Origin of the sequence: Pseudomonas fluorescens (assembly GCF_902497745.1) — a bacterium.
Lineage (GTDB): Bacteria > Pseudomonadota > Gammaproteobacteria > Pseudomonadales > Pseudomonadaceae > Aquipseudomonas > Aquipseudomonas fluorescens_BM.
In genome coordinates, this window is the sequence record NZ_CABVHJ010000017.1 from 60,172 (window position 1) to 116,126 (window position 55,955).

At 59.1% G+C, this 55,955-nt stretch carries 57 protein-coding genes (2 of these 57 only partly in view); 33 read left to right on the plus strand and 24 right to left on the minus strand.

Annotated features, from left to right (window positions below):
• The 5 genes from atuD to F8N44_RS23165 form a co-directional block, all read left to right on the plus strand.
• On the plus strand, window positions 1-201 hold the 3' end of the coding sequence (atuD, locus tag F8N44_RS23145) for a citronellyl-CoA dehydrogenase (RefSeq protein WP_007908685.1). 957 nt of this gene lie to the left of the window's left edge; 201 of the gene's 1,158 nt are visible here — the last part of the coding sequence; its start codon lies off the left edge, out of view; its stop codon occupies window positions 199-201.
• Complete coding sequence (locus F8N44_RS23150) at window positions 198-995, plus strand: enoyl-CoA hydratase/isomerase family protein (RefSeq protein WP_150651936.1); 798 nt, start codon at window positions 198-200, stop codon at window positions 993-995. The genes atuD and F8N44_RS23150 overlap by 4 nt, the downstream gene beginning before the upstream one ends.
• A 118-nt stretch (window positions 996-1,113) precedes the next feature.
• A complete protein-coding gene (locus tag F8N44_RS23155) occupies window positions 1,114-3,075 on the plus strand; it encodes an acetyl/propionyl/methylcrotonyl-CoA carboxylase subunit alpha (RefSeq protein ID WP_150651937.1) in 1,962 nt (653 codons plus the stop codon).
• A gap of 70 nt (window positions 3,076-3,145) precedes the next feature.
• On the plus strand, window positions 3,146-3,688 hold the full coding sequence (locus F8N44_RS23160) for an exonuclease domain-containing protein (RefSeq protein ID WP_150651938.1): 543 nt from the start codon (window positions 3,146-3,148) through the stop codon (window positions 3,686-3,688).
• A gap of 105 nt (window positions 3,689-3,793) precedes the next feature.
• Window positions 3,794-4,078 carry a pyrimidine/purine nucleoside phosphorylase gene (locus tag F8N44_RS23165; RefSeq protein ID WP_003226701.1) on the plus strand — a complete coding sequence of 95 codons (285 nt, stop codon included), beginning with the start codon at window positions 3,794-3,796 and terminating at the stop codon, window positions 4,076-4,078.
• Between the two features lie 86 nt (window positions 4,079-4,164).
• Here F8N44_RS23165 and F8N44_RS23170 read toward each other — a convergent pair whose 3' ends face one another.
• Window positions 4,165-4,971 carry an MOSC domain-containing protein gene (locus F8N44_RS23170; RefSeq protein ID WP_150651939.1) on the minus strand — a complete coding sequence of 269 codons (807 nt, stop codon included), beginning with the start codon at window positions 4,969-4,971 and terminating at the stop codon, window positions 4,165-4,167.
• Between the two features lie 167 nt (window positions 4,972-5,138).
• Complete coding sequence (locus tag F8N44_RS23175) at window positions 5,139-6,074, minus strand: chemotaxis protein CheV (RefSeq protein WP_007908676.1); 936 nt, start codon at window positions 6,072-6,074, stop codon at window positions 5,139-5,141.
• Between the two features lie 454 nt (window positions 6,075-6,528).
• On the opposite strand from F8N44_RS23175, the gene F8N44_RS23180 reads away from it, so the two are divergent.
• The 3 genes from F8N44_RS23180 (at window position 6,529) to F8N44_RS23190 (ending at window position 9,032) form a co-directional block, all read left to right on the plus strand.
• The gene (locus tag F8N44_RS23180; RefSeq protein ID WP_127929214.1) at window positions 6,529-6,996 is read left to right on the plus strand and encodes a hypothetical protein; all 468 of its coding nucleotides are present in this window, start codon (window positions 6,529-6,531) and stop codon (window positions 6,994-6,996) included.
• Between the two features lie 486 nt (window positions 6,997-7,482).
• A complete protein-coding gene (locus F8N44_RS23185) occupies window positions 7,483-8,376 on the plus strand; it encodes a sensor histidine kinase (RefSeq protein WP_150651985.1) in 894 nt (297 codons plus the stop codon).
• Window positions 8,373-9,032 (plus strand): response regulator transcription factor, encoded by a 660-nt coding sequence (locus tag F8N44_RS23190; RefSeq protein WP_034155212.1) that lies wholly within the window; start codon window positions 8,373-8,375, stop codon window positions 9,030-9,032. Before F8N44_RS23185 ends, F8N44_RS23190 begins: the two co-directional genes overlap by 4 nt.
• Here F8N44_RS23190 and yegS read toward each other — a convergent pair.
• Window positions 9,016-9,933, minus strand: coding sequence for a lipid kinase YegS (yegS, locus tag F8N44_RS23195; RefSeq protein ID WP_150651940.1), 918 nt, complete (start codon window positions 9,931-9,933; stop codon window positions 9,016-9,018). The genes F8N44_RS23190 and yegS overlap by 17 nt on opposite strands.
• A 313-nt stretch (window positions 9,934-10,246) precedes the next feature.
• Here yegS and F8N44_RS31415 point away from each other — a divergent pair, with 313 nt between their 5' ends.
• Window positions 10,247-10,555: a hypothetical protein gene (locus F8N44_RS31415; RefSeq protein WP_191630939.1), complete on the plus strand. Its 309-nt coding sequence runs from the start codon at window positions 10,247-10,249 to the stop codon at window positions 10,553-10,555.
• Between the two features lie 60 nt (window positions 10,556-10,615).
• Here the strand turns inward: F8N44_RS31415 and glp are convergent, their stop codons facing one another.
• Together glp and moaB are read right to left on the minus strand one after the other, a co-directional pair.
• On the minus strand, window positions 10,616-11,842 hold the full coding sequence (gene glp / locus F8N44_RS23205; RefSeq protein WP_150651941.1) for a gephyrin-like molybdotransferase Glp: 1,227 nt from the start codon (window positions 11,840-11,842) through the stop codon (window positions 10,616-10,618).
• Window positions 11,826-12,365, minus strand: coding sequence for a molybdenum cofactor biosynthesis protein B (gene moaB, locus F8N44_RS23210; protein ID WP_064120226.1), 540 nt, complete (start codon window positions 12,363-12,365; stop codon window positions 11,826-11,828). Before moaB ends, glp begins: the two co-directional genes overlap by 17 nt.
• Window positions 12,366-12,446: 81 nt before the next feature.
• On the opposite strand from moaB, the gene mobA reads away from it, so the two are divergent.
• Both mobA and F8N44_RS23220 read left to right on the plus strand, forming a co-directional pair.
• On the plus strand, window positions 12,447-13,049 hold the full coding sequence (mobA, locus tag F8N44_RS23215; RefSeq protein ID WP_150651942.1) for a molybdenum cofactor guanylyltransferase MobA: 603 nt from the start codon (window positions 12,447-12,449) through the stop codon (window positions 13,047-13,049).
• Between the two features lie 77 nt (window positions 13,050-13,126).
• Entirely contained in the window at window positions 13,127-13,348 is a 222-nt protein-coding gene (locus tag F8N44_RS23220; RefSeq protein ID WP_007908660.1) for a YgdI/YgdR family lipoprotein, read from the plus strand.
• A gap of 79 nt (window positions 13,349-13,427) precedes the next feature.
• On the opposite strand, the gene F8N44_RS23225 is transcribed toward F8N44_RS23220, so the two are convergent.
• From F8N44_RS23225 to F8N44_RS23235, 3 genes are all read right to left on the minus strand, one after another.
• Window positions 13,428-14,318, minus strand: a complete 891-nt coding sequence (locus tag F8N44_RS23225; protein WP_150651943.1) for a pseudouridine synthase — start codon at window positions 14,316-14,318, stop codon at window positions 13,428-13,430.
• Window positions 14,319-14,389: 71 nt separating this feature from the next.
• Entirely contained in the window at window positions 14,390-14,707 is a 318-nt protein-coding gene (locus F8N44_RS23230) for a transcriptional regulator (protein WP_150651944.1), read from the minus strand.
• A gap of 112 nt (window positions 14,708-14,819) precedes the next feature.
• Window positions 14,820-15,056, minus strand: a complete 237-nt coding sequence (locus F8N44_RS23235) for a glutaredoxin family protein (RefSeq protein WP_150651945.1) — start codon at window positions 15,054-15,056, stop codon at window positions 14,820-14,822.
• A gap of 207 nt (window positions 15,057-15,263) precedes the next feature.
• On the opposite strand from F8N44_RS23235, the gene F8N44_RS23240 reads away from it, so the two are divergent.
• The gene (locus F8N44_RS23240) at window positions 15,264-16,976 is read left to right on the plus strand and encodes a cation:proton antiporter (protein ID WP_150651946.1); all 1,713 of its coding nucleotides are present in this window, start codon (window positions 15,264-15,266) and stop codon (window positions 16,974-16,976) included.
• Here the strand turns inward: F8N44_RS23240 and F8N44_RS23245 are convergent.
• Window positions 16,973-18,181, minus strand: a complete 1,209-nt coding sequence (locus tag F8N44_RS23245; protein ID WP_150651947.1) for an ammonium transporter — start codon at window positions 18,179-18,181, stop codon at window positions 16,973-16,975. The two genes, F8N44_RS23240 and F8N44_RS23245, sit on opposite strands and share 4 nt — an antisense overlap.
• A 305-nt stretch (window positions 18,182-18,486) precedes the next feature.
• On the opposite strand from F8N44_RS23245, the gene F8N44_RS23250 reads away from it, so the two are divergent.
• The 8 genes from F8N44_RS23250 (at window position 18,487) to F8N44_RS23285 (ending at window position 29,803) form a co-directional block, all read left to right on the plus strand.
• The gene (locus F8N44_RS23250) at window positions 18,487-18,801 is read left to right on the plus strand and encodes a DUF883 family protein (RefSeq protein ID WP_007908653.1); all 315 of its coding nucleotides are present in this window, start codon (window positions 18,487-18,489) and stop codon (window positions 18,799-18,801) included.
• A 2-nt stretch (window positions 18,802-18,803) separates the two neighbouring features.
• Window positions 18,804-19,190 carry a phage holin family protein gene (locus F8N44_RS23255; RefSeq protein ID WP_016985474.1) on the plus strand — a complete coding sequence of 129 codons (387 nt, stop codon included), beginning with the start codon at window positions 18,804-18,806 and terminating at the stop codon, window positions 19,188-19,190.
• Window positions 19,187-19,525, plus strand: coding sequence for a hypothetical protein (locus F8N44_RS23260; RefSeq protein WP_150651948.1), 339 nt, complete (start codon window positions 19,187-19,189; stop codon window positions 19,523-19,525). The genes F8N44_RS23255 and F8N44_RS23260 overlap by 4 nt, the downstream gene beginning before the upstream one ends.
• A gap of 121 nt (window positions 19,526-19,646) precedes the next feature.
• The gene (locus F8N44_RS23265; RefSeq protein WP_150651949.1) at window positions 19,647-20,810 is read left to right on the plus strand and encodes an EAL domain-containing protein; all 1,164 of its coding nucleotides are present in this window, start codon (window positions 19,647-19,649) and stop codon (window positions 20,808-20,810) included.
• 76 nt (window positions 20,811-20,886) lie between these two features.
• Window positions 20,887-22,215 carry a deoxyguanosinetriphosphate triphosphohydrolase gene (locus tag F8N44_RS23270; RefSeq protein WP_127929223.1) on the plus strand — a complete coding sequence of 443 codons (1,329 nt, stop codon included), beginning with the start codon at window positions 20,887-20,889 and terminating at the stop codon, window positions 22,213-22,215.
• A 315-nt stretch (window positions 22,216-22,530) separates the two neighbouring features.
• Entirely contained in the window at window positions 22,531-23,157 is a 627-nt protein-coding gene (locus tag F8N44_RS23275; RefSeq protein WP_150651950.1) for a response regulator transcription factor, read from the plus strand.
• An 8-nt stretch (window positions 23,158-23,165) separates the two neighbouring features.
• Window positions 23,166-26,810, plus strand: coding sequence for a transporter substrate-binding domain-containing protein (locus F8N44_RS23280; protein ID WP_150651951.1), 3,645 nt, complete (start codon window positions 23,166-23,168; stop codon window positions 26,808-26,810).
• Between the two features lie 47 nt (window positions 26,811-26,857).
• Entirely contained in the window at window positions 26,858-29,803 is a 2,946-nt protein-coding gene (locus F8N44_RS23285; RefSeq protein WP_150651952.1) for an HD domain-containing phosphohydrolase, read from the plus strand.
• Here F8N44_RS23285 and F8N44_RS23290 read toward each other — a convergent pair whose 3' ends face one another.
• A complete protein-coding gene (locus F8N44_RS23290) occupies window positions 29,804-30,286 on the minus strand; it encodes a GAF domain-containing protein (protein ID WP_127929226.1) in 483 nt (160 codons plus the stop codon). It abuts the gene before it with no gap.
• The gene (locus F8N44_RS23295) at window positions 30,283-31,173 is read right to left on the minus strand and encodes an ATP-binding protein (RefSeq protein ID WP_150651953.1); all 891 of its coding nucleotides are present in this window, start codon (window positions 31,171-31,173) and stop codon (window positions 30,283-30,285) included. Before F8N44_RS23295 ends, F8N44_RS23290 begins: the two co-directional genes overlap by 4 nt.
• A gap of 166 nt (window positions 31,174-31,339) precedes the next feature.
• Between F8N44_RS23295 and F8N44_RS23300 the strand changes: the two genes are divergently transcribed.
• Entirely contained in the window at window positions 31,340-33,661 is a 2,322-nt protein-coding gene (locus F8N44_RS23300; RefSeq protein ID WP_150651954.1) for a response regulator, read from the plus strand.
• On the opposite strand, the gene F8N44_RS23305 is transcribed toward F8N44_RS23300, so the two are convergent.
• The 3 genes from F8N44_RS23305 to msrB all read right to left on the minus strand — a co-directional run bounded on the left by F8N44_RS23305 (window position 33,645) and on the right by msrB (window position 35,093).
• The gene (locus F8N44_RS23305) at window positions 33,645-34,106 is read right to left on the minus strand and encodes a MarR family winged helix-turn-helix transcriptional regulator (RefSeq protein ID WP_150651955.1); all 462 of its coding nucleotides are present in this window, start codon (window positions 34,104-34,106) and stop codon (window positions 33,645-33,647) included. The genes F8N44_RS23300 and F8N44_RS23305 overlap by 17 nt on opposite strands.
• The gene (locus tag F8N44_RS23310; protein WP_016985485.1) at window positions 34,103-34,588 is read right to left on the minus strand and encodes a glutathione peroxidase; all 486 of its coding nucleotides are present in this window, start codon (window positions 34,586-34,588) and stop codon (window positions 34,103-34,105) included. Before F8N44_RS23310 ends, F8N44_RS23305 begins: the two co-directional genes overlap by 4 nt.
• Before the next feature lie 109 nt (window positions 34,589-34,697).
• Window positions 34,698-35,093: a peptide-methionine (R)-S-oxide reductase MsrB gene (gene msrB, locus F8N44_RS23315; protein ID WP_016985486.1), complete on the minus strand. Its 396-nt coding sequence runs from the start codon at window positions 35,091-35,093 to the stop codon at window positions 34,698-34,700.
• A 224-nt stretch (window positions 35,094-35,317) separates the two neighbouring features.
• On the opposite strand from msrB, the gene F8N44_RS23320 reads away from it, so the two are divergent.
• Together F8N44_RS23320 and htpX are read left to right on the plus strand one after the other, a co-directional pair.
• Window positions 35,318-36,529, plus strand: coding sequence for a pyridoxal phosphate-dependent aminotransferase (locus F8N44_RS23320; RefSeq protein ID WP_007908620.1), 1,212 nt, complete (start codon window positions 35,318-35,320; stop codon window positions 36,527-36,529).
• A gap of 303 nt (window positions 36,530-36,832) precedes the next feature.
• A complete protein-coding gene (htpX, locus tag F8N44_RS23325; RefSeq protein ID WP_007908619.1) occupies window positions 36,833-37,720 on the plus strand; it encodes a protease HtpX in 888 nt (295 codons plus the stop codon).
• 182 nt (window positions 37,721-37,902) lie between these two features.
• On the opposite strand, the gene F8N44_RS23330 is transcribed toward htpX, so the two are convergent.
• Window positions 37,903-38,550 (minus strand): thiopurine S-methyltransferase, encoded by a 648-nt coding sequence (locus F8N44_RS23330; RefSeq protein WP_150651956.1) that lies wholly within the window; start codon window positions 38,548-38,550, stop codon window positions 37,903-37,905.
• A 103-nt stretch (window positions 38,551-38,653) separates the two neighbouring features.
• On the opposite strand from F8N44_RS23330, the gene F8N44_RS23335 reads away from it, so the two are divergent.
• Window positions 38,654-39,421, plus strand: coding sequence for a DODA-type extradiol aromatic ring-opening family dioxygenase (locus F8N44_RS23335; protein WP_150651957.1), 768 nt, complete (start codon window positions 38,654-38,656; stop codon window positions 39,419-39,421).
• A 159-nt stretch (window positions 39,422-39,580) separates the two neighbouring features.
• Here the strand turns inward: F8N44_RS23335 and F8N44_RS23340 are convergent, their stop codons facing one another.
• Complete coding sequence (locus F8N44_RS23340; protein ID WP_008088238.1) at window positions 39,581-41,254, minus strand: DEAD/DEAH box helicase; 1,674 nt, start codon at window positions 41,252-41,254, stop codon at window positions 39,581-39,583.
• A gap of 422 nt (window positions 41,255-41,676) precedes the next feature.
• On the opposite strand from F8N44_RS23340, the gene F8N44_RS23345 reads away from it, so the two are divergent.
• On the plus strand, window positions 41,677-42,468 hold the full coding sequence (locus F8N44_RS23345) for a crotonase/enoyl-CoA hydratase family protein (RefSeq protein ID WP_150651958.1): 792 nt from the start codon (window positions 41,677-41,679) through the stop codon (window positions 42,466-42,468).
• A gap of 108 nt (window positions 42,469-42,576) precedes the next feature.
• Here F8N44_RS23345 and F8N44_RS23355 read toward each other — a convergent pair whose 3' ends face one another.
• Window positions 42,577-43,332 (minus strand): spermidine synthase, encoded by a 756-nt coding sequence (locus F8N44_RS23355; protein ID WP_150651960.1) that lies wholly within the window; start codon window positions 43,330-43,332, stop codon window positions 42,577-42,579.
• Between the two features lie 152 nt (window positions 43,333-43,484).
• On the opposite strand from F8N44_RS23355, the gene F8N44_RS23360 reads away from it, so the two are divergent.
• Window positions 43,485-44,831, plus strand: coding sequence for a class II 3-deoxy-7-phosphoheptulonate synthase (locus tag F8N44_RS23360; protein ID WP_134176323.1), 1,347 nt, complete (start codon window positions 43,485-43,487; stop codon window positions 44,829-44,831).
• 98 nt (window positions 44,832-44,929) lie between these two features.
• On the opposite strand, the gene F8N44_RS23365 is transcribed toward F8N44_RS23360, so the two are convergent.
• Window positions 44,930-46,156: a winged helix-turn-helix domain-containing protein gene (locus F8N44_RS23365; protein ID WP_150651961.1), complete on the minus strand. Its 1,227-nt coding sequence runs from the start codon at window positions 46,154-46,156 to the stop codon at window positions 44,930-44,932.
• Between the two features lie 79 nt (window positions 46,157-46,235).
• The gene (locus F8N44_RS23370) at window positions 46,236-46,457 is read right to left on the minus strand and encodes a DUF1127 domain-containing protein (RefSeq protein ID WP_007908607.1); all 222 of its coding nucleotides are present in this window, start codon (window positions 46,455-46,457) and stop codon (window positions 46,236-46,238) included.
• 96 nt (window positions 46,458-46,553) lie between these two features.
• Here F8N44_RS23370 and F8N44_RS23375 point away from each other — a divergent pair, with 96 nt between their 5' ends.
• Window positions 46,554-47,408 carry a LysR substrate-binding domain-containing protein gene (locus tag F8N44_RS23375; protein WP_026000633.1) on the plus strand — a complete coding sequence of 285 codons (855 nt, stop codon included), beginning with the start codon at window positions 46,554-46,556 and terminating at the stop codon, window positions 47,406-47,408.
• Here the strand turns inward: F8N44_RS23375 and F8N44_RS23380 are convergent.
• Window positions 47,398-48,147 (minus strand): sulfite exporter TauE/SafE family protein, encoded by a 750-nt coding sequence (locus F8N44_RS23380; RefSeq protein ID WP_191630940.1) that lies wholly within the window; start codon window positions 48,145-48,147, stop codon window positions 47,398-47,400. The two genes, F8N44_RS23375 and F8N44_RS23380, sit on opposite strands and share 11 nt — an antisense overlap.
• A 110-nt stretch (window positions 48,148-48,257) precedes the next feature.
• Between F8N44_RS23380 and F8N44_RS23385 the strand changes: the two genes are divergently transcribed.
• The 4 genes from F8N44_RS23385 to F8N44_RS23405 all read left to right on the plus strand — a co-directional run bounded on the left by F8N44_RS23385 (window position 48,258) and on the right by F8N44_RS23405 (window position 51,535).
• Window positions 48,258-49,214, plus strand: a complete 957-nt coding sequence (locus tag F8N44_RS23385) for a LysR family transcriptional regulator (RefSeq protein ID WP_150651963.1) — start codon at window positions 48,258-48,260, stop codon at window positions 49,212-49,214.
• A gap of 73 nt (window positions 49,215-49,287) precedes the next feature.
• A complete protein-coding gene (locus tag F8N44_RS23390) occupies window positions 49,288-49,743 on the plus strand; it encodes a MarR family winged helix-turn-helix transcriptional regulator (protein ID WP_150651964.1) in 456 nt (151 codons plus the stop codon).
• Between the two features lie 327 nt (window positions 49,744-50,070).
• Window positions 50,071-50,490: an organic hydroperoxide resistance protein gene (locus tag F8N44_RS23400; RefSeq protein ID WP_007908600.1), complete on the plus strand. Its 420-nt coding sequence runs from the start codon at window positions 50,071-50,073 to the stop codon at window positions 50,488-50,490.
• 34 nt (window positions 50,491-50,524) lie between these two features.
• A complete protein-coding gene (locus tag F8N44_RS23405) occupies window positions 50,525-51,535 on the plus strand; it encodes an alpha/beta hydrolase (protein WP_150651966.1) in 1,011 nt (336 codons plus the stop codon).
• A 183-nt stretch (window positions 51,536-51,718) separates the two neighbouring features.
• Here the strand turns inward: F8N44_RS23405 and F8N44_RS23410 are convergent, their stop codons facing one another.
• Both F8N44_RS23410 and earP read right to left on the minus strand, forming a co-directional pair.
• Window positions 51,719-52,288 (minus strand): elongation factor P, encoded by a 570-nt coding sequence (locus F8N44_RS23410; protein WP_007908599.1) that lies wholly within the window; start codon window positions 52,286-52,288, stop codon window positions 51,719-51,721.
• 48 nt (window positions 52,289-52,336) lie between these two features.
• The gene (gene earP / locus F8N44_RS23415; protein ID WP_150651967.1) at window positions 52,337-53,479 is read right to left on the minus strand and encodes an elongation factor P maturation arginine rhamnosyltransferase EarP; all 1,143 of its coding nucleotides are present in this window, start codon (window positions 53,477-53,479) and stop codon (window positions 52,337-52,339) included.
• 124 nt (window positions 53,480-53,603) lie between these two features.
• On the opposite strand from earP, the gene F8N44_RS23420 reads away from it, so the two are divergent.
• The gene (locus tag F8N44_RS23420; RefSeq protein ID WP_150651968.1) at window positions 53,604-54,014 is read left to right on the plus strand and encodes a hypothetical protein; all 411 of its coding nucleotides are present in this window, start codon (window positions 53,604-53,606) and stop codon (window positions 54,012-54,014) included.
• A 2-nt stretch (window positions 54,015-54,016) separates the two neighbouring features.
• Window positions 54,017-54,499, plus strand: a complete 483-nt coding sequence (locus F8N44_RS23425; protein ID WP_034155245.1) for a GreA/GreB family elongation factor — start codon at window positions 54,017-54,019, stop codon at window positions 54,497-54,499.
• Between the two features lie 9 nt (window positions 54,500-54,508).
• Here the strand turns inward: F8N44_RS23425 and cysB are convergent, their stop codons facing one another.
• Both cysB and F8N44_RS23435 read right to left on the minus strand, forming a co-directional pair.
• Window positions 54,509-55,483 carry an HTH-type transcriptional regulator CysB gene (gene cysB, locus F8N44_RS23430; protein WP_003183769.1) on the minus strand — a complete coding sequence of 325 codons (975 nt, stop codon included), beginning with the start codon at window positions 55,481-55,483 and terminating at the stop codon, window positions 54,509-54,511.
• A 113-nt stretch (window positions 55,484-55,596) separates the two neighbouring features.
• Window positions 55,597-55,955 carry the 3' portion of a universal stress protein gene (locus F8N44_RS23435; RefSeq protein WP_007908589.1) on the minus strand. Its footprint extends 145 nt past the window's final position, so 359 of the gene's 504 nt are visible here — the last part of the coding sequence; the start codon falls outside the window, past its right edge; its stop codon occupies window positions 55,597-55,599.

Genomic DNA, 55,955 nt, shown 5'->3' on the forward strand with positions numbered 1-55,955 from the left:
AAGCTCAAGGCCGGGCGCCTCGGCCGCGAAGTCAGCGACAGTTGCCTGCAATATTGGGGTGGTATGGGCTTCATGTGGGACAACCCGGTGGCCCGCGCCTATCGCGATGTGCGGCTGGTATCGATTGGCGGCGGCGCCGACGAAATCATGCTGGGGATCATCTGCAAACTGATGGGCATCCTCCCGGGGAAAAAGAAATGAGCAGCCTGCCGGATTGCCAGACGCTGTTGCTGGAACTGCATGGCGGCGTGCTGCACATCACCCTCAATCGCCCGGACAGTCGCAATGCGATGAGCCTGCAAATGGTCGACGAATTACGCGCCGTGTTGAGCGCAGTTCGAAATGACCGATCAGTTCGGGCCTTGGTACTCAGCGGTGCCGGTGGGCATTTTTGTGCCGGCGGCGATATCAAGGACATGGCCAGTGCACGCGCTCAGGGCACCGAGGCTTACCGCGATCTGAATCGCGCGTTCGGCGCCCTGCTGGAAGAAGCGCAACACACGCCGCAAGTGTTGATCACGGTGCTGCAAGGCGCGGTGCTCGGCGGCGGTTTCGGTCTGGCGTGTGTCAGCGATATTGCGATTGCCGATCATCAGGCGCAATTCGGTCTGCCGGAAACCAGCCTCGGCTTGCTGCCAGCGCAGATCGCACCGTTTGTGGTGCAGCGCATTGGCCTGACCGAAACCCGTCGGTTGGCGCTGACGGCCGCGCGTTTTGACGGGCATCAGGCACGGCGTCTGGGGCTGGTGCACTTTGTCGAACAGGATCCGCAGGCGCTGGCCGAGCGGCTGGATGAGGTACTGCAACATGTGTTGTGTTGCGCCCCGGAGGCGAATGCGATGACCAAGAAATTGCTGTTGGCGAGTGCCGGCCAGCCTTCGAGTGAATTGCTTGATGAGGCGGCGAAGTGGTTTAGCGAAGCGGTGACGGGCGACGAAGGTGTGGAGGGAACCATGGCATTCATGCAGAAACGCAAACCTCGATGGGCCAGCTAAAAGCTTCGCGAGCAGGCTCGCTCCCACAGGTTTTGTGAACGACGCAAATCCCTTGTGGGAGCGAGCCTGCTCGCGAAGAGGCCAGCCAATCCACCGCCAAATACTCAGGAAGATCACCATGCCCGCCATCCACAAAATCCTGATCGCCAACCGCGGTGAAATCGCCTGCCGCATCCAGCGCACTGCGCAAGCGCTCGGCTACCGCACCGTCGCCGTTTTCTCCGACGCCGACGCCGACGCCCTGCACGTCAAAATGGCCGATCAAGCCGTACACATTGGCCCCGCCCCCGTGCAGCAGTCGTATCTGAATATCCCGGCGATCCTCGACGCCGCCCGCCGCAGCGGTGCTGACGCCATCCACCCCGGCTACGGCTTTCTTTCGGAAAACGCCGAATTCGCCCGCGCCTGCGAACAGGCCGGGCTGATCTTCATCGGCCCCAGCGTAGAAGCTATCGAATTGATGGGCAGCAAACGCCGCTCGAAAATCGCCATGCTCGAAGCCGGTGTACCGTGCATCGCCGGTTATCAAGGTGCCGAACAGGACGACGCCACTCTGCTGCGTGAAGCCGAATGCATTGGCTATCCGCTGATGATCAAGGCCAGTGCTGGCGGCGGCGGGCGCGGCATGCGTCTGCTGCACAACGCCGCTGATTTGCCCGCGCAACTGCGCACCGCGCGCTCCGAAGCACTGAACGGTTTCGGCAGCGACGAGTTGATCCTTGAACAGGCGCTGATCGAACCAAGGCACGTCGAAGTGCAACTGTTTGGCGATCAGCACGGTAACCTGATCTATCTCGGCGAACGCGACTGTTCGATCCAGCGCCGCCATCAGAAAGTCATCGAAGAAGCGCCTTGTCCGGTGATGACCGCCGAGTTACGCCGGGCCATGGGTGAAGCAGCATTGAAGGCTGGGCGCGCAGTGAACTATGTCGGCGCCGGCACCGTTGAGTTTTTGCTCGATGCGCGCGGACAGTTCTACTTTCTCGAAATGAACACGCGCCTGCAGGTCGAGCACCCGGTGACTGAGTTGATCACCGGGCTGGATCTGGTCGCGTGGCAATTGCTGATTGCCGAAGGACAGCCGTTGCCGCTGACCCAGGATCAGGTTCAGCTCAACGGGCATGCCATGGAAGTGCGGCTTTACGCTGAAGACCCTGCGCAAGACTTCCTGCCGCAAACCGGTCGAGTAGAAGCCTGGGAGCCAGCGCTGCAACACGGTTCGCGAATCGATCATGGCTTGCTTGAAGGGCAATCGGTGAGCCCGTTCTATGACCCGATGCTCGGCAAACTGATCGCCCATGGCGCCAGCCGTGAAGAGGCCCGGCGCAAACTGCTGCGCGCGGTACAGGACACGGTGTTGCTCGGCGTGCAAAGCAATCAGCGTCTGTTGGTCAGCCTGCTGCAACATCCGCAGTTCATCAGCGGTGAATTCAGCACCGGGTTTATCGCGCAGCACTTCAGCGATCACCCGTGCCAGCAACGATACACTCCGGGTGCCGAGGAACTGGCCATCGCCGCTGTGCTGTTCTATCAGACCAGCGCCAAAAATCATCGCGCACCGCTGAGCGGCTGGCGCAACAACGCCAGTGTGGCGCTGCATTATCGCCTCGGGCTTGATGATCAGAACTGGACAGTGCAACTGCTCGCTCACGCGCAAGGCGCCTTCACCGTGCAGGTTGCTGAGCGCGCGCTCGAGTTAAAACTGATCGATCAGAACACGCAATCGCTGACACTGGAAATCGACGGTTTGCGCCAGCGTCACGCGTATCGACTGGATAGCGGGCACCTCTGGCTGTTCACCCATCCCGGCAGTCTGCGCCTGGAGGATCGAACTCACGCCGTGATCGACAGTCAGACCAGCGTCAGCTCCGGCACCCTGAAAGCGCCGATGGACGGTGCCATCGTCGACGTACTGGTCAGCGAAGGCAGCCCGGTCAGTAAAGGTCAGTTACTGGTGGTGCTGGAGGCAATGAAAATGGAGCACCCGCTCAAGGCCGGCATCGACGGCATGCTCAAGCGGGTGCAGGTCAAGGTCGGCGATCAGGTAAAAAATCGTCAGGTTCTGTTGCAGGTCGAGTAGTCGCCCACACACGCATGCGGGTTTTGACTACGCTCTGAGTTATCAGAACGCGGAAATCAGGAACCCTGCGATGCCTCACTGGCTGGTCATAGATCTGGAAGCCACCACTGATGAGGGTGGCTGGCCGGTCACCGAAATGGAAATTATCGAGATCGGCGCCACTTTGGTCGATCGCGCCGGGCGCGAGCAGGATCACTTCCAGCGCTTCGTCAAACCGACGCGGCGGCCACTGCTGACACCTTTTTGTCGTGAACTCACGCACATCACTCAGGCCAATATCGACTCGGCGCAGCCGTTGAACGAAGTCTGGCCGGCGTTCGAACGCTGGCTCGCGCAGCATCAATCACGCCTCGAAGGCTGGGCCAGTTGGGGTGATTACGACCGCAAGCAGTTGTTGCAGGAATGGCAGCGTCTGCAAATCGACAGTGGCTTGAGCAAAGTGCCGCACATGAACCTCAAACAACGCTTCGCCAAGGCTCGGCGCCTCGAACGGCCGCTGGGCCTTAACGGCGCATTGCAATTGGCCGGCATGCAGTTCAGCGGTCAACAGCATCGGGCGCTGGAGGATGCGCGCAACACCGCGCGGCTGTTACCCCTGGTCTTGCCACTCTAGGGTCAATTCGAGAACTCAGCGGACAGACGCCGGGCAGGTGACGGCGCCAAACGCCTTGTGCATACTGGCCGCCTCCATTTTTCAGCCCTTTGCGAGGAATCGCCCATGTTTAAAGTCAACGAGTACTTCGACGGCACCGTCAAGTCGATCGCCTTTGGCACCGCTGAAGGTCCGGCGACCATCGGCGTCATGGCCCCGGGCGAATACGAATTCGGCACCGCTCAGCGTGAAATCATGCACGTCGTGTCTGGTGCACTGACCGTCAAACTGCCCGACAGCAGCGACTGGGAAACCTTCGCCGCTGGCAGCCAGTTCAACGTCCCGGCCAACAGCAAGTTCCAGTTGAAGGTCGCGGTCGACACCGCTTACCTGTGCGAATACCGCGGCTAACCCCAAGGCTCGCAGCGAAACAAGAAGTACTGCCCCATAAAAATGCCCGTGTCCAAAGACACGGGCATTTTCGTTTCAGTGGCGGGTTACTCGAGGATCTCCACCGGCATGCCGACCTCGAGTCGGCCATTGCTGTCATTCACCAGGTTCTGGCCGAACATCGCGCCATCGGCTTCGGTGCGGTATTTCTGCAGGGTTGCCAGCGGTTCACGATCGGCACTGCGCTCACCGGTTTGCGGGTCGATGGTGGTGAGGATGCAGCGCGAACATGGCTTGACCACGCGGAACTCGACGTCGCCGATGCGAATCCGCTTCCAGCCGTCCTCGGCGTATGCCTCGCTGCCCTCGATGACCAGGTTCGGCCGAAAACGCAACATTTCCAGCGGGCGTCCAACCTTTTGCGAGAGATCCTGCAAAGAGGCTTGGCCGATCAACAGCAGAGGAAATCCGTCGGCGAACGCGACCTGATCATCTTCGTGGCCATAGCCAGCTTGCGTGGTGCGAGCTCGATCCAGCGGCACCTGCACCAGACGGGTCGGTTTTCCAATGAAATCGCTGACCCATCGGGCAGCCTCATCACCGGCATCCGGCACGCGCAAGGTGTCACGCCAGATCGTCACGCCGCGCAGTTCAGCGTCGTTGCCCGGCAAGGCGATATCGATGCAAGACTGTTGCGGCGCACTGAGGGTCAGACCGCCCTGCGCATTCCACAGGGCCGACAACTGGCTCATCTTCGCTTCAGCGCGCTGGGTCAGGAACCGGCCGCTGGCCTCGTCCACAAGCATCCAGCGTCGGTCGCCATCAAGCCCCAGCTTGTCGAGGTCGACATTTTGCAGCACATCGACTTTGCCGGATTTCAACGGGTAACGATAAAGCGCGCTCAGACGCAGCATGGCCAGCTCCCTGGAGGATAAAAACGCCACCCTATACGAGCTTGATCAGGAATCAAAGAGCAATAACTGTGGGAGCGAGCCTGCTCGCGAAAGCCGTGTGTCAGGTAATGATTCGGGGCTGACACACCGCTATCGCGAGCAGGCTCACTCCTGCAATGGATGTGTGATCAGGCCGGGACTTCGTCGAGCATCAAGCGCTGGCGAACCACATCGACCAGTTTGTCCGGCTGGAACTTGGAGAGGAAGTTGTCGCAACCGACCTTCTTCACCATCGAATCGTTGAAACTGCCGGACAACGAGGTATGCAGCACCACGTACAGGCCACGCAGACGCGGGTCGTTGCGAATTTCTGTAGTCAGACGATAGCCGTCCATTTCCGGCATTTCCGCATCGGTGAAAATCATCAACAGCTTGTCGGTCATGTTGACGCCGGTATCGGCCCAGGCCTTGAGCATGTTCAGCGCCTTCAGACCATCGCTGGCAATGTGCATTTTCACGCCGAGCTGGCCGAGGGTGTCACGCAATTGCGAGAGCGCCACGTTGGAGTCGTCCACCAGCAGCACTTCGCGGCCACGGGCGCGTTCCAGCACCGGGTCTTCGAGTTTTTCCCGCGAGACCTTGGCGTTGTACGGGACGATTTCGGCGAGGACTTTTTCGACGTCGATGATTTCCACCAGTTGATCATCGACTTTGCTGATCGCGGTCAGATAATGCTGGCGCCCGGCGCTGGTCGGCGGCGGCAGAATGGCTTCCCAGTTCATGTTGACGATGCGATCTACACCGCCGACGAGGAAGGCCTGCACCGAGCGGTTGTACTCGGTGACGATGATCGTGCTGTTCGGGCCTGGCACCAATGGACGCATGCCGATCGCTTGCGACAGATCGATCACCGGCAAGGTCTGACCGCGCAGATTGACCACACCGCAGACAAACGGGTGACGCTGCGGCATCAAGGTCAGCTTCGGCAGTTGCAGCACCTCCTGAACCTTGAACACGTTGATCGCGAACAACTGACGCCCGGCCAGTCGAAACATGAGAATTTCCAGGCGATTCTCACCCACCAGTTGCGTGCGTTGGTCTACCGTGTCGAGAATGCCGGCCATCAATGACTCCTGGGCTTGTTCTGATGAATTCACTATGTGGGGTTATCGGCGGCAAATAGCAGTTCTTGATTGCCATACCCGACCCCGTCAAAAATGCCATGATCGGGCATTGATGTCACATTAACATCATGCTTTACTGGCGCAGTGATTTTCATCTGCTACATTCTCTGCGGCGCGACCTCGGTTTGCACGGTAGGTTCCCATGCCTAAGGGATTCCCCTAGTAACAATCAGGCCCAACCTGATATTCGCAATATCCAATAGCCATTAATGTGACGCCATTCTCATTGCATGAACGGAGTCAGGCTATTGTGTGCGATCGCAGTTCAGTGGAAACAACCCCTCTGGAACCCCTCAGCCTGTGCACCTGCACGTCTGGGCGCGATCTCCCGACGATTCATGATCGTCGCCACACACGGCATTCCCTCATCAGACATGACGTGGTGGAGATAAGCATGCCAATGGACCGCAAAGAGTGGGTACAACGCTTCCCCGAATTCCTTGTCGAGGCCGAACAACTCCTGGCCAAGTCCGAAGAATGTCTCAGCCATCTGCAACTGATCAGCAATGACAAGGACGCCATCGAGTGCATACTCAGTACCCTCCTCAAACTCGCACGTCGCGCTGAAGCCTTGGCGCTGGAGGCGATTTCCGAGTTTTCCCTGCACATTTACAGCCTGCTCAATCTGAACCAGGATCACGTCGACCTTCACGAACAAGCGCTGCAAGCGTTGCAGGACTGCTTCACGCTGATGGCCTGGCAACTGGAACTGGTCGACCAGCAGACCGGGCAACTGAGCCTTGATGAAAGCGAACAGACTTCGCTGATCGAAGCATTCGCCTTCCAGGTCGGGCAAAGCCAATTGCAGCCACCGCTGACGGGCAAACGTTTGCCTCAACTGCCCTACTCGGGCCAAGCCTGAATTGCCCCTTGTACCCCGCGCAGGTACTTTGGACTCAAACGCTGATGTCGTAATTGGATAGTTCATACCTGTCAGCGACAAACCGAATTAAATAATCAGCTTTGACAGACACAAATGTTTTCTGCCGGCCTCAGGGTTTGCCTGTGTGTAAACAAGCACACTTTCAGGCAACACCGACATCTCCCGCACACAATAAATCGGCTTTTTCCATTATGGAACTTGCGTCCAATATTGCGTATTTCCTGACTCAATGGACATATATAGCAAACGCGACCAACGGTATCTTAAGTGGTATTATGCCGGGCACTAATTGCTTTCAAATTAATGGCACAGTGACTTCAGAGAGCGCTATCTGCTGAAGTAGGCGATCAATACGTTCACTGAACCGCGTTGAAATCAATAACATAATTCACAGCATTTTCAGACAGAGACCCGCCCGCCTCCGGCCGGTCTGCCCGCAGCGAACATCCATTGGCTCCATCCGTTATGTACGCCAGCCTCAAGTCAATCACTACATGGCCACCTTCCCGGGAAAACGCACGCCGGTTCACACTCATACTGTGTATCGCGGCAACGCTTGGCAGCCTGCTGACCTACAGTCTTTCGACTCCACTTTGCCTTGGATTGCTATTGCTCGACATTGCGGCTACCGCGTGTGTCTGGGTGCAATATCGCCTGTCGCGCAAATCGATCAAGTTTCAGCCGCAGGAGCTCGCCGACCGTCTGCTGGAAGTCCAGGAAAACGAACGCCATCGCCTCAGCCGTGAACTGCACGACGATATCGGCCAGTTGCTGACGGCCGCCAAACTGCAGAGCGAGTGGCTCAAACGACGCATGCCGGCTGACTTGCAGGAACAATGCACGGCGTTGTGCGACACCCTGGAAGAAACCCTTAACAAAGTGCGCGACGTTTCGGCCATTCTCAATCCGCGTCAATTGACCAGCCTGGGACTTGAAGCCAGCCTGCGTGCGCATCTGCTCAAGACCTTGACCAACAGCAACGTGCACTGGAGCCTTGATTGCCAGCAGCGCCTTAACGGTATTCCAGAAGAAATGGCGGTGGCCGCTTTTCGCATCACCCAGGAGGCTGTTACCAATATCCTGCGCCACGCACAGGCGAAAAACCTGGTGATACGTGTGCAACGTCTGCCAAAAGGCCTGACCTTGCTGATCAGCGATGACGGCCTGGGGTTCGCCCCGGCTGCCAATCCGGGTCGTGAAGGACAACGAGGCATGGCCGGGATGGCCGAACGAATCGAACAACTGGGTGGCACCCTGAACGTCATCAGCGAACCGGGCAAAGGCACTCAAATCGAAGCACTCTTCCCCTGGGCGCCTCGCGCACTCGAGCGGGCCAGTACGAATAAGGTTATGCGTTGACTTGCAACTTACTTCTAGTGGATGACCACTCGCTGATCAGGGCCGGCGTGCGCGCTCTGGTGCTGGATATTCCCGGTTACGCGGTAATTGGCGAGGCCAATGACGGTTCGCAACTGCTCGAAATGGTCGAGCAATTGAGTCCGGACATCGTCTTGCTGGATATCTCCATGAAAGAAACCGGTGGCCTGGAAGCCTTGCAACGGCTCAAGCGGGTGCGCCCGCAGAGCAAGGTGCTGATCCTGTCGATGCATACCGATCCAGCGCTGATCATGCAGGCCCTGGAGTCCGGCGCCCATGGTTACCTGCTCAAGGACACGACGGCTACCGAACTCGAACATGCGCTGGAAGCCTTGCGCAACAACGAGCGCTATTTGAGCCCGGCCATCGCCCATACCGTGATCAATCAGGCCCTGACGCGCAATCAGAAGCAGCAGCCGGAAATCGCCGACTCGCACAATCTGACCGCCCGACAACTGGAAATCCTGCGCTTGATCGTGCGCGGGAAATCCACCCGGGAAATCGCCAATGGCCTGGGACTGAGCATCAAGACGGTCGAGACCCACCGCTCACAGATCATGAAACGCCTGCAAATCTACGACGTTGCAGGCCTGGTGCTGTTCGCCGTGCGCGAACAGATCATCAGCCTGGACGACTGACCGATCCGGCGCCGCCCAACAATGGAGAATGCTCCGGCAAATGCACACGCAACGCCGCCGGACGCACTTCGAATCGCATGCTGTCGCCTTCCAGCGGTTCGCCATCAAGATTGATGCAGAGCCCCTCGGCGACCTTGATTTCGACCCATGGCAAACGGGTTCGTACAAACATGTTGTCGATCCCGAAACCATCACTGAGCAGCGTCTTCAACGTGCCAACCAGCTCCTGCGGTGCCGGCAGGATGCTGATATCAAGCAAACCGTCATCGGCCAGCGCCTCTGGACACAATACGTGCCCGCCGCCGGCCTGACGGCCATTGCCGATGCCCAGCGCCAGCAACTCGCCACGCCAGTGAAAGTCCGGCCCCTGAAGTTCGCCGTAAGCGGCATGCAGCTCGCTGAACCGTGACAGACCGGTGAAAAGATAGGCGGCACCACCCAGCACCTTTTTCAGGTCCTCGGAGGTATTGGCCGTGACCTGACTTCCGAAACCGCCAGTGGCCATGTTGAGGAAAATCTGCCCGCCCACTTCACCCAGATCGATATTGCGCGGCGGAACATCCAGCAGCTCGAGTGCCTCGGCGGGCTCCAGTGGCACACCGGCTGCGCGAGAAAAATCGTTGGCGGTGCCCAAAGGTAAAAGCACCAGACTGGCTTTGCCCGGATGCGCCGCGAGCGCTTCGGCAATGTCGCGCAACGTACCATCTCCGCCACCGGCAATAATCTTCGTGTAGCCGTCCGCCAATGCCTGTTCGACCCAACGCTGAGCATCCCCTGCCTCCCAGGTCAGGCGTACGGCGAGTTCCCAGCCCTGTTTACGCTTGTCCTCGACGGCGGTTCGAACCTCTTCGTTGAGAGCCTGCTTGCCATGCAGAATCAACAGCGCTCGGCGTTCAGTCATTACGTCACTCCACAAATCGAATCGGTTGAAACATCTTGACCGCCGCAGCACACAAAAAAGCCGTGGGAATCACAATTAATTCAGCCTTCCGGCCCGGACGTCCTACACAGCGGTATTTTTTCTTACAAAACATGCGGAATCGGCTTAATTGACCCGGTCCGAGCATTGAGTCACCGTGTGCTGGCGGTATCAATCTTCAATCCAATACACAAGGACGTGCATGTAATGAGCGGATACACCCCCAGTGCTCTTGTCAGTTCGGGAGCTGGAACAGGCCACAAGCGAACACTCGAAACAACCGGTGGATGCTTCCATGCCAAGTCATGAAGCAAGAATGCCAGTGAGCCCGGTCGGCCCTCTCGTCGAAAGTCGCGCGAATCACAAGTCCGAATTCAAAAACAGCGCCAGAGCTACTGGAGAAGTTGATATGGAACCTCGTGTAACCGAGCTGGAAACCCATCTCAAATATCTACGACGGGACATGGACGAAGTCCGCGGTGATGTCAGAACGATCAAACACCGGCTTGCCTACTCGGCAGGCGCGACAGCAGTAGTTCTGGGACTGCTGGGATGGGTGGCCAACAGCCGATTCGACCAGCTTGTGACATTGATCAGCAACTGACGATTGAGTCATTGCAGGCGCCGCCAGAGTCAACCGACGCCTGCATTTGCAAGACTGCGTTCAGCCCAGCAGATCACTCAACGGAATGAAGGCAACTTCGTCTCCTTCAATCAGCGTGCGACCTTCCAGTACTTCGACCAATCCATCTGCCCACGCAGCACTACGCAGTACGCCTGAGCTCTGGTTGCGGTAAACAGTCGCCCGCCCTTGCTCCAGACGACCACGCAGATATTCGCGCCGATTGCCTGCCACCGGCCAGACAAAACCAGCCGGGACAGTGAACTTCAGCGGCTCGACGTCCCGCACACCCTGACGGCGTAACAGGTAAGGCCGAGTGAGCAGCGCGAAGGTCACCAATGTTGAAGCCGGATTCCCGGGCAAACCAATGACCGGCACCCCGCGGAAATGCCCAAACGTCAACGGCTTTCCGGGCTTGATCGCCAGTTTCCAGAGGGCCAGCTCACCCTCTTCGCGCAAGGCAATACCCAGAAAATCCGCCTCACCCACCGAGACGCCGCCCGTGGAAAGAATCAGATCAACATCTTGCAACTCACCCAGGCGGGCACGGGTAGTGGCCAGATCATCCGGGAGAATGCCGGCGTCGACTACCTCACAGCCCAGACGTTGCAACCAACTGCACAGCAACACCCGATTGCTGTTGTATATCTGACCCGGCCCCAGTGCCTGGCCTGGTTCGACCAATTCATCGCCGGTGGAAATCACCGCGACTCTCACCTTGCGCACCACCTTCAGTCCGGCGCAGCCCAACGATGCAGCCAATCCCTGCTCAATCGGACCCAATCGAGTGCCGGCAGGCAGAATCAGCTCCCCGACGGTAGTTTCCTGGCCTTGCGGGCGGATGTTCTGCCCGGCTTTCATCGGTTCCAGGAAACGCACCATTGCGTCGGCTAGAACCTCAGCGTTTTCCTGCATTTCTACACAGTCAGCACCCGCCGGCACCGGAGCCCCGGTGAAAATCCGCGCACAAGTGCCGGGCTTCAGCGGTTCGGGGGATTGCCCGGCAAACACTTTCTGACTGACCGGCATCGGTTGGCCATTCCAGTCAGCCAGATTCAACGCATAACCGTCCATGGCGCTGTTAGGCCAGGGTGGCAGATCCAGCGCCGAAATCAGGTCCTCGCTCAGCACCCGCCCCTGTACCTGTGCCAGCGGCAAATACTCATGCTCGACAATTGCCGACGCTTCAGCCATTTCGAGCAAACGCGCCAGCGCCACCTCGACCGGCATCAGTGCCCCCGTTTTGCCCGGCTTACCCACGGGATTCACAAGGTGCCGCCTGCTTCAAATGGGTGACGAAATTGCACGGGCGGTGACGAGCATCCAGTTGCTCACCAAGGATGCCGTCCCAACCAGTGCGTACGGCATTGGTCGAGCCCGGCAAACAGCAAACCAGCGTGCCATTGGCCAGGCCGGCCAATGCACGGGACTGCACCGTCGAAGTGCCGATATCGGCTACCGAAATCTGCCGGAACAACTCACCAAACCCGTCGACCTGTTTGTCGAGCAGACAGGCAACCGCTTCGGGTGTGCTGTCGCGGCCAGTGAATCCGGTGCCGCCAGTGATCAGCACCACCTGCACGACATCGTCGGCAATCCAGTTGGCGACTTGCGCGCGAATTTTGTAGAGGTCATCTTTGAGCAAGACCCGCTCTGCCAGATGGTGGCCCGCCGCCGTCAAGCGGTCGACAAAGACCTGACCTGAGGTGTCGGTTTCCAGAGTTCGGGTGTCACTGACTGTCAGCACCGCAATATTGAGCGGCACGAAAGGTACATCAGCCTTGGCTTTCATAGGCTCGTCCAGTTGTAGGAGAAACAGCCCGGTGTTATATCACAGCGCCTCATTTTTTCGCCGCCCCTCTGGAGAGCTGCCATGCCCCTGAATACGCAATTGCCACTCTGCTCAATTCTCCTCCTGGCAGGCGGACGCGGCCAACGCATGGGCGGTCAGGACAAAGGATTGGTGGAGTGGCTGGGTGAGCCGTTGATTGCACATTTGCAGCGCAAGGTTCGTGCAATGACTGACGACCTGATCATTTCCTGCAACCGCAATCGCGAGCGTTACGCGCCATTCGCCGATCAATTGGTCGTCGACGACGAGGGCGATTTCCCAGGGCCATTGGCCGGCATTCGCGCCGGCCTGAAAGCGGCGCGCCACACGCACCTGCTGGTCTTGCCCTGTGATGTCCCGCGAATTGACGCAGCACTGCTGCAAAGCATGCGTGAAACCGCCAATCTGAATCCTGAAAAACCTTTAATGTTGCGCCATGACGAGCACTGGGAACCGTTGCTGTGTGTAATTCCGGTGGCACTTTTATCGGCCTTCGAAGATGCCTGGAACGCCGGTGAACGCAGCCCCGGCCGGGTCATGCGCGGTCTCGGTGCCACCGCCCTGCAATGCCCGGACAACGACCCGCGGCTGGCCAACCTCAACACCCCCGAACTGTTAAATTCCCACAACACTGTGTCAGACTGACACTATTCAAGGAACTCTCACGCCTTGTATACGTCTCAAGCTCAGTAACCAAAAGAATTTCCATTCGGAGACACACCATGACTCAACGGACCCTCGCCACTTTCATGCTCGCACTGGGCCTTGCCACCCTCGCCGGTTGCTCCTCGCCTACAGTGATCACCTTGAATGACGGTCGCGAAATCCAGGCCGTCGACACCCCGAAATACGATGATGATTCGGGCTTCTACGAGTTCAAACAGCTGGACGGCAAAGAAACCCGCATCAACAAGGATCAGGTTCGTACCGTTAAAGAGCTGTAAGCTCTGGTTCGACACCGGATACAGAAAGCCCGCATTGATTGCGGGCTTTTTTATGGGCGCTCGAAAAGTGAAGTCGGTATCACCACTGCAGCGTAATCCGACTCTCGAATTCACGCTCTTCACCGGTCACCGGGTCGATAAACCGCAGACCTTGCGCCAGCAGTTTCAGCGGATTGGCGTAATCGTCCTCGATGTTTTTCAACACCTGCGGATAAAACGGATCGTTGCAGATGCTCGCGCCCAGCGCAGTCATGTGGACGCGCAGTTGATGTTTCTTGCCGGTCACCGGAAACAATCCATAGCGCCACAGATCGCCATGTTTTTCCCGAACCTCCACCGCCGTTTCGGTATTGCTGGCACCTTCGCCTTCCTGCATGCGGAAAAACGGTTCGCCATCCACCAGACGGCTTTTGTGCACCAGCGGAAAATTCAGATCCGGCAGCGCCGGAGCGATGGCTTCATAGCGCTTGTCGATCTGCCGCGTAGGGAACAGCGACTGATAAGCCGAACGGGTTTGCGGATTGGCCGAGAAAATGACCAGTCCCGCCGTATGCCGGTCGATGCGGTGCAGTGGCACCAGGTGAGGATTGTCCAGACGTCGGATCAAACGCCGCAGTAATGTTTGTTCGACGTACTCACCGGCTGGTGTCACTGGCAGAAAATGTGGTTTGTCAGCCACTACCAGATGCTCGTCCGCATACAGGATCGACTCGACCACCGGGATTGTCTTCTCGTCCGGCACTTCGCGAAAATAATGAATTCGCAGGCCTTCCTTGTAAGGCAGATCTACCGGGATTGGCTGACCTTGGCCATCCAGCACCCGCCCCCGAGCGATCCGGTCCAGCCATTGCTCGCGATCAATGGCGCGGAAATGCTCGCACAGGCAATCGAGTACGGTCAGCCATTTACCGGGTGGCAGATAAAGTGTGCTCGCCTGATTCTGCGCAGCAGAGAATGTAGACATGGACATACGGAAAATCGAATCCTCAATACAGGGCGGCATTATCCAGCACTGAGGGAAGCGAACCTAGCATTGAATGCTCAGGCCGGGATCGTTTTCAGCGCTGCGGCGTCGGTGAATTCCTTGAGCCAGCGCAACACTTCGACGGCCTCCCAGCGGCCCGGGTCATACAAGGCGTAGAGCAAACCCTGATAACCGACCACATCCAGTTGCTTGTGGTAGCCGGCGCGCTGAAACAAGGCCTCGATCTCGGCGAAGCAGGTGTTGAAATGCAGCTTGTTGAACGGCGTCTTGCCTTCCGTGACCAGCCCGTCCAGGCGCAATTCGAGAACCGCCTCGCGCACCACGTCAACCGACATCCGGTTCACGCTGTTCTTCAACTGTTCGACATTGACCACGGTTCATCCCTCTGACGCATTTACTGTATGCACATACAGTAACCGAACAATCCGCAAAATGCCAAGGAATGGATGGCGGCGGCGACCGGCGGGATTAGCCAGGAAACTCGGATTAACGCAGAAACGCCACGACTTGATCAGCGCTGAATGGCCAATCCAGTTCAGCCCCGGTGTCGATGCGACGCAAAACCGGAATTCGCAGACTGTAAGCTTCAAACCACATTTCGTCGTCAGCAATATCGACCAATTCAACCAGCAGGCCATGCTCAACGAAAGGCATCAGTTCGGCCTCGGCGACTTCACACAAATGGCATCCAAGGGTGCCGAACAGCTGACATTCAGGAGGCATGATTGCTCAACCAAAAAATGAGTGGGCCTATTCTAGGCCGCACCTGAAAACCCGTCGAGCCACCGCCGCCCAAAGGCTCCAGCCCCCCTACAAAGGCTCACAGGCAAAACCCTGACGCAAATCAGTCTGCACAAAACCCAATTACGCGATCCTCCCGGCCTTTTTGCCTCTACGCTTGAAAAGCCTGATCTGACATCGGAGTGTCCAGTGTTTGCCAATCTGTTGATCATCCTCGCCTCGTCCCTCGTGGTGATTGCCCTGTTCCGGCGCCTGCGGTTGCCGCCGGTTCTGGGTTATCTGTGCGTGGGACTGCTGGTCGGGCCGAGTGCCTTCAACTGGGTCAACGAAAGCGAACACCTGCCTGACGTAGCCGAACTGGGCGTGGTGTTTCTGTTGTTTTCGCTGGGTCTGGAATTCTCCCTGTCGAAGATGATCGCCTTGCGCCAGGTGGTGTTCCGTCTCGGTAGTCAGCAGGTGCTGATCAGTACCGCGCTGCTCGGTTTGTTGCTGATGCTGCTGGGCATGCCGATGACACCGGCGCTGCTGCTCGGCGCCGGGCTTTCGCTGTCATCAACGGCAATTGTGACCAAAGAGCTGGGCAGTCTCGGCGAGGTGTTCAGCAGCCATGGGCAGAATGCCGTTGGCGTTCTGCTGTTTCAGGACGTGGTCGCGGTCTTGCTGCTGACGTTGGTGCCAGTGTTCGCCGGCAGCAGCGAGCAAGCCTGGTATTGGGCGCTGCCACTGACGCTGGCGAAAACCGTGGTGCTGTTTGTCGGTCTGCTGCTGGCCAGTCGCTGGTTACTGCCGAGGCTGTTTCATGAAGTGGCCGCGTCACGCTCGGCAGAGTTGTTCGTGTTGCTGGCGCTGGTGATTGTGCTGTTGACCGCGTGGCTGACTCACCTGTTGGGCCTGTCCCCTGCCCTCGGTGCATTTCTGGCCGGCATGCTGCTCGGTGAAAGCCACTATCGGCACCAGATCGAAGCCGACATCCGGCCATTCCGCGACATCCTGCTAGGGGTGTTTTTCGTCAGCATCGGCATGCTCATCGACCTGCAACTGTTCGTCAGTCACAGCCTGTTGATTATCGGACTCACCGTCGGGTTGATGGTGATCAAAGGCATCGTCGTGGCCTTGCTGGTGAAGTGGCGCGGCAGTGACAGCGAAACGGCGTGGCGCAGCGGTCTGGCGTTGGCTCAGGGTGGCGAGTTCTGCTTCGCACTGATGGCGCAGATGCAGCAAAACAGCATGATGCCCAAAGCACTGGGCGACCTGCTGCTCGCCGCAACGTTTTGCTCGATGCTGCTGACGCCGCTGTTACTGCGCGCAGCGCCACGCATCGCGGCAGTGCTGCACCGCAAACCCAATCAAGAGGCACAGATCGAAGAGATCAGCGCACTCAACGCCGACCTCAATCAGCACGTGGTGATTTGCGGTTACGGCCGTGTCGGCCAATCCATCGGGCGCTTCATGCGCAATGCCAAACAGCCTTACATCGCGCTGGACAATGAACCGGTCCGGGTCCAGGAAGCCGCCAGCGGAGAAAGTGATGTGCATTATGGCGACTCGTCGCGCGGCGATCTGCTGACTGCGGTTGGCCTGCTACGCGCCAGATTGCTGGTGGTTGCTGTGGATCAGAGTGACATTGCCCTGCGCATCCTCAAGGAAGCGCGCCGGCTCAACGCCCACGTGCCGATTCTGGTGCGCACTCGCGACGACAGCCAATGGGCCGAATTGAAAGCCGCCGGCGCCACCGAAGTGGTGCCGGAGCTGTTGGAGTCGAGCCTGATGCTCGCCTCCCACGCTTTGATCATGCTTGGCTTGCCGGCGCATCAGGTGCAGGAAAAAGTCGATCAGGTGCGCATCGACCGCTATCGCCTGCTCCACGGTTTTTATCCGGGTAGCGACGATGCCGAGACTTAGTCCTGACTCACCGCGCCGATCTTGTGCAGCGACAGATCGGCGCCGTAATACTCTTGTTCCTGACTCAGGCGCAGCCCGTGCAGCGCCTTGATCACGCCGTATACGATGAAGCCACCGATCAGCGCCACGGCGACGCCGAGCGCAGTGCCGATCAACTGACTGATCAGGCTGACGCCGCCAATTCCGCCGAGTGCGGTCTGGCCGAAAATCCCGCAGGCAATCCCGCCCCACACGCCGCACAAACCGTGCAGTGGCCATACACCCAGGACATCATCGATACGCCATTTCACCTGCGCAGCGGTAAAGCACCAGACAAACAGCGCCCCAGCGATCGCGCCGGTCAGCAGCGCACCGACCGGATGCATCAGATCGGAGCCGGCACAGATCGCCACCAGCCCGGCCAGCGGCCCATTGTGCAGAAAGCCCGGGTCATTGCGCCCGACAACCAGCGCTGCCATCGTGCCGCCGACCATCGCCATCAACGAATTGACCGCCACCAGACCGCTGACCCCTTGCAGCGTTTGCGCGCTCATCACGTTGAAGCCGAACCAGCCGACAATCAGAATCCACGACCCCAGCGCCAGAAACGGAATGCTCGACGGTGCGAACGCCACCAGGCGACCGTCGCGATAACGGCCATTACGCGGCCCCAGCAGCAATACCGCCGCCAGCGCCAGCCAGCCGCCCATCGCGTGCACCACGACGGAACCGGCGAAATCATGGAAAGCGGCACCAAACTGCGCCGTCAGCCACGCTTGCAGGCCATAGTTGCCGTTCCAGATCATCCCTTCAAAAAACGGATAGATGAACGCAACGATCAACGCCGTGGCGCACAACTGCGGCACGAAACGCGCGCGCTCGGCGATGCCACCGGAAATGATCGCCGGGATCGCGGCGGCAAAGGTCAGCAGGAAGAAAAACTTCACCAGTCCATAACCGTGATCGGCACTCAGCACCGCCGCCGGTTGCATGAAGGTCACACCATAGGAGATCCAATAGCCTATAAAGAAATAGGCCAGCGTCGAGACGGCGAAGTCACTGAGAATTTTCGACAGCGCATTGACCTGGTTTTTCTGACGGACCGTGCCGACTTCCAGAAAGGCGAAACCGGCATGCATTGCCAGCACCATCACCGCACCAATCAGAATGAACAAGGTATTGGAGCTGTGAACCAGGGTGTCCACAGCGCTTTGCAGATTTTCCATAAGCAGGCAGACCTAAAGGCGAAAAAGGCACCAAAGCGGTTCATGCGCACATTTCATGCACCAAGTTGCGACCACGCAGTCACGGATCCGCAGATGCGGCGAACTGCTTTGGCGCACGAGGTCGATGTCCTGACACGAACCGGGCTTGTTTGAGATAAGGTTTCTCGAGGCGCACCCCCGGCAACAGCGCACAACGGCCGGGCGACGCACCACGACACAGCAAAAGTTGTACCAGTCATTTGTACTGAACCTTCGCGCAAGGCTCATACTCGAACGCTTCAGACGTCACTTACGGAGATCCAACCATGGCCAGCATCAAGGCAAAGACTGCTCAAGAAATCCTCATGAACGACTTCCAGACTTTGGTCGCCGACACCGAACGCTTGCTCGAGCACACCGCCACCCTGGCCGGCGATCAGGCCGATGAGCTGCGCGAGCAGATCCACGACAGCCTGCTGCGCGCCCGCGAAACCCTGAAACTGACCGAAGAAACCCTGCGCGACCGCGGTCAAGCGGCGGTAACCGCCACCGAGGATTACGTGTCGGCCAACCCTTGGCAGTCCGTTGGCATTGCTGCCGGTGTCGGCTTCCTGATCGGCCTGCTGGCTACTCGGCGCTGATTATGTCGATCGGTGAATCCGGCCCGACTGCGGGCACCGCCTCTTCCACGCGACGCTTGGGCGCCGCCGTTCTGGGTCTGCTGCACAGCCACGTCGAATTGTTCGGCATCGAATTGCAGGAGCAGAAATCCCGTACCGTCAGCCTGTTGCTGTTCGCCGGCCTGGCCCTGGTTTTTGCTCTGTTGTTGCTGGTGGGTTTATCGACATTGGTGATGATCGTGTTCTGGGACACTTACCGCTTGGCCGCGATCATTGGCCTGTGCGTTTTCTATACCCTGGCCTCGATCTTCTGCGGGCTGCGCCTCAAGGCGGCGATCTTCGATGAGTCCTCACCTTTCCACGGCACGCTCGAAGAGCTGGCCAACGACCGGGAGCGCCTGCTGCCATGAGCCTGCCTGAACTGCCACACAACAGCTCGCGTCGGGAAATGCGCAAGGCGTTGATCCGCTTGCGCATGGAAATGCATCGTCAGGAAATCCGCCATGAGGCCGGGCAAGTGCTGCAGCCTCTGCATCGCATGCGCGGCATGTCGCAAAACCTGCAAGGTGGCTTCGGCATCAAACACGCGCCGTTGTGGGGCGTGGCTGCCGTTACGCTGCTGGGCTTTATCACCGGCAAAGGCGCGAAAAGCGGCGGCGCTGGCGGATTGACTCGCTTGGTCCGTCTCGGCACCAGTCTTGGGCCGCTGATCAAACTAGTGATGCAGAGTTCGGCAAAACGCTAAGCAGATACATCTGGCTACATTCTTGCAATAGCGGCGGGATGAACCTCTTTATCCGGAGGTTCAATCCCGCACGCCTACGCGGCTGGCGGGGTTCAACCAAAACAAGAACCAAGGAGGCCCCGTGATCGACGGGCAACCGCTCGCCTGCTTTCAGCCTTTCATCGATACCGCCACGGGACGTATTGCCGGCGTCGAAGCATTGGGTCGCCTGCGTCAGGCCGACGGTCAGCTGACTTCGGTCGGAGCATTGTTTGCCGACTCGCGGACACCCGCCCTTGCCCTGCGCCGTCTCGACCGACAAATCCGCGATAACGCCTTGAGCCGCTTGCACGAAGCGCCGGCAGACTGGTTTCTCAGTCTGAACATGTCGCCGCGCTGGATCAGTCGCCTGCGCGCCGATCAAGCCTTGCCCAGCCTCAAGCAATTGGCACGCTACAACATCGATCCGCAACGTATTGTTTTCGAAATCACCGAACTGGGTGGCAATGGTCAACGCCTGGCAGAAGTCGTCGCGCGTTACCGCGACGCGGGCGCAAGAATCGCCATTGACGACTTTGGCGCCGGCTACTCGCAACTGGATCGGGTGCTGGCACTGCAACCGGACATTCTCAAACTCGATATGCGTCTGTTTCAGGCCGCGGCACTCGGCGGGCCTAGCAGTGATGTGGTCAAGGCTCTCGCGCAGATGGCCGAGAAGACCGGCTGCTGGATCATTGCCGAAGGCGTCGAGACCGAAGCGCAATTGAATTTCGCCCTGGAATGCGGTTCGCGCTACGTGCAGGGATTCCTGTTCGCGCGGGCGCAGGAGGCGTTCTTCCCCACCGATGCATTCGTGCCACGCTTCGCCGAGCTGCGCCAGCGCTATGTTCGGCAAAAACTCGCGGAACGCGGTCGGCTGATGCAAATGCGTCAGCAACTCGCTGAACTGATGTCGATCCTGCAAGCCTGGGCTCAGGCGCATGCTCCCTTGAGCGCGTTGCCGCAACTGGACGCCTTTCCCTGGTTGCTGCGTTTTTATCAATGCGATCGTCACGGCACGCAATTGACCCCCAACCTCGAATGGCGCCAGCACGGCTGGGTCGCCGACAATCGTTATCTGGGGCACAACTGGTCGTGGCGTCCGTACTTCTATCATTTGCTCGCCGAAGGTTGGGAGGAGCGGCGTTTGACGCTTTCCAATACTTACCGCGATGCCACCAGCAATCAGTACTGCCTGACGGCCGGGCAGTTTTTCGACAACGGCGAGCGCTTGCTATTGATCGACATCGATGCCGCAGGACTGTAGTTCCGCTTGCAGGGCCGGGCATGAACCGGGAAGCTAGGGGCTACCGCCCCCAGCCACCTGACGGAGAGAATCAGCCTTGGATTGGCAAACCCTGCTCAACCGCGAACGTCTCGGCAAGCCGCTGCACAGCCCGCAAGAACTTGGCCGCAGCCCTTTCCACAAAGACCATGACCGCATCATTTTCTCCGGCGCGTTCCGCCGCCTCGGGCGCAAGACCCAAGTGCATCCGGTCACCAGTAACGACCACATTCACACGCGCCTGACCCACTCACTGGAAGTCAGTTGCGTTGGTCGCTCGCTGGGCATGCGGGTGGGCGAAACCCTGCGCAGTGCCCTGCCCGAATGGTGCGACCCGGCCGACCTCGGCATGGTGGTGCAGTCGGCGTGTCTGGCCCACGACATTGGCAATCCGCCGTTCGGCCATTCCGGTGAAGATGCCATTCGCCACTGGTTCCAGCAGGCGGCCGGCCGTGGCTGGCTCGACGGCATGAGCGAAGCCGAGCGCGCTGACTTTCTCAATTTCGAAGGCAACGCCCAAGGCTTTCGCGTACTGACTCAGCTGGAGTACCACCAGTTCGACGGCGGCACGCGGCTGACCTACGCCACCCTCGGCACCTACCTGAAGTACCCCTGGACCGCGCGCCACGCCGACTCTCTGGGCTACAAGAAACACAAATTCGGCTGCTATCAGAGCGAGCTGCCGCTGCTTGAGCAGATCGCCCACAAACTGGGCCTGCCGCAAATCGAAGACCAGCGTTGGGCGCGCCACCCGCTGGTGTACCTGATGGAAGCCGCCGACGACATCTGCTACGCGCTGATCGATCTCGAAGACGGCCTGGAAATGGAGCTGCTGGACTATGCCGAAGTCGAATCGCTGCTGCTCGGGCTGGTGGGCGATGATCTGCCGGAAACCTATCGTCAGCTCGGCCCGCAGGATTCGCGTCGACGCAAACTGGCGATTCTGCGCGGCAAGGCCATCGAGCATTTGACCAACGCCGCCGCGCGAGCCTTTGTCGAGCAACAGGACGCACTCCTTGCCGGCACGCTGCACGGCGATCTGGTCGAACACATGCACGGTCCGGCCAAGCGTTGTGTGTTGAATGCCAAGGACATCGCCCGCAAGAAAATCTTTCAGGACAAACGCAAAACCCTGCATGAGATCGGCGCCTATACCACGCTGGAGATCCTGCTCAACTCGTTCTGCGGCGCGGCGCTGGAACAACACAACGGTCGCACGCCGTCGTTCAAGAGCCGACGCATTCTCGATCTGCTGGGCAGTAACGCACCGGATCCGCAGGGTTCGTTACACACCTCGTTTCTGCGCATGATCGACTTCATTGCCGGCATGACCGACAGCTACGCCAGTGACATGGCGCTGGAAATGACCGGTCGCTCCAGTCACTGATCCATCGCACGCGGGCGGCTATTGATATTGGCCGCTCGCAGGTGTCGCGCTCACTGCCGCCAATCGATGATTCAGCAACTTTTAAACAGCTATAAAAAACCATTTACAGCCAGCACTTGCAAATCATTCAAGTAAAACTATAAGCCCGTTCAAATCCTGCACTTCCTTACGTCAAACCTAGTTTGGCCGTAGTCTGTTTCCTTATTAGTTGTAGGAATAATCCGATAACGTGGCTAGAGCCATGTCACTTCATGCGAGCGTTCATTCATCTGAGCTAAGGTGCGCGCTTTATTCGTGCTTGCATGGGATTTGATTATGAACTCCGTTTTTATTGTCGACGATCACCCCGTCATCCGTCTCGCCGTTCGAATGCTGCTGGAGCATGAAGGTTACAAGGTCGTCGGTGAAACCGATAACGGGGTCGATGCCATGCAAATGGTGCGCGAATGCATGCCCGATCTGGTCATTCTCGATGTGAGCATCCCCAAGCTGGACGGCCTGGAAGTGCTGACCCGCTTCAATGCCATGGGCTCTCCGCTGAAAATCCTGATTCTGACGGCACAGTGTCCGACCCTCTTCGGCATTCGTTGCATGCAATCCGGCGCATCGGGTTATGTGTGTAAACAGGAAGACTTGAGCGAACTGGTCAGTGCGATCAAAGCGGTACTTTCCGGTTACAACTATTTCCCCAGTCAGGCATTGAATCCGGTTCGCAGTGACGACATTCGTTTTGCCGAACTGGAACTGTTCAAATCCGTCAACGACCGCGAATTGATGGTATTGCAACTGTTTGCCCAAGGTCGCACTAACAAGGAAATAGCCAAGGGCATGTTTCTGAGTAACAAGACTGTCAGCACTTACAAAAAACGCCTGATGCAAAAACTCAAAGCCAAATCCCTTGTAGAACTTATCGAGATGGCCAAACGAAACGCACTCGTGTGAGAGCCCGCATGCCCAGCCGTTTAAAGGACTATTTAATGGCGTTGAGTGCAGGTCTTTGCCTGAGCACCAACGTATTCGCCATGCCCGGCACTTCACCGGACTATGCCCTGCTGAGCCGATCGGCGAACGAACCGGTGCCGGTCACGCTCGAACAGTCCCAACGGCAATGGCTGCTTGCACGTAGCGAACTGGTTCTGGGCACCTCCGCGCCCGACTATCCGCCTTTTGACATGACGGTCAGTGGCAAGGACTACGAAGGCCTGACGGCCGACTACGCCGGACTCCTCGGCCAGGCCACCGGTTTGCCGATCAGGGTGCAGCGCTTTCCCTCTCGGGATGCGGCCATTCGCGCATTGGTCGACGGCCAGGTCGATCTGCTCGGTACCGCGAACGGCTTCGAAGCGAGCAATGCCAACCTTGCGTTATCGACCCCCTACGCGGTTGACCAACCTGTACTGGTCACCCGCGAAGATGAAACCCGCTCTCTCACTGAAGGCCTGGCCGGCTTGCGGCTGAGCATGGTCTATCACTATTTGCCGCTGCCCGAAGTCAAGGCGCTGTATCCCAAAGCACTCATTACCTGCTACCCCTCCTACCAGAATGCGATCAATGCCGTAGCGTTCGATCAGGCCGATGTGTTTCTCGGCGATACGCTCTCCACGCACTACATGATCAACAAGGGCTACCTGAACAACGTGCGCATGGCCAACTTCGGCAAACAGGAAGCCCAGGGATTCAGCTTCGCCGTACGCCGCAACAACCCGCAACTGCTGGCCATCGTCGACAGCGTGCTCAAGGCTGTGCCGGCCAGTGCACGCGACAACATTGCCAAGCGCTGGAGCGCGGGCAGCGATCTGCTGCTCACCGACCAGAAACTGCAACTGACCCAGCGCGAAGAAGCGTGGCTCAAGCAGCATCCAGTTGTCAGTGTGGTGGTGAACGAAGCGTTCGCGCCCCTGACATTCTTTGACAACGACGGCAATTTCCGCGGCATCAGCGCCGACTTGCTCGAGTTGATTCGCCTGCGCACCGGCCTGCGTTTCGAGATCCGCCGCAGCCGCAACGACGCGGAAATGATCCAGCAGATAGACCGTCATCAAGCTGATCTGATCGCAGCACTTCTGCCATCAACGGAGCGCGAAAAAACCCTCAACTTCAGTCGTCCCTACCTGGAGAACTCTTACGTTCTGCTGACCCGCAAAAGCGCCGATGGCCCGACCAATCTGGGCCAGCTCAAAGGCAAACAACTGGCGATTGCCCAAGGCAATCCGATGGTCGAATACCTGCGCCGAGAGTATCCGCGCATCCAGTTGATCGAAACGGCGGATACCTTCAGTGCGGTCTCGCTGCTCGCTGAAGGCCACGTCGAAGGCGCTGTGAACTCGCTGGTCATTGCCAACTACTTCATTTCCTCGCGGATCTTTAATCAGCCATTGCAGATCACCACCACCATCGGCACCGGTCAGGCGGCCTTTTCACTGGCGACCGCGCGGGACAACACGGAACTGACCTCGATCATCAACAAGGCGTTGTTGAGCATCGCACCCGATGAACTGGGCGTGATCAATGGCCGCTGGCGCGGTTATTCCACGGCGTCTCAAAACATCTGGCACAACTACCAGCGCCTGTTTTATCAAGTGATTATCGGCGCCTGCCTGCTATTGCTGTTGCTCCTGGCCTGGAATGCCTACATGCGCCACCAGATCAAACAACGCCAGGCTGCCGAGCGCGCGCTGAACGACCAGTTCGAATTCATGCGCTCACTGGTCGATGGCACGCCGCACCCGATTTATGTTCGCGATCGCCAGGGTCTGCTGCAAAGTTGCAACGAAAGCTACCTCGAAGCTTTCAATGCCAAGCGTGAAGACGTTATTGGCAAAAGCGTCATCGAGGGCACCCTGAGCAACGCGTTCGAAGCCCAGGCCTTTCAGGCCGATTATCAGCGCGTCGTTGCCGAAGGCGCGCCGATGGTCGTCGACCGACCTCTGCACATCGGTAACCGGCGCCTGACCATCTATCACTGGATCCTGCCGTACCGCGACTCCAGCGGCGACGTGAAAGGCATCATCGGCGGCTGGATCGACATCAGCGAACGCCGTCAGTTGTTCGAGGAACTGCGCACGGCCAAAGAACGGGCGGATGAGGCCAACCGGGCGAAAAGCACGTTTCTGGCGACCATGAGTCATGAAATCCGCACGCCGATGAATGCCGTGATCGGCATGCTCGAGCTGACGCTCAGACGCATGGATCAACAGCATCCGGATCGCTCGTCAATCGACACGGCCTATCATTCGGCCAAGGATCTGCTGGGGTTGATCGGTGACATTCTCGATATCGCGCGGATCGAATCCGGACGCCTGAGTCTTTGCCCGGAACGGGTCAATCTGGTCGACACCGTGACGTCCGTGGCGAGGATCTTCGACGGTCTCGCCCGGCAGAAGAATCTCTCCCTGCAAGTCATCTTCAATCCGCCGGATCTGGCCGTCGATGTGTATCTGGACCCTTTGCGGTTCAAACAGGTGCTGTCGAATCTGGTCAGCAATGCGATCAAATTCACCGAACAAGGCCATGTGCGCATTACCCTCGATCTCATGAATACCGATGCGCCCGCCCGCGCCTTGCTGCAACTGACCGTGCAGGACAGCGGTGTCGGCATCAGTGCGGAGGATCAGCAACGCTTGTTCGAACCGTTTGCCCAGACCGAAAACAGCAGTCAGCAAGGCAGAAGCGGTGCCGGCCTGGGGCTGGTGATCAGTCGCAACCTGTGCGAAATGATGGGCGGCCAACTGCAATTGAGCAGTCAGCCGGGCATCGGTACCCAGATCTGTCTCTCACTGGCCCTGGAAACACTGCCGATACAGGTGAATACGATCAAAAGTGAACCTGCGATCAAGACATCCTGCTCTCCCCTGCGTGTGCTGGTGGTGGACGACCACCCGGCCAATCGCCTGCTGATGTGTCAGCAACTGGAGTTTCTCGGCCATCACTTCAGCATTGCCGAGAACGGCTGCAGTGGCCTGGAACTGTGGACGGCTGGCCATTTCGATCTGGTGATTGTCGACTGCAACATGCCCTTGATGAATGGTTATGAACTGACTCGCGCCATTCGTCAGCATGAACTGCAGACACGCAGCCCGCCGTGCACCGTGCTGGGCTTCACGGCCAATGCGCAACCTGAGGAAATCCAGCGTTGCAAACAGTCCGGCATGAACGACTGTCTGTTCAAGCCCTTGAGCCTGAGCCTGCTCAGCCAGTGGGTCGATGGCATCACGCCGATGTCGACATCACCGGCATTCAATCTGCAAAACATGAATATGCTCACAGGTGGTAACCCGGCGCAGGCTCGTCGGCTGCTGGCCGAATTGCTTAAAAGCAGCCGTCTCGACCGCCAGGAATTGCTCGCGCTGTCGCCCGAACATGATCGCGGTGCGCTGGCAGTGGTTGCACACAAAATCAAGGGTGCCGCGCGCATTGCTCAGGCCACGCGAGTGATCGAAAGTTGCGATGCCCTCGAGCAGGCCTGCGCCGAGGCGCTGGCGACAACCGAGATCGCCCGCCGTTGCGAAGCGAGCAACCGCGCGATGCTCGAACTGGAGCAGGCCCTTCAGCAACAACTGACGTTGTCGGATCGAGGCACAATGAGCGTGCCTTAACTATGCTTGGCGCTGAGCAGTGAGTTAACCATCATGGAGAGCCAGAAATGCCCAGCCCACTGCGTCCGGAGCAACGCCGGTTCCCGCTGCACGTGCACATCAGCGTCATGTTCACATTCCTGCTGCTGCTCACCGGGGTCGTGCTGGGATTGTTCAATTACCGTCAGACCACGCAGATCATCCTTTCGAGCAGCGAGAAGCTGTTCGAGCGGATCGAACAGGACGTGCGCCTGGACATGTCCGCCACCTATCAGCCGATCCGGCATCTGCTCAGCCTGCTGGCGGACAACCCCGCCGCGCAGGCCGAGCGCCTTGAACAACGCTTGCCTTTGCTCAGGCCTTTCAGCCAGTCGCTCACCGACAACCCGAATCTGGCCTCGCTGTATCTGGGTTATGCCAACGGCGACTTTTTCATGGTGCGCCCGCTGCGCAGCGCCGCTCTGAAAACACTGCTCAAGGCCCCTGAAGCAGCGGCATATCAGGTCTGGAGCATCGAGCATGACGCGCAGGGCGCCATGCACTCACAGTCACTGTTTTTCGATCAGGCACTGATGCCGATCAGCCGTCAGGACAACCCTGAAGACCGCTACGATCCGCGCAGCCGTGCGTGGTTCACCGATGCCCGCCAGCAAAATGAACAGATAACCACCGAACCATACGTGTTTTTCTCCACGCACAATGTCGGCACCACGCTGGCCCGACGCAGCGGCGAGAATGCCGTGATCGGCGCTGATCTGACGCTGGTCGCGTTGTCTGCCGCCCTGAGCAAACATGTCGTCACCGCGTCCACCGAAATTGCTTTGTTCGATGCTGACGGCAACGCCGTGGCCTACCCCGACAGTCAGCGGCTGATCGTCGATGGCAACACCGCACATCTGGCAAAAGCCGCAGACCTGAGTCCCGGCCTGCACGCGCTGTTGTCCGGCGCGCATTCCGGCAATCGCCTGCAGGCGGACGGCCGGCAATGGATCGTCGCCCGCAGCAGCATTCAGGAGGGCGGCCCGAAAGGTTTGCAACTGGCGCTACTGGTACCGGAAGACGAACTTTTGGTCGATGCCTACCGCTTGCGCTGGCAAGGTGCGCTGATCACCCTGGCGACCTTGCTGCTGTGCCTGCCCTTGGGTTGGGTGATTTCGCGGATTCTGGTCAAGCCGTTGCACGCGCTGGTCAAGGAAGCCGACGCCATCCGCAGTTTCGATTTCAATTTTCCGTTGGCACGTCGCTCGCCAGTGCTTGAAGTCGACCAATTGAGTGTGTCGATGGCGCGGATGAAAGACACCCTGGCGAGTTTTTTCCGCATTACCGACACCCTCGGCGCCGAAACCCGCTTCGCCCCCCTGCTGCAACGGGTGCTGTTCGAAACGGTGCAGATTGCTCAGGCGCAGGCGGGGCTGATCTATCTGCGTGAAAGCGATAGCAGTCGCATGGAGCCTCACGGACTGGTCATCGACGGCACGCCCCAGACTCTGGAGGCGTTCGACATTGAGGGCCATGATCTGCAACACAACCAGGGGCCGACGTGGTTCGAGCAATTGGTCAACGCCAACAATGTGGTGAGCAACTTCGGCGTCGATCAGGCCGGCGATCTGCAGAAAGTCCTGCTGGCGATGCAATCGCCACGCGTTCATCTGATCGGCATCCGCCTGCACAATCGCCACGACGAAACCATCGGTCTGCTGATCCTGCTGGTGAACGACAGCGGCACGGCAGTCGATCTGGAAAAACTGCGCCCAGACCGCATCGCGTTCCTCCAGGCCGTGTCCGGCGCGGCGGCGGTGAGTATCGAGAGCCAGCGCCTGCAAGCCCGCCAGAAGCAGTTGCTCGATGCCTTCATTCAATTGCTCGCCGGCGCCATCGACGCCAAGAGCCCTTATACCGGCGGACATTGTCAGCGCGTGCCAGAGCTGACGCTGATGCTTGCTCAGGCAGCGGCAGCCAGTCAGGCGCCAGCCTTCAGCGCCTATCAACCCAGCGAAGACGAGTGGGAAGCCTTGCACATTGCCGCGTGGCTGCACGATTGCGGCAAGGTCACAACGCCGGAATACGTGGTCGACAAGGCCACCAAACTGGAAACCATCAACGACCGTATTCATGAAATTCGCACCCGTTTCGAAGTGCTCAAGCGTGACGCCTGGATCAGCTATTGGCAGGCGCGGGCCCTAGGCGGTGATGAGACAGCACTGGCCGAACTGCGCGATACGACACTGACGGCGCTGGACGACGACTTCGCGTTTGTCGCGCGCTGCAACCTGGGCAGTGAGGCCATGGCCGAAGCGGATCTGCAACGCCTTGATCATCTGGCCCGACGCACCTGGATGCGTACTCTCGATGACCGTCTGGGTGTGTCCTGGGAAGAGAACCGGCGTCAGTCGCGCACGCCGGCGCCGAGCTTGCCGGTCAGTGAACAGCTATTGGCAGACAAACCCGAACACTTGCTCGAACGCGACCCGAACGAGTTGATTCCCGAAGACAATCCGTGGGGCTTCAAACTGGAGGTGCCGCGCTACAAATACAATCGCGGCGAGCTGTACAACCTGAGCATCAGCCGTGGCACCCTGACCCGCGAAGAGCGTTACGTGATCAATCACCACATGGTCCAGACCATCATGATGCTCAGTCACCTGCCCTTCCCCGGCCACCTCGACAGCATTGCCGAAATCGCCGGCGGTCATCATGAAAAAATGGACGGCACCGGTTATCCGAAACGCCTGAAACGCGAAGAAATGAGCCTGCCGGCACGGATGATGGCGATCGCCGATATTTTTGAAGCGCTGACGGCGGCTGACCGCCCGTACAAGAAAGCCAAAACCTTGAGTGAAGCATTGGCGATCATGGCCACCATGTGCCGTGAGGCGCACATCGATTCCCAGCTGTTTGGATTGTTCATCAGCGAAGGCGTGTACATGCAGTACGCCGTGCGCTTTCTCGATCCAGCGCAGATCGACGCCGTGGATCCGGCCAGCCTGCTGCACAAGGCTGGCCTCAGCGCGTGATCAGCAGTCGGTCAGACGCAGGAAAATCGCCGCCAGTTGTTCGATACCGGCCTGATCCTGCGCGCCGAAACGCGCCAGTTTCGGGCTGTCGAGGTCGAGCACACCGATCAGGCGTCCATCCTTGACCAAGGGCACGACCAGCTCACTGTTCGAAGCGCTGTCGCAGGCGATATGACCGGGGAACGCATGCACGTCTTCAACGCGCTGGGTTTGCCGACTGGCTGCCGCCGCGCCACACACACCACGACCGAACGGAATGCGCACGCAGGCGATCTGGCCCTGAAACGGGCCGAGCACCAGCTCTTCGTTGCGGTTGAGGTAAAAACCCGCCCAGTTCAAGTCATCGAGCTGGTTGTACAGGAACGCCGAAAACTGCGCGGCGTTGGCAATGAAGTCGCGCTCATCCGCCAGCAGCGATTCCAGTTGCGCGGCCAACATGCCATAGCCTTCGAGGCCCTGGCCGCTTTGTTGCAAATCAATCATGCCTTGTGCTCCAACAATTTCAGTCCCACCCAGTAACGGGCGAATTGGTACGCGCAACGTCCGTTGCGATTACCGCGGCCGGTGGCCCAACGCACGGCGAGGATGTCCAGTTCTTCGTCGCGCTGCCAGCTCAGGCCGGCCTTGGCGGCCAACTGGCCGATCCAGTGCTCGACGACGTTAAGGAAGTGTTCTTGGGTAAACGGGTAGAACGACAGCCACAGACCGAAACGGTCCGACAGGGCGATCTTGTCTTCAACGGCTTCGCTGGGGTGCAGTTCGCCGTCGACACGTTTCCAGTTTTCGTTGTCGCTTTCCTTCTCCGGCACCAGGTGGCGGCGGTTGGAAGTGGCGTACAGCAAAACATTGTCCGGCGCCTGTTCAAGCGAGCCGTCGAGCACGCTTTTGAGAACACGGTAATCGCCTTCACCGGATTCGAACGACAAGTCATCGCAAAACAGCACGAAACGTTGTGGCAGCTTGCCGATCTGCTCGACCACCCGTGGCAGATCCGCCAGATGATCGCGCTCGATCTCGATCAGGCGCAGGCCAGCCGCGGCGTGTTCCGCCAGCAAGGCCCGCACCAGCGAAGACTTGCCGGTACCGCGCGAGCCCCAGAGCAGCGCATGGTTGGCCGGCATGCCATCGAGAAATTGCCGGGTATTGCGCCCCAGTTGCTCCAGTTGACGGTCGACACCGATCAGGTCGGACAGGCGCATGTCGAGGCTGACTTCCAGTGGCAGCAGGTAGCCGCTGCGTCCGTCGCGCTGCCAGCGCGCAGCCAGACAAGTACCCCAGTCGATCACCGGCCGTGGTGCCGGCAACAACGGTTCGATCCGCGCCAGAACCGACTCGGCGCGTTCAAGAAAAGCATTCAATCGGGAATCCACGTCTTCTCCTCGGGCACGTTCACAGTGATGATGACGATCCAGCGACGACGCACAGATCAGAATTCACCTACCAAGCCTTGTTACAAGGCGATTCGGGAACCTCGGTATCCATACATGATCGACTATGCTTGAGCAGCGAAGGGAAACGGAAGTGGTTCAACACCCCATGGATATCAAATTCACCCACCGGCTGTCTTACAAGCAAGCCAGGCTTACCGTGCTGGTCGGGTTCATTCTGGGCACGCTGCTCAGCCTGCTGCAAATCGGCATCGATTATGCCAGTGAAGACGCCTCTATCAACCGTGAAATCCTGTCTTTACTGGAAATCAGCCATAACCCGGCGTCACGGATCGCCTACAACATCGACGCCGAGCTGGCGCAGGAACTGACCCTGGGGCTGTTGCGCTCGCCGGCGATCATTTCTGCGCAACTGATCGACAACAACAGCACGGTGCTGGCCAGCGTAAAACGCCCGGAACTGCAAAGCGGTTATCGGGTGATCAGCGACTTCCTGTTTGGTGCCAAGCGCCAGTTCGAGGATCGTCTGTATCTGGATCATCTGCCCAATGAATCGCTGGGCGTCTTGAGCCTTGAAGTCGATACCTACGCCTTTGGCAGCCGTTTCCTGCGTCGGGCCGAGATTACCTTGCTCAATGGCTTCGCCCGCAGCCTGATTCTGACCGGCCTCCTGCTGGCGCTGTTCTACGTGATGCTGACCAAACCGCTGGTGCGGGTGATCCGCGAGCTCAGTGGACGCGACCCGCGCAGTGCCGAACCGACCACGCTGGAATGTCCGTCCGGCCATGCCAACGATGAAATCGGCGTGCTGGTCAAAGTCGCCAATCAGCAATTCGAGAACATTGCCACCGAGATCCAGCAGCGGCGCAACGCTGAAAACCGCCTGACTGACTATCTCGGACAACTGGAAAACATCGTCTCGGCGCGCACCGCCGAACTCAAGGCGATCAATACGCGGCTCAGCCAGTCCAATCAGGAACTCGAAGTCGCTCGCAGCACCGCCCTGGAAATGGCCGAAGCCCGCTCGGCCTTCCTCGCCAACATGAGCCATGAGATCCGCACACCGCTCAACGGCCTGCTGGGGATGATCGCGCTGTCACTCGACGGGCCGTTGAATGCCGAGCAGCAGCAACAGCTGTCGATCGCCCACGATTCGGGCAAGGTGCTGGTCGAGTTGCTCAACGATATTCTCGACCTGTCGAAATTCGATGCCGGGCAACTGGAGCTCGAGCACATCCCGTTCGACCTCGGCTCATTGATCGAAGACACCGCAAACCTGCTCTCGCAGAACGCCGCGCCGAGCGTCGAGCTGACCTGCCTGATCGACCCACACTTCCCGGCCCTGGTATTGGGCGATCCGACCCGGGTACGACAGATCGTCAGCAACCTGCTGTCCAACGCACTGAAGTTCACCCGATTCGGCCGGGTGGATGTACGCTTGGCGACCTTCAGGGATGGCGTGCGCATCGAGGTCTGCGACACCGGCATCGGTATCGCCCAGGATGCGCAGCTGAAAATCTTCCAGCCGTTCACCCAGGCGGGCGCCGGGATCACCCGTCAGTATGGCGGCACAGGGCTGGGACTGGCGCTGACGTACAACCTCTGCGAGGCCATGCAGGGCCGCCTGACCATCAGCTCCGAGACCGGTTTCGGCAGTCAGTTCTGTGCCGAGTTGCCACTGCCCTGCCATACCCGCGCACTGGCACCGGCGCCGCTGCACGGCAAGATACTCGCCATCACCGCAGCGAGCAGCGGTCTGGCGGAGCTGTTGCAAAGTCTGCTGCCGGTCTGGGGACTTGCGTATGAACAGCGCACCATTGATGACTCGTTGCTGGGCCTGACCCCGGACGTGGTGATCACCGATTGTCCGGAGTGCCTGTTCGGCCTGCGCCCGACACTCGCTGCGCCGATTTTGCTGGTGACCGCCTACGGCAGTTTCCTGCCGAGCGAAGAAGCGGCCGCCCTGGCTCCGCTGCAGCAGCAGGCACGCCCGTTGGCGCGCAATGCGCTCTACCAGAACCTGCGGCGCACCCTGCAACCGGACGTGGTTGCGATCAACGGTGCGCAGCTCGAAACCTCTCCCTCGGTGCGACGCGGACGGGTGTTGCTGGTCGAGGACAACCCGGTCAATCAACTGGTGGCCAAAGGCATGCTCGGCAAACTGGGCTGCGAGGTCATCGTCGCCGCCCATGGTGCCGAAGCGCTGGATCAACTGGAGTATCACGAATTCGATCTGGTACTGATGGACTGCAACATGCCCGTCATGGACGGTTACGAAGCCAGCCGGCAGATCCGCCAGAGCGGGCGCTGGCCGCACCTGCCCATCGTCGCTCTGACCGCCAACGCGATGTCCGAAGAACGCGAACGCTGCCGCGCGGCAGGCATGAGCGACTATCTGGCCAAGCCGTTCCGACGTGAAGAACTCGCGGCACTGCTCGATCAATGGATCCCGACTACGACAGCGCTTTGATCTGCCCCAGCAAGTGATCGAGACCGTTGCGCAGGTCATTGAGGCGGTCCAGATCCACCCCGCTGTCGCACAGCAGTCGGGCCTTGAGCGGCCCGACCTGCTCGCGCAAGGCTTTCCCTGCGGGCGTCAGGCTCAGATGGACTTCCCGTTCGTCGCGTGTCGAACGCTGGCGCTGCACCCATTGCAACTGCTCCAGGCGCTTGAGCAACGGCGTCAGCGTGCCCGAGTCCAGCGCCAGACGCTCGCCCAACGCCTTGACGGTCGGTTGCTCCGGCGCGGCGTCCTGCCATTCCCACAACACCAGCATCGCCAGATATTGCGGGTAGGTCAGACCGAGCTGATCGAGCATCGGCTTGTAGGCCCGAATCACCGCCCGGGACGCCGCGTACAACTTGAAGCACAACTGGCTGTCGAGCTTCAGCGAATCGACCGGCAGGCTGTTCATTTGAGCAGAGCTTCGATCTCGCCGCTCAGCTCCTGCGGCTTGGTGGTCGGGGCAAAACGCTTGACCAGTTTTCCGTCCTTGCCAATCAGGAACTTGGTGAAGTTCCACTTGATGCCCTGGGAGCCAAGCAGGCCCGGCGCGCGTTTTTTCAGTTGCACGAACAGCGGATGCGCGTCTCCACCGTTAACGTCGATCTTCTTGAACAGCGGGAAGCTGACGCCGAAGTTCAGCTCACAGAACTCACTGATCGCCCCTTCGTTACCTGGCTCCTGCTTGCCGAACTGATTGCACGGGAAGCCCAAAACCACGAGCCCCTGATCCTTGTAGGTCTGCCACAGTTCTTCGAGGCCTTTGTACTGTGGAGTGAAACCGCATTTGCTTGCGGTGTTGACCACTAAAACCGCTTTACCGGCGAAATCGGCGAGGGTCTTTTGCTCCCCCTTGATGGTGGTGCACGGAATGTTCAACAGGTTGTCGCTCATGGCGTCGGGCTCCGCAGACAGTCAAGAAAGATCAAACATAGCGAGCAATTAAATTGTGTGCAATTTAATTATCGAATAATAAGGCGACCCGAAGGTCGCCTTCATTCGTTTATGCGCGTGGAACCAGATCCAGGCAAACAGAATTGATGCAATAACGCAAACCAGTCGGCGGCGGGCCGTCCGGGAACACATGGCCCAGATGCGCATCGCAGCGCGCGCACTTCACTTCCGTACGGATCATGCCGTGACTGATGTCACGGATTTCAGTCATGGCGCTTTCGCCGATCGGCGCGTAGAAGCTCGGCCAGCCGCAGCCGGAGTCGAATTTGGTCTTGGAGTCGAACAGCGGCTCATTGCAGCAAACGCAATGATAGACACCGTCGGTCTTGGTGTCGTTGTATTTGCCGGAGAACGGGCGCTCGGTGGCACTCAGACGACAAACGTTGTACTGCTCGGGGTCGAGCATCTCACGCCATTCTTCCAGGGTTTTTTCCAACTTTTCCATCATCACACCTCAGCGGCTGAAAAAGCCCGATCTGTACCTTTTCCACGGATCGGGCGGCACGTATGATTGCGCCTCGTCACGCACCAGTCTGGCAGCCAGACCGGGCGCATTCAAACGGATTATGGGAGCCACGGCTCAAGACGTCCGCCTGTGTGAAGACGCAGGAATCCCAGCACGGTTGTCCATCCGCCGCCTGGATCGTTCATTTTCGGGATCACATCGCCATGCAGTTCAGCAAATCGAACAAGCTCGCCAACGTCTGCTACGACATTCGCGGCCCGGTGCTCAAGCACGCCAAACGACTGGAAGAGGAAGGCCAGCGCATCCTCAAGCTGAATATCGGCAACCCGGCGCCGTTTGGTTTCGAAGCCCCGGACGAAATCCTCCAGGATGTGATCCGCAACCTGCCGACCGCGCAAGGCTACAGTGACTCCAAAGGCCTGTTCAGCGCGCGTAAAGCGGTGATGCAGTACTACCAGCAGAAGAATGTCGAAGGTGTCGGCATCGAAGACATCTATCTGGGCAACGGCGTTTCCGAGCTGATCGTGATGTCGCTGCAGGCGCTGCTCAACAATGGCGACGAAGTGCTGGTGCCAGCCCCGGACTATCCGCTGTGGACTGCCGCCGTCAGCCTCGCTGGCGGTAACGCCGTGCATTACCTGTGCGACGAAGGCGCCGACTGGTTCCCGGATCTGGCCGACATCAAGGCCAAGATCACCCCGAACACCAAAGCCATGGTGATCATCAACCCGAACAACCCGACCGGCGCGGTGTATTCGAAGGAAGTGTTGCTGGGCATGCTGGAAATCGCCCGTGCGCACAACCTGGTGGTGTTCTCCGACGAGATCTACGACAAGATTCTGTACGACGATGCCGTGCACATCTGCACCGCCTCCCTGGCGCCGGACCTGCTCTGCCTGACCTTCAACGGCCTGTCGAAGTCGTACCGCGTGGCCGGTTTCCGTTCCGGCTGGATCGCGATTTCCGGGCCGAAGCACAATGCGCAGAGCTACATCGAAGGCATCGACATGCTGGCCAACATGCGCCTGTGTGCCAACGTGCCGAGCCAGCATGCGATCCAGACCGCATTGGGCGGCTATCAGAGCATCAATGATCTGGTGCTGCCGCAGGGTCGCCTGCTCGAACAGCGCAACCGCACCTGGGAGCTGCTCAACGACATTCCGGGTGTGAGCTGTGTCAAGCCGATGGGTGCGCTGTATGCGTTCCCGAAGATCGACCCGAAGGTCTGCCCGATCCACAACGACGAAAAATTCGTCCTCGACCTGTTGCTTTCCGAGAAGCTGCTGGTGGTGCAAGGCACGGCGTTCAACTGGCCATGGCCGGATCACTTCCGCGTGGTCACCCTGCCCCGCGTCGACGATCTGGAAATGGCCATAGGCCGTATCGGTAACTTCCTCAAGTCCTACCGCCAGTAACTGGCCAGCAGTGCGCAACGGTCAAACGTTGCGCACTGTCTGATTCAGCAACACTTCTGCGTTCCGCCTCTGCGCACGCCTTCTACACTTGCGATTCATACCGTTTACCTGCGTCCAGCGTAATGGCGACGGGTCGCGGCTGGTCGTCATCCCTATCGTTATCCGTTGTGGGAAATGTGCCGAGCACCAAAGAATCCGCTGTAGGACACAGTTTGAAATAGTCACTCAGTTGAATAGCCCGGTGCGGCACCTTATATACCCCGCAGTACGCTACATCTTTAGCTTGAGGAGATTTCTACAACCATGATGCGCATCCTGCTGTTTTTGGCCACTAACCTGGCGGTCGTGCTGATAGCCAGCATCACCCTGAGCCTGTTCGGCTTCAACGGGTTCATGGCGGCCAACGGGGTTGATCTCGACCTTAGTCAGCTGCTGGTTTTCTGTGCGGTCTTTGGTTTCGCCGGCTCGCTGTTCTCTCTGTTCATCTCCAAGTGGATGGCGAAGATGAGCACCGGCACCCAGATCATCAGCCAGCCACGTACCCGGCATGAGCAATGGCTGCTGCAAACCGTCGAGCAACTGTCCCGCGAAGCCGGGATCAAGATGCCCGAAGTCGGTATTTTCCCGGCCTACGAAGCAAACGCCTTCGCCACCGGCTGGAACAAGAACGACGCGCTGGTCGCGGTCAGCCAGGGCTTGCTTGAGCGTTTCTCACCCGATGAAGTGAAAGCCGTGCTCGCCCACGAAATCGGTCACGTGGCCAACGGTGACATGGTCACGCTGGCGCTGATCCAGGGCGTGGTGAACACCTTCGTGATGTTCTTTGCGCGGATCATCGGTAACTTCGTCGACAAAGTGATCTTCAAGAACGAAGAAGGCCAGGGCATCGCCTACTACGTGGCGACCATCTTCGCCGAACTGGTATTGGGCATTCTCGCCAGTGCGATCGTCATGTGGTTCTCGCGCAAGCGTGAATTCCGTGCCGACGAAGCCGGCGCACGTCTGGCCGGCACCAGCGCGATGATCGGCGCACTGCAACGCCTGCGCGCCGAACAGGGCCTGCCGGTGCACATGCCGGACACCCTGAACGCCTTTGGCATCAACGGTGGCATCAAACAGGGCTTTGCCCGTATGTTCATGAGCCACCCGCCGCTGGAAGAGCGTATCGACGCGCTGCGTCGCCGCGGTTGATCCGACTGGCGTAACAATGAAAAAAGGTCCGCAGTGATGCGGACCTTTTTTGTTCCTGCCAATAATGGATTGTTGCTGATGGCCTCTTCGCGAGCAGGCTCGCTCCCACACGGGCCCTGCAAACACCCATCCAATGTGGGAGCGAGCCTGCTCGCGAAGAGGCCGGCACTGTCAGCAAACATCTATCGAGAAGAAACCCGGTAAACCCGCTCCTCAAGCCGCGTAACGCCTGCCTGCAGGAACTTCCAGCTCTCACCCAGCACATCCTGCTCTTCCAGCGCCTGCACCTGCCAGACATCCCCCAGCAACCGCTGCACTTCATCATCCCCCGCCGCAAACGGCGGCCCCGGCATCTGCGCCTGATCGTAATCCAGCGTAATCAACAACCCTTGCACACCCAGCGGCAGAATCTGCTGAAGATGCGCCGCATAACGCTCACGCATCGGCCCTGGCAAGGCAATCAGCGCGGCGCGATCGTACAACGCGGTGCAATCGCCCACATCGCTCGCCGTCAGCGCGAAGAAGTCACCGCACCACAGTTCGATGGCGTCACTGCGATAGACCTTGAACGCGCCCTTCTGGCTGATCTGCGGCTGCACTTGATGCTCACCGAAAAAGTCTTCAATTGCCTTTTCCGACAGCTCAACCCCGAGCACCTGATGACCCCGCCCGGCCAGCCACGCCAGATCCAGACTTTTCCCACACAAAGGCACGAACACTCGCGCCGCTGCCGGTACCGCCCAGTGCCGCTGCAAATAAGGGTTCACCTCCGGCAGATGAAAACCGATCTGCCCCGAATCCCACTTCTTGTGCCAAAACTCAGACTGCATGCATCACTCCGAATAATTCGATCAAAAAGCGTTAAAACTTATATTAGATTTAGATCAATGATCTGACTGAAGATGAGCCCATCTTAACGCTCAGGAACCCATCATGTTTCCCAGCCTGTTTATTTCCCATGGCTCACCCATGCTGGCGCTGGAGCCCGGTGCCAGTGGCCCGGCGTTGGCGCGTCTGGCAGCCGAATTACCGAAACCCAAAGCCATCGTCATCGTCTCTGCGCATTGGGAAAGCCACGAACTGCTGGTCAGTAGTCATCGGCAACCGGAAACCTGGCACGACTTCGGCGGTTTCCCTCGCGCGCTGTTTGAAGTTCAGTACCCGGCGCCGGGCAATCCGCAGTTGGCCGCTGAGGTGGCCGATCTGTTGACTGCCAATAATCTGCCAGCACGTCTCGATCCGCAGCGTCCGTTCGATCACGGTGTCTGGGTGCCGCTGTCGTTGATGTACCCGCAAGCGGATATCCCGGTGGTGCAGGTCTCGCTGCCGAGTCGCGCTGGCCCGGCGTTGCAAACCCGGGTCGGCCGAGCGCTGGCGAGCCTGCGTGATCAGGGCATCTTGCTGATCGGCTCCGGCAGCATCACCCACAACCTGCGCGAACTGGACTGGCACGCCGGCCCGGAAAGTGTCGAGCCGTGGGCGCGGGATTTCCGTGACTGGGTAATCGAGAAGTTGGCGGCCGACGATGAGGCGGCGCTGCATGATTATCGCCAGCAGGCGCCGCATGCGGTGCGCAGCCATCCGAGCGACGAGCATTTGTTGCCACTGTATTTTGCCCGGGGCGCGGGAGGAGAGTTCAGCGTGGCGCATAAAGGCTTCACGATGGGCGCGTTAGGGATGGACATCTATCGCTTTGGTTAAAAGCAAAAGATCGCAGCCTTCGGCAGCTCCTACATTTGGAATGCGTTCCCTCTGTAGGAGCTGCCGAAGGCTGCGATCTTTTGATCTTTCAGGCAGACAAAAAAAATCCCCGAACCAGTCGGGGATTTTTTATGTTCGATCAATCAGCCCAAGGGCGGATCAATCTTCGCGATAGCGACGCAGTTTCAGCTGCTTACCGGCAACGCGAGTGTCCTTCAGTTTGGTCAGGAGTTTGTCCAGACCATCTTCCGGCAGCTCGACGAGGCTGAAGCTGTCACGCACCTGGATGCGACCGATCGCTTCACGGGCCAGACCGCCTTCGTTGAGGATGGCGCCCAGCAGGTTCTTCGCAGCGATACCATCACGCGCACCCAGCGCGGTACGGCAACGAGCACGGCCTTCGCCCAAAGGCATTGGCGCGCGACGCTCGCGGTCACCACGATCAGGACGATCACCGGTGCGCTCAGGACGGTCGCCACGCGGTGCGTTGTTCGGCACCAGTGGACGTTCCTTCTCGATCGCAGCCAGGTTCAGCGCTTGACCGTTGGTGGCTTTGCGCAGCAGCGCAGCAGCCAGAGCACGCGGGGTGCAGCCGATGTCTGCAGTCAGACGATCGAGCAGCTCACCGTGAGTCGATTCGGCGTCAGCGACCAGCGGCGACAGGCTGTTGGTCAGTTTCTTGATGCGCGCATCGAGAACGGCTTGAGCGTCCGGCAGGCGTACTTCGGCAACTTTCTGACCGGTTACGCGCTCGATCACTTGCAGCATGCGGCGCTCACGTGGAGTCACCAGCAGCAGTGCACGACCTTCGCGACCGGCACGGCCGGTACGGCCGATACGGTGAACGTAGGACTCTGGGTCGTACGGCATGTCAACGTTGAACACGTGAGTGATGCGCGGAACGTCCAGACCACGAGCAGCTACGTCGGTCGCGACAACGATGTCCAGACGGCCATCTTTCAGCGAGTCGATGACGCGCTCACGCTGGTTCTGGGCGATGTCACCGTTCAGCGCCGCGGCTTTGTAGCCTTTGGCGTCGAGGGCGCTGGCCAGATCCAGGGTCGCTTGCTTGGTGCGCACGAACATGATCAGGGCGTCGAAATCTTCCACTTCCAGCAAGCTGAGAACGGCCGAAGTCTTCTGGTCAGCGTGAACCAACAGGTGAGCCTGTTCGATCGCGGTAACGGTCTGGGTCTTGGTCTGGATCTTCACGTGTTGTGGATCGCGCAGATGGCGTTCGGCAATGGCGCGGATCGACTGCGGCAGGGTAGCCGAGAACAAAACGGTCTGACGGGTCGCTGGCAGAGCCTTGAAGATGACTTCCAGGTCATCCATGAAGCCCAGTTTCAACATTTCGTCAGCTTCGTCGAGAACCAGGTGGTTCACGGTCGACAGGACTTTTTCGTCGCGACGCAGGTGGTCGCACAGACGACCCGGGGTGGCGACAACGATCTGTGCGCCATTACGGATTGCTTTCAGTTGTGGGCCCATCGGCGCGCCGCCGTAAACGGCCACAACAGTAACGCCCGGCATTTGCTTGGCGTAGGTTTCAAAAGCGGTTGCTACTTGCAGCGCCAACTCACGAGTTGGCGCCAGGATCAGGGCTTGCGGTTCGCGCTTGGCAGGATCGATGCGGTGCAGGATAGGCAGTGCGAACGCGGCGGTTTTACCGGTACCGGTTTGCGCCTGGCCAATCATGTCCTGGCCGGCCATGATGATCGGGATCGATTGCTGCTGAATCGCCGAAGGCTCTTCGTAGCCGGTCGCTGCGACGGCTGCAAGAATATTCGGGTTAAGATTAAAAGCGGCGAATCCGCCGGTTTCCTGGGTCATGGGTCTGCCTCTAAGTGCATCCGCAAAGACCCATGCTCCAAAGCTGCGCATGCCGTGTTGAGACTCAAGAGTCGCCCTGGCAGCTTTGTCGGCGGGGATTTGCGAAAACGAATGAATGAAAAAAAGAATCGTCCGGGAAGAGCCCGCAATGCGGACGTGCAGCCGAAGCTGACTTCGGGAAATGCGCTACCTAAACGCGGCCCGGTTAAAGGCCGGCGCGCACTATACCGGATTTTGCCCAAAAAGGGAGCTTTTTTTATCGTCAAAATACCTGTGTCACCGCTGTGTAACGGGGTTTTGCGGATAATCGCGCCAAGGTCTATTTTTCATAGGCCCGGCCCTGCGGGCGAAGACGCTTAAACGATTCATCGATGTGCGGCATACCGTCGCTGCACCCGCCCTCCCCGCTCGAGGATTTCGCCATGAATCAGCCCTGCCCCGGCCGCGTCAGCCGTGAACGCCGTGGTCACGTCCATCTGATTGGCCTCGATCGAGCGGCCAAGCGCAATGCTTTCGATCTCGACCTGCTCAATGAACTCAGCCTGGCCTATGGCGAGTTCGAGGCCGACAGCGAGGCACGGGTCGCGGTGGTGTTCGGCCATGGCGAGCACTTTACCGCCGGTCTGGATCTGGTGAATGCCAGCGGCGCAATCGCCGAAGGTTGGCAGGTTCCGACCGGTGGTTGCGATCCATGGGGTGTTTTCGTCGGGCCACGGGTGAGCAAACCGGTGATTGTCGCCGCGCAGGGTTACTGCCTGACCATTGGCATCGAGCTGATGCTGGCGGCGGATATCAATCTCTGTGCGAGCAATACCCGCTTCGCGCAGATGGAAGTACAGCGTGGGATCTTTCCTTTTGGTGGCGCGACTTTGCGATTTCAGCAGATTGCCGGCTGGGGTAATGCGATGCGCTGGTTGCTGACCGGTGATGAATTTGATGCGCACGAGGCGTTGCACCTGGGGTTGGTGCAGGAAGTCATGGCCAGCGAAGACCTCTTGCCGCGAGCGATTGCGCTGGCCGAACGGATTGCGCAACAAGCCCCGCTGGGGGTGCAGGCGACGTTGATGTCGGCGCGGCAGGCAAGGTATGAGGGTGAAACGGCGGCGGCGCAGGGTTTGCCGGCGCTGGTGAAGAAGTTGCTGGCCAGTGAAGATGCCAAGGAAGGGGTGCGCTCGTTGGTGGAGCGGCGACCCGGGATCTTCAAAGGGATCTGAAATTTTCGCAGGCTATCAGGCCCTCTTCGCAAGCAGGCTCGCTCCCACAGGGAAAATGCATTCCAATGTGGGAGCGAGCTTGCTCGCGAAGGGGCCATCACAGATGCCTCAGGTGGCCGGGCGAATACTGTTGATCAACGACTGCAACGAATACCCCAACCTCGGCGCCAACGCCTCGGCCCGGGCGGTCAGCGCCTGCATGTCCAGCGCCTGATCGAGATCCGCCGGCACAATCAGAATCACATTGCCCTCCTTCACCGGCAGCTCCCAGTAGTGCCGGTGATAGAGCCCGCGCAACAACGCCGCGCCCAACGGCTTGCCATCATCGGTGGCCCACTGGTTGATCACCAGCCAGCCGCCCGGATTCAGCCGTTTCTGGCAGTCACCGAGAAAACTCCAGGCCAGATGGCCGACACCCGGCCCGACATCGGTGTACAGGTCGACAAAAATCAGGTCAGCCGGCTCGGCAGTCGGCAGCAGTTCGAGGGCGTCGCCGACGCGAATGTACAGGCGTGGATCATCATCCAGCCCAAGGTATTCGATGGCCAGACGCGGCACATCCGGGCGCAGTTCAATGGCTTCGACATCTTCGAGCGGCAGAAACTTGAGGCAGGCCTGCGTCAGCGTACCGGCACCGAGCCCCAGAAACAGCGCACTCTCCGGCTGCTCATGGCACAACGCACCGATCAGCATCGCGCGGGTGTAATCGTATTCGAGCCAGCTCGGGTCTGCGGTGAACACGCAGCTCTGCTCGATCGCATCGCCGAATTCGAGAAAGCGGTAATCGGCCACTTCCAGCACGCGAATCACGCCGAACTCATCCTGTACTTCGGCGAGCAGATGCTCGACGCGCTCCTCAGTCATTTCGTCTCCTGATGGTCACCGGGCGCGGTGACGCGATGGCACCGCTGTGGCGCCGTGGCAAAGCGGCGATTGTCGGTGATGGGGCGGGAGCAGGTCACGTACTAATTGCTGCTAACATGGCCTTCCGTGCGTAGAACCAATTAGAGACCGTGATGAGCCAACCGTGGAGCCCTGACAGCTGGCGCGCCCTGCCGATCCAGCAACAACCCCAATATCCTGACGCTGCGCATCTGCGCCAGGTCGAGCAGACGCTGGCCAGCTATCCGCCGCTGGTGTTTGCCGGCGAAGCGCGCGAACTGCGCCGGCAGTTTGCCGAAGTCACTCAGGGCCGCGCATTCCTGCTGCAGGGCGGCGATTGTGCGGAAAGCTTTGCCGAATTCTCTGCGGCAAAAATTCGCGACACTTTTAAAGTGTTGCTGCAAATGGCGATCGTCATGACCTTTGCCGCCGGTTGCCCGGTGGTCAAGGTCGGGCGCATGGCTGGCCAGTTCGCCAAACCGCGCTCGGCCAACGACGAGACCATCAATGGTGTGACCCTGCCGGCCTACCGTGGCGACATCGTCAACGGCATCGGTTTCGACGAGAAAAGCCGCGTGCCGGATCCGGAGCGTCTGCTGCAGTCCTATCACCAGTCCACCGCCACGCTGAATCTGCTGCGCGCGTTTGCCCAAGGCGGTTTTGCCGACCTGCATCAGGTGCACAAGTGGAACCTCGATTTCATCGCCAACTCTGCGCTGGCGGAGAAGTACAGCCACCTCGCCGACCGCATTGATGAAACCCTGGCATTCATGCGCGCCTGCGGCATGGACAGCTCGCCACAACTGCGCGAAACCAGCTTCTTCACCGCCCACGAAGCGCTGCTGCTGAACTACGAAGAAGCCTTCGTACGTCGCGACAGCCTGACCAACGATTACTACGATTGCTCGGCGCACATGCTGTGGATCGGCGACCGCACCCGTCAGCTCGACGGCGCGCATGTTGAGTTCCTGCGTGGGGTGAACAACCCGATCGGCGTCAAGGTCGGCCCGAGCATGAACCCCGACGACCTGATCCGCCTGATCGACGTGCTCAACCCGGACAACGATCCGGGGCGCCTCAACCTGATTGCGCGGATGGGTGCGAACAAGGTCGGCGATCACCTGCCGGCGCTGATCCGCGCGGTGCAGCGTGAAGGCAAGCAAGTGCTGTGGAGTTCCGACCCGATGCACGGCAACACCATCAAGGCCAGCAGCGGCTACAAGACCCGTGACTTCGCGCAGATCCTCGGTGAAGTTAAACAGTTCTTCCAGGTGCACGAAGCCGAAGGCAGTTATGCCGGCGGCATTCACATCGAGATGACCGGGCAGAATGTCACCGAGTGCATTGGTGGCGCGCGGCCGATTACTGAAGATGGCTTGTCGGATCGCTATCACACCCATTGTGATCCGCGGATGAATGCTGATCAGTCGCTGGAATTGGCGTTCCTCATAGCCGAAACGCTGAAACAAGTCCGCCGCTAGACCGAGTCGCCACCTTCGCGAGCAAGCTCGCTCCCACACCGGATTTGTGTCGTATACAAACCCCATGTGGGAGCGAGCCTGCTCGCGAAGGCGTCCGTTCAGACGCCCTCAATTTTCGCCAATGCCACCCGCAACCGCGCCGCACTCTCACGCTGACAATTGAGCTGCACCCGCGCAAGCCCCAACCAGTCCGCCATCTGCCGCAGATTAGCAGCCAGCGCCAACATCCCTTCCTCATCCAGCCCCGGCTCTTCCTCGTGCACCGCATGCACCGCCAACTGCCCCGCCGCCCGTTCGGCACGCAGATCAACCCGCGCGGCAATCCGCTCGTTGTGCAAGAACGGCAGCACGTAATAGCCGAAAACCCGCTTGTCCTGCGGTGTGTAAATTTCCAGCCGATAACGGAAATCGAACAAGCGCTCGGTGCGACTACGCTCCCAGATCAAAGAATCAAACGGCGACAACAACGCACTGGCCACCACCTTGCGCGGGACTTTCGGCTCCGGCAGGCAATAAGCGATCTGGCGCCAACCAGCGACTTCGCACATTTGCAATTGCCCCGCCTCGACCAGCTCAGCCAGTCGCGGCCGTGCATCCGCCGGATTCAGACGGAAGTAATCTCGCAGGTCTTTTTCTGTACCGACGCCCAACGCCTGCGCCGCATGCAACAGCAAGCCACGCTGCGCCTCGGCTTCATCAGGCAACGCTTGCTGCAAAATAGAAGACGGGATGACCCGCTCCGGCAAATCATACAAGCGCTCAAATCCACGCCGCCCCGCTACCGTCACTTCGCCCGCCGCAAACAACCATTCCAGTGCATGCTTTTCCGCGCTCCAGTCCCACCATGGCCCGGCCTTGTCTTCGCGAGTCGACAAGCTGCCGGCACCCAACGCGCCTTGCTCTTCGACCGAGTTCAACACCCGGCGAACAACGTCCTGCTGCTCACGACCGAACTTCGCCAGTTGCTGATAGATATCCTCGCCGCGCCTGGCTCGCTGCATCCGCCACGCCATCAGCGGATACATCGACAGCGGCAGCAACGACGCTTCATGGCCCCAATATTCGAACAACGTGCGGCGTCGCCCCGAACTCCAGGCAGCCTGGTCGAGCAAATCAGAAGAATAGGAACCCAGACGGGAAAACAGCGGCAAGTAGTGCGAACGCACCACGGCGTTGACGGAGTCGATTTGCAGCAATCCCAGCCGTTCGATCAGCCGGTTGAGGTGTGGCGCCTTGACAGTCGGCGGCTGGCGCCCGTTGAAGCCTTGGGCTGCCAGCGCCAGTCGTCGCGCCTGTTTGAGGGAAAAGGATACTGTTGCGGGCATGAGCATCTCCTTGTCTGCTCGCAACCTACCTCACTGGAAGTTGGTTTGTGTAGCGCTCTGCTCATCATTTATGCAGGGGTCATTTATGCATCGGGTCATCCCAGAACGGCCGCACGGCTTCGTGTTCAACGTCAGCACGACTGACGCCGATGTCCTTCAACGCTTCGTCGCTCAGACTGGCGAGCAATTCGCGTTCACGGTGCAGTTCGTACCAGCGGCTAAACTTGTGCAGCAGGTCGGAAACGATATGGCCGTGGCCGGAAAATTTTGATTCGTCTACATACTCTCTTTGACCTTTCATCGTGTTGCCTCCTTTGTGGATGGCTCAAGTCTCGCGCCGGCGCTAAGATCAATCCAACGAATGTTTCTGATGGCATGCATCACGGAGATTCATCAATTGTCGGCCTACCCCAGTATCGATACCGATGTACTGCGCACCTTTGTCGCCATCGCTGATCAGGGCGGTTTCACCCGTGCCGGCGAAATGGTCAACCGCACGCAATCGGCGGTGAGCATGCAGATGAAGCGTCTGGAAGAGGACGTGTTGCAGCGGCAGTTGTTCGAGCGCGACGGACGCCAAGTGCGCCTGACCGCCGAGGGCCAGGTGTTGCTCGGTTACGCGCGGCGCATCCTCAAGTTGCACAGCGAAGTGTTCAACACTTTGCGCGAGCCGCACATGGTCGGCACGGTGCGCATCGGTACGCCGGACGATTATGTGATGCGTTTTCTGCCGGGGATTCTGTCGCGGTTTGCGCAGTTCTATCCGCTGATCCAGATCGAAGTGCATTGCGAGTCGACCAAACAACTGCTGCAGCGTACCGATCTGGACTTGTCGATTGTCACCCGCGAACCGGGCAACGAGATCGGCCAACTACTGCGCAAGGAGCGTTTTGTCTGGGCCGAAGCGCAGAATTTCAGTGCCCACGAACAAACGCCGCTGCCGCTGGCGATGTTCAACAGTGATTGTTTCTGCCGCTTGTGGGCGTGCAATGCGCTGGATGCGATGGGCCGCGACTACCGCATCGCGTACAACAGCACCAGCCTCTCGGCGTTGATGGCCGTGGTCAGCGCGGGTCTGGCGATCACCGCGCAACTGGAAAGCCTGATCACCCCGGACATGCGAATTCTCGGCGCCGCCGAAGATCTGCCGCTGTTGCCCGAAGCCAGCATCATGCTGATCCGCAATCTGAACAATCCGTCGCCGATCACCGAGTGCCTGGCCGAGCACATCGTCGAAGGCTTCAAACTTTAAACGCGAGCATCACCGCACACAGCACCAGGAAACCGCAGAACAGCCCGCGCAGGAGTTTTTCCGGCATGGCGTGGGCGACTTTCACCCCCCAACTGATGCTCGCCAGACCGCCGATGGCCAGCGGCAGGCCGATCATCCAGTCCACTTCCTGGTGCACCGCGTAGGTCACCAAGGTCACGCCGGTGCTCGGCAAGGCCAGCGCCAGCGACAAGCCCTGAGCGACCACTTGCGTGGTGCCGAACAGGCTGGTCAGCACCGGCGTCGCGACCACCGCACCGCCGACACCGAACAAACCGCCCATAGTCCCGGACGCCGCGCCAAGCACGCCGAGCCATGGCCAGGAATAACGCATTTCGGAAGTCGCAGCGGGTGGTTTGCCGAACATCTTCAGCAGGTTGTACGCGGAGAGCACCACAAGAAATGCCACAAAGCCGATGCGCATGGTTTGCGCATCGATACCCACCGCCCAGATCGAACCGATCCAGGCAAAGCAGAAACCCATCACCGCCAAGGGCAGCGCATGCCGCAGTTCGATGCGATTGCGCTGGTGATAACGCCACAGTGCCAGCATCACGTTCGGCACCACCATGACCAGCGCTGTGCCTTGGGCGATTTGTTGATCAAGGCCAAACCACACGCCAAGCAACGGAATGGCGATCAAACCGCCGCCGATGCCGAAAATGCCGCCAAGTGTGCCAAGGGCGGCGCCGAACAACAGGTACAACAAAAACTCCATCACAGCCGAATTCCTCTCACGTCAGGCGATTCATCCTACGCAGTCGCGGCTGGCGGGGAAACGCACAGCAACGCACAATGGCTATGCCGATTTCGCACAAGCGTTGAACCGATATGAATCCCAATCAATTGACCGATCAACTCGGGCTGTTTCTCGATGTGCTGGAGAGCGGCAGTTTTTCTGCCGCCTCGCGCCGTCATCCGCTGACACCGTCGGCCGTCGCTCGACGAATAGACAATCTGGAAAGCGCCGTTGGCAGCCAGTTGTTTGTCCGCAGCACTCACGCAGTGCGCGCAACGCCAGCGGGACTGGCGTTTGCCGAACGCGCGCGACGGATTGTTGCCGAGTTGCAGCTGGCCCGCGCAGAAGCGGTGTCCTTGAGCAGTGCACCCGAGGGCTTGATCCGTATCGATGCCCCCGCCGCTTTCGGGCGACGGCATCTGGCACCGGTGATCGCTGACTTTCTCGTTCTGTATCCGGGGCTGGATGTGCAACTGCACCTGATTGACAGCTTTGTCGACATGGGCGGCTCGAACCTGGGCAAAGTCGATCTGGTGCTGCGCGCCGGACAAATGGCTGATACCCGATTGGTGGCCACACCCTTGGCGAGCATGGTGCGTATTGCCTGCGCCAGTCCGGACTATCTCAAACGCCGTGGTGTACCCGGCAGTCCGGCGCAACTGAGCGAGCATGATGGCCTGGACTGGGAAGGCCTCGCTCCGCCCTTCGCCTGGCGCTTCGAGCAGGACGGCCAAATGCAATTGCACCGTCCGGCGCGCATCCGCATGAGCGCCAACAATGCCGAGGCCTTGGTCTGCGGCGCCTTGGCTGGCTTGGGCATCGCGCATCTGCCGACATGGCTGGCCAGCGAATACCTGTTGCGCGGCGAATTGCTGCCGTTGTTCTGCGAAAACGGCCTGCCGACCCCAGAGTCCACCGGCATCTACGCGCTGCGCATGGAGCAACAAACCAACTCGCGCAGCCGCCTGTTGCTCGAATATCTCAAGACCCGTTTCAGTCCGGTGCCGCCATGGGATCTGGCGTTACAGCGAGATCTGGGACGGCACTAGCGCCGGAAAATTATCTGGCGCATTAAAGATTCGAGCGCTAGATTCATGACCATTACCGCACAAGGCTTTTGAAATGACTTCCGAACGCGACACCTGCGACGACCTGCTGCTGGATAACCAGGCCTGCTTCGCTCTGCATTCCACTTCGCTGATGATGACCAAGGTCTACAAGCCGCTGCTGCAAGCCTTGAACCTGACCTATCCGCAGTATCTGGCGATGATGGTGCTTTGGGAGAAGGATGGTTTGACCGTCGGAGAAATCAGCTCGCGGTTGCTGACCGATCCCGGCTCGCTGACCCCGCTGCTCAAACGCCTGGAAGGCGAAGGCTTGCTCAGCCGCACGCGCAGTCGTGAGGATGAGCGCGTGGTAATTGTTGAACTGACCGAACAGGGTCGGGCGCTACGCGACAAGGCACAGACCATTCCGCAATGCATCCTCGGCGCCAGCGGCTTCACTCTGGAACGCCTGCAGAAGCTGCAATCAGAGTTGCAGGCGCTACGCGGTCACTTGCAGGAAAGCCTGATCTGACCTCCACACAGTCCCTGTGGGAGCGAGCCTGCTCGCGAATGCGTAGTGTCAGTCGATATGAATGGTGACTGATACACCGCATTCGCGAGCAGGCTCGCTCCCACATTGATTTCATCGACAACAAAAATATTTTCACCACCTGATCTACCGCGCAAATCGCTCTAACTCAAGCCTTACAGCCACCCTCTCATACCCGCCCCTTCGTGGAAGTGCAGCTTTTTTATAAATTTATCTTGCGCGCAATATATTAGCGCGATACATTCACCTCGCACTTACTTAGCGCGCAAACAATTAGCGCACATAACCACACCCAATGAGGCTCACACCATGCAAACTCTCTACACCGCAATCGCAACCTCCACTGGCGGCCGTGATGGTCGTGCGATCTCCAGCGACAATATCCTCGACGTCAAACTCGCCACCCCGAAAGAACTCGGCGGTGCCGGCGGCGCGGCGACCAACCCAGAGCAACTGTTCGCGGCCGGCTACTCGGCCTGCTTCATCGGCGCACTGAAATTCGTCGCCAGCCAGACCAAACGCAAAATCCCTGACGATGCCTCGATCACCGCCCATGTCGGTATCGGCCAGATCCCCGGTGGCTTCGGTCTGGACATCGACCTGCACATCAGCCTGCCAGGCCTGGAACAAGCCGACGCACAAGCGCTGGTCGACGCTGCTCACCAGGTCTGCCCGTACTCCAACGCCACCCGTGGCAACGTCGATGTACGTCTGCACGTCACCGTTTAACTGCTGATATCCCAGGCCCGAACAGGAAATGAACATGCACACTTTCAGCAAAGTCTTGACCGGTACCCTTCTCGCCCTGTCCATCCACAGTGCATTTGCCGGTGATGTCGAACACAACACTCAGGCATTTCTCGATGTGCTGAATGCCGGCACCGGCAAACCGATGGAACAGCTGACACCCAAAGATGCCCGCGCCGTGCTGGTCGGCGCGCAGTCCGGGGTCAAGTTGACGCTGCCCAAAGCGGACGTCAGCGAGAAAACCATCCAGGTCGATGGCCAACCGTTGAGCCTGACCATCGTCCGGCCGGCCGGGGTCAAGGGCGAGCTGCCAGTGTTCATGTTCTTCCACGGTGGTGGCTGGGTGCTAGGCGATTTCCCGACGCACGAGCGGTTGGTGCGGGATCTGGTGGTCGGTTCGGGAGCGGCGGCTGTGTTCGTCAATTACACGCCTTCACCGGAAGCGCATTACCCGGTGGCGATCAACCAGGCCTACGCGGCAACTAAGTGGGTCGCCGAGCACGGCAAAGAAATCAACGTCGACGGCAAACGTCTGGCCGTCGCTGGCAACAGCGTCGGCGGCAACATGGCGGCCGTGGTTGCACTGATGGCCAAAGACAAAGGCACGCCGGCGATCAAGTTCCAGGTGCTGCTGTGGCCTGTGACGGACGCCAATTTCGATACCGGCTCCTACAATCAGTACGCCGAAGGGCACTTCCTCACGCGCAACATGATGAAATGGTTCTGGGACAACTACACCACCGACGCCAAGCAGCGAAACGAGATTTACGCGTCGCCGCTGCGGGCCAGCACTGCGCAACTGAAGGGCCTGCCGCCAGCACTGGTGCAGACCGCCGGCGCCGATGTGCTGCGTGATGAAGGTGAAGCGTATGCGCGCAAACTCGATGAGGCCGGTGTGGCAGTGACGTCGGTGCGTTACAACGGCATGATCCACGATTACGGTTTGCTTAACGTGGTCAGTCAGGTGCCGGCAGTGCGTTCGGCGATGTTGCAGGCATCTGAAGAACTCAAGCAACACTTGAAGTAACCACAATCCCATTGTGGGAGCGAGCCTGCTCGCGAAAGCAGTGTGTCATCCAGTGATGTGCTGGCTGACAGAATGCATTCGCGAGCAGGCTCGCTCCCACAGGGAATTGTGTGAAGCTCAAATCGCAGGCACAAAAAAGCCCGACTCAATGGTCGGGCTTTTTCTTTCCGCAAAAAGCAGTGCTTATTTGGCACGGCCTTTGTAGGAACCGCCTTCGCGGGTGTCGATTTCGATCTTGTCACCGATTTCGATGAAGTCGGCAACTTGCAGCTCAGTACCGTTGGCCAGCTTGGCTGGCTTCATGACTTTGCCGGAAGTGTCGCCACGAGCCGAACCTTCGGTGTAGTCAACTACGCGCACGATGGTGGTCGGCAGCTCTACGGAAACCAGACGCTCTTCGAAGAAGATCGCTTCGCAAACATCGGTCATGCCTTCTTCAACGAAAGGCAGAACGGCTTCGATGTCTTCAGCGTTCAGCTCGTACATGGTGTAGTCAGTGGTGTCCATGAACGTGTAGGTGTCGCCGCTGATGAAGGACAGGGTCGCTTCTTTGCGGTCGAGGATTACGTCGTCCAGTTTGTCGTCAGCGCTGTAAACGATCTCGGTCTTGTAACCGGTCAGCAGGTTTTTCAGCTTGGTCTTCATGATCGCGCTGTTACGGCCCGACTTGGTGAATTCAGCTTTCTGAACCAGCCAAGGATCGTTTTCGAGACGGATCACGGTACCGGGTTTCAGTTCTTTACCAGTTTTCATTGCGAATATCCGAATTTGGATGGGATTTACAAAAATCTAGGCCGCGTATCATATCCAATTTAGGTAAAACTGTACCAGCGCTGCGGCAAGATCGGCCTGCAAGCCTTGTTCCAGACACCACGCTTCGGCATTTTCCTGCAGTTCTGGCCAATGATTGCGGGCCGCGAGCCAGTGTTCGCCGATGGGTTGACCGGCGCTCCAGGCCCGCCAGAGACCGTTCATCGCCTCGGCAGCGGCTGGTGACAGGCCTTTTGTGTAGAGCACGAGAAAGGCGTCGAGCTTGTCCAGATGGATGTCTTCGTCCTGCTGATAGATGTGCCACAGCATCGGCCGTCCCGCCCACTGCGCGCGTACGAACGAGTCTTCACCGCGCACGGCGTTGAAATCGCAGCACCAGAGCAAGTGGTCATATTGATCCTGACGGACGAACGGCAATACCTGCACGGTCAGCGACTGACGCACATTGATCTCGCCCACCGTCAGGGTTTCCACTCCAAGCCAACGCGCTACGTCGCCAAGAATCCGCCCTTCCGGCACCAGAAGATGGGTCGGTGCAGCATCGGCCGCCAGCACATCAAGCCAACTCGCCAGCCCGGCATTCTCATAAGCAAACAGCGAAATCAGCTGCGCATCCGGTGCGCGATCGACCCCCAGACCTTGCAGAAACTGGCGCTGAGCCTCGGTATCCTGCTGAAACAGTCGACGCTGCTCGAGCAATCCTCGTTCACGAAGCAGCCCGCCAGTGCCCGCCTGAAAGCCCGGAAAAAAGAAGAACTTCTGCACGGTTTTGTATTTGACCGACGGCAACCCGTGGCAACCGATCACCCAGTCTTCGGCGCTGAGATAGTCGAGGTTCATCCACAGCGGCGGTTGTTCGCGCACGGCCATCGCCTCCATATAGTCAGTAGGCAACTGACAGGCAAACGCGGCGATCACCACATCGGCGGCGTCGGTGTGCGACCACTCGGCCGGCCAGTGGCGCACTTCGACACCCTGCCGGGATTGCTGTGCCGCGTTGATATCGATCTCGGGGCAAATGCGCTCGAAGGCGCGCAGATCATCGACCCACAGGCGCACCGCCAGACCGTGCTCGCCCGCCAGTTGCCGGGCCAGACGCCAGGTCACACCGATATCACCAAAGTTGTCGACGACGGTGCAGAAAATATCCCAGCGGGTTTTCAATTGCGGCATTCAAGACTCCCGTTGGCAAAAGCGCCGATTGTCCGCATAAATGACCTCGCGCAGAAGAGCCGACGGCGATTAATCTTCGTGCGACAATCGCCACTTGCCCGCAATCACCCGCCAGGAGGCAGCCATGCCCTATCGCCCCAATCCACGCCGGCCCTTGCCGGTACAGCTTAGCGCGCTGCATCTGACCGGCAGCATTGCCCTGGGCATGTGGCTGGGCTTCCTCGCCATTGCGCTGACCTGCTGGCTGCTGGCGCATTTTCTGTTCAAAGAACAACTGGCACCGGTTGCCCAGGCTGTGCAGCAATTGGCCAATCCGCCGGCGACTGTTCAGGTACAGCCGGATATTCCGCCGCAGAGCCCGTTGTTCCAGCAATACGAGGAAAATCTGCGCAAGAACGAGCAGCAGGCACGGCTGGATCAGGCGCGCGGCAGCACGCGTAATCTGTCGAATCCAAAGTGTCAGTTCTGGCTGCAACAGGATCAAACCGCTCCGAGCGAAAAGAGCCGCGCCAACGTTTTGCAATTCTGCGATTGATCATGAACAAGCACATCGTCCACCAATTGATTCTCGACAAACTGCGCATCGATCTCGACATCGCCGAACGCGCCGCGCAAACCGCTTACGAAACGGCGACCCACGAAGAAAACATCGCCGAAAACAAATACGACACGCTGGGGCTTGAGGCGTCGTATCTGGCGGCGGGTCAGGCGAAAAGGGTCGAAGAAATCCGTCAGTCACTGGCGCTGTGCCAGAACCTGACCTTGCGCGCCTATGACGAAAATCGTGGTATCGAAGTCGGCGCCCTGCTCGGCCTGGAGGACGAAAAGGGTCGCGAGCAATGGCTGTTTCTGGCGCCGGATGCGGCAGGCCTGAAAGTCGATGTGGTCGGTCAGCCGATAACCGTCATCACCCCGCGCTCGCCGCTGGGCAAAGGTCTGCTGGGCAAGTGCGAAGGCGATGAGGTGGAGATTCTGGTGGCAGGCACCCGGCAACAGTTCGCTGTCACCGAGGTGCTCTGAAACAACTGATCAGTGAACCGGCAGTTCGACGCCGTCGAACAGTTCTTCCAGTTCCTGCTTGTTGTGGCATTGAATGGCTTTGGCCATCACTTCGCGGGTCAGGTGCGGGGCGAACTTCTCGATGAAGTCGCACATGAAACCACGCAGGAAGGTGCCGCGACGGAAACCGATCTTGGTCACGCTCGACTCGAACAGTTCGCTGGCATCCAGCACCACCAGATCGTTGTCGAGTTTGGTGTCGACCGCCATTTTAGCGACGATGCCCACGCCCAGGCCCAGACGCACATAGGTTTTGATCACATCGGCATCGGCGGCGGTGAACACCACTTTCGGCGTCAGACCGCGATGGCTGAAAGCTTCGTCGAGTTTCGAACGGCCAGTGAAACCGAACACGTAAGTCACGATCGGGTATTCGGCCAGAGCTTCAAGAGTCAGCTTCGGCAGCTTGGTCAGCGGGTGGCCCTGCGGCACGACTACGCAACGATTCCAGCGGTAGCACGGCATCATCACCAGATCGCCGAACAGCTCCAGCGCTTCGGTAGCGATGGCGAAATCGACGGTGCCGTCAGCGGCCATTTCGGCGATCTGCATCGGCGAACCCTGGTGCATGTGCAGCGCCACGTCCGGGTATTGCTTGATGAAATTGCTGATCACCGGTGGCAGCGCATAACGTGCCTGGGTGTGGGTGGTGGCGATCGACAGGGTGCCTTTTTTCTCGTTGGAGAATTCCTGGGCGATCTGCTTGATGCTTTCGACCTTGCGCAGAATTTCACCGGCGGTGGTGATGATGCGCTCGCCGGCCGGGGTTACGCGGGTCAGGTGCTTGCCGCTGCGGGCAAACACTTCGACGCCAAGTTCATCTTCCAGCAGACGGATTTGCTTACTGATGCCCGGTTGCGAGGTGTAAAGGCTTTGGGCTGTAGCGGAAACGTTGAGGTCGTGGTGCGCCACTTCCCAGATGTAGCGCAATTGTTGAAGCTTCATATGAATCCCTCAAAGCAGGTAGACGCCACGGGCATCAGCGACGGTATATAACTATATTAATGGTTTGAATAATAAATCTAGAACTTTTTTATCAAAGCGCCATTATTCCTGCTTCAGCGATCCTCTCGCCGCCGGCGCTCCACCAACGGCACGAGATAAACCGGCACCTTGGCCAATTGCAGTACCCGCGCTGCCGTGCGCCCCAACGGCGTTTCCGCGCCCACCCCGTGGCTGTGACTGCCGACGATCAGCAGATCGACCGAGAGTTTCTGCACCTGGTCGAGAATCACCTGCGACGGATCACCCTGCAGCACGCGCACGGCGCGAATGCGCTGCAGATCCTGCTCGCCTTCATCCCCCAGTTCTTCGCGAAAGCTTTCCAGCACTCGCTGCTCGATATTGGCAATGACAGTTTTCAGACCCTGGCTGTGAAATTCGTTCAATGCCTGTTCGTCGAGGTAACTCTGCAACA

Excerpts from the sequence above, each read along its gene's own strand:
- F8N44_RS23150 (WP_150651936.1), top strand. The coding sequence starts at position 198 with ATGAGCAGCCTGCCGGATTGCCAGACGCTGTTGCTGGAACTGCATGGC.
- F8N44_RS23155 (WP_150651937.1), top strand. The coding sequence starts at position 1,114 with ATGCCCGCCATCCACAAAATCCTGATCGCCAACCGCGGTGAAATCGCC.
- F8N44_RS23160 (WP_150651938.1), top strand. The coding sequence starts at position 3,146 with ATGCCTCACTGGCTGGTCATAGATCTGGAAGCCACCACTGATGAGGGT.
- F8N44_RS23165 (WP_003226701.1), top strand. The coding sequence starts at position 3,794 with ATGTTTAAAGTCAACGAGTACTTCGACGGCACCGTCAAGTCGATCGCC.
- F8N44_RS23170 (WP_150651939.1), bottom strand. The coding sequence starts at position 4,971 with ATGCTGCGTCTGAGCGCGCTTTATCGTTACCCGTTGAAATCCGGCAAA.
- F8N44_RS23175 (WP_007908676.1), bottom strand. The coding sequence starts at position 6,074 with ATGGCCGGCATTCTCGACACGGTAGACCAACGCACGCAACTGGTGGGT.
- F8N44_RS23180 (WP_127929214.1), top strand. The coding sequence starts at position 6,529 with ATGCCAATGGACCGCAAAGAGTGGGTACAACGCTTCCCCGAATTCCTT.
- F8N44_RS23185 (WP_150651985.1), top strand. The coding sequence starts at position 7,483 with ATGTACGCCAGCCTCAAGTCAATCACTACATGGCCACCTTCCCGGGAA.
- yegS (WP_150651940.1), bottom strand. The coding sequence starts at position 9,933 with ATGACTGAACGCCGAGCGCTGTTGATTCTGCATGGCAAGCAGGCTCTC.
- F8N44_RS31415 (WP_191630939.1), top strand. The coding sequence starts at position 10,247 with ATGCCAAGTCATGAAGCAAGAATGCCAGTGAGCCCGGTCGGCCCTCTC.
- moaB (WP_064120226.1), bottom strand. The coding sequence starts at position 12,365 with ATGAAAGCCAAGGCTGATGTACCTTTCGTGCCGCTCAATATTGCGGTG.
- mobA (WP_150651942.1), top strand. The coding sequence starts at position 12,447 with ATGCCCCTGAATACGCAATTGCCACTCTGCTCAATTCTCCTCCTGGCA.
- F8N44_RS23220 (WP_007908660.1), top strand. The coding sequence starts at position 13,127 with ATGACTCAACGGACCCTCGCCACTTTCATGCTCGCACTGGGCCTTGCC.
- F8N44_RS23225 (WP_150651943.1), bottom strand. The coding sequence starts at position 14,318 with ATGTCCATGTCTACATTCTCTGCTGCGCAGAATCAGGCGAGCACACTT.
- F8N44_RS23235 (WP_150651945.1), bottom strand. The coding sequence starts at position 15,056 with ATGCCTCCTGAATGTCAGCTGTTCGGCACCCTTGGATGCCATTTGTGT.
- F8N44_RS23245 (WP_150651947.1), bottom strand. The coding sequence starts at position 18,181 with ATGGAAAATCTGCAAAGCGCTGTGGACACCCTGGTTCACAGCTCCAAT.
- F8N44_RS23250 (WP_007908653.1), top strand. The coding sequence starts at position 18,487 with ATGGCCAGCATCAAGGCAAAGACTGCTCAAGAAATCCTCATGAACGAC.
- F8N44_RS23255 (WP_016985474.1), top strand. The coding sequence starts at position 18,804 with ATGTCGATCGGTGAATCCGGCCCGACTGCGGGCACCGCCTCTTCCACG.
- F8N44_RS23260 (WP_150651948.1), top strand. The coding sequence starts at position 19,187 with ATGAGCCTGCCTGAACTGCCACACAACAGCTCGCGTCGGGAAATGCGC.
- F8N44_RS23275 (WP_150651950.1), top strand. The coding sequence starts at position 22,531 with ATGAACTCCGTTTTTATTGTCGACGATCACCCCGTCATCCGTCTCGCC.
- F8N44_RS23280 (WP_150651951.1), top strand. The coding sequence starts at position 23,166 with ATGCCCAGCCGTTTAAAGGACTATTTAATGGCGTTGAGTGCAGGTCTT.
- F8N44_RS23285 (WP_150651952.1), top strand. The coding sequence starts at position 26,858 with ATGCCCAGCCCACTGCGTCCGGAGCAACGCCGGTTCCCGCTGCACGTG.
- F8N44_RS23290 (WP_127929226.1), bottom strand. The coding sequence starts at position 30,286 with ATGATTGATTTGCAACAAAGCGGCCAGGGCCTCGAAGGCTATGGCATG.
- F8N44_RS23300 (WP_150651954.1), top strand. The coding sequence starts at position 31,340 with ATGGATATCAAATTCACCCACCGGCTGTCTTACAAGCAAGCCAGGCTT.
- F8N44_RS23305 (WP_150651955.1), bottom strand. The coding sequence starts at position 34,106 with ATGAACAGCCTGCCGGTCGATTCGCTGAAGCTCGACAGCCAGTTGTGC.
- F8N44_RS23310 (WP_016985485.1), bottom strand. The coding sequence starts at position 34,588 with ATGAGCGACAACCTGTTGAACATTCCGTGCACCACCATCAAGGGGGAG.
- msrB (WP_016985486.1), bottom strand. The coding sequence starts at position 35,093 with ATGGAAAAGTTGGAAAAAACCCTGGAAGAATGGCGTGAGATGCTCGAC.
- F8N44_RS23320 (WP_007908620.1), top strand. The coding sequence starts at position 35,318 with ATGCAGTTCAGCAAATCGAACAAGCTCGCCAACGTCTGCTACGACATT.
- htpX (WP_007908619.1), top strand. The coding sequence starts at position 36,833 with ATGATGCGCATCCTGCTGTTTTTGGCCACTAACCTGGCGGTCGTGCTG.
- F8N44_RS23330 (WP_150651956.1), bottom strand. The coding sequence starts at position 38,550 with ATGCAGTCTGAGTTTTGGCACAAGAAGTGGGATTCGGGGCAGATCGGT.
- F8N44_RS23335 (WP_150651957.1), top strand. The coding sequence starts at position 38,654 with ATGTTTCCCAGCCTGTTTATTTCCCATGGCTCACCCATGCTGGCGCTG.
- F8N44_RS23340 (WP_008088238.1), bottom strand. The coding sequence starts at position 41,254 with ATGACCCAGGAAACCGGCGGATTCGCCGCTTTTAATCTTAACCCGAAT.
- F8N44_RS23345 (WP_150651958.1), top strand. The coding sequence starts at position 41,677 with ATGAATCAGCCCTGCCCCGGCCGCGTCAGCCGTGAACGCCGTGGTCAC.
- F8N44_RS23355 (WP_150651960.1), bottom strand. The coding sequence starts at position 43,332 with ATGACTGAGGAGCGCGTCGAGCATCTGCTCGCCGAAGTACAGGATGAG.
- F8N44_RS23360 (WP_134176323.1), top strand. The coding sequence starts at position 43,485 with ATGAGCCAACCGTGGAGCCCTGACAGCTGGCGCGCCCTGCCGATCCAG.
- F8N44_RS23365 (WP_150651961.1), bottom strand. The coding sequence starts at position 46,156 with ATGCCCGCAACAGTATCCTTTTCCCTCAAACAGGCGCGACGACTGGCG.
- F8N44_RS23370 (WP_007908607.1), bottom strand. The coding sequence starts at position 46,457 with ATGAAAGGTCAAAGAGAGTATGTAGACGAATCAAAATTTTCCGGCCAC.
- F8N44_RS23385 (WP_150651963.1), top strand. The coding sequence starts at position 48,258 with ATGAATCCCAATCAATTGACCGATCAACTCGGGCTGTTTCTCGATGTG.
- F8N44_RS23390 (WP_150651964.1), top strand. The coding sequence starts at position 49,288 with ATGACTTCCGAACGCGACACCTGCGACGACCTGCTGCTGGATAACCAG.
- F8N44_RS23400 (WP_007908600.1), top strand. The coding sequence starts at position 50,071 with ATGCAAACTCTCTACACCGCAATCGCAACCTCCACTGGCGGCCGTGAT.
- F8N44_RS23405 (WP_150651966.1), top strand. The coding sequence starts at position 50,525 with ATGCACACTTTCAGCAAAGTCTTGACCGGTACCCTTCTCGCCCTGTCC.
- F8N44_RS23410 (WP_007908599.1), bottom strand. The coding sequence starts at position 52,288 with ATGAAAACTGGTAAAGAACTGAAACCCGGTACCGTGATCCGTCTCGAA.
- earP (WP_150651967.1), bottom strand. The coding sequence starts at position 53,479 with ATGCCGCAATTGAAAACCCGCTGGGATATTTTCTGCACCGTCGTCGAC.
- F8N44_RS23420 (WP_150651968.1), top strand. The coding sequence starts at position 53,604 with ATGCCCTATCGCCCCAATCCACGCCGGCCCTTGCCGGTACAGCTTAGC.
- F8N44_RS23425 (WP_034155245.1), top strand. The coding sequence starts at position 54,017 with ATGAACAAGCACATCGTCCACCAATTGATTCTCGACAAACTGCGCATC.
- cysB (WP_003183769.1), bottom strand. The coding sequence starts at position 55,483 with ATGAAGCTTCAACAATTGCGCTACATCTGGGAAGTGGCGCACCACGAC.